The 57,671-nt window shown below is 42.6% G+C and carries 42 protein-coding genes (1 of these 42 cut by a window edge); 11 read left to right on the forward strand and 31 right to left on the reverse strand.

The genetic code is table 11. The features are described 5' to 3' along the window. The 12 genes from dnm_RS30370 to asnB form a co-directional block, all read right to left on the reverse strand. A protein-coding gene (locus tag dnm_RS30370) for a glycoside hydrolase domain-containing protein (RefSeq protein ID WP_207680607.1) crosses the window boundary here: on the reverse strand, positions 1-2,824 show its 5' portion. 74 nt of this gene lie to the left of the window's left edge; only the first 2,824 of its 2,898 coding nucleotides appear in the window; its start codon is at positions 2,822-2,824; its stop codon lies beyond the left edge, outside the window. 50 nt (positions 2,825-2,874) lie between these two features. Then, positions 2,875-4,254 (reverse strand): glycosyltransferase, encoded by a 1,380-nt coding sequence (locus dnm_RS30375; RefSeq protein ID WP_207680608.1) that lies wholly within the window; start codon positions 4,252-4,254, stop codon positions 2,875-2,877. Positions 4,255-4,438: 184 nt separating this feature from the next. After that, positions 4,439-5,938 (reverse strand): lipopolysaccharide biosynthesis protein, encoded by a 1,500-nt coding sequence (locus dnm_RS30380; protein ID WP_207680609.1) that lies wholly within the window; start codon positions 5,936-5,938, stop codon positions 4,439-4,441. Positions 5,939-6,399: 461 nt separating this feature from the next. Next, positions 6,400-7,128, reverse strand: coding sequence for a class I SAM-dependent methyltransferase (locus dnm_RS30385; protein WP_207680610.1), 729 nt, complete (start codon positions 7,126-7,128; stop codon positions 6,400-6,402). A gap of 447 nt (positions 7,129-7,575) precedes the next feature. Further along, positions 7,576-8,898, reverse strand: a complete 1,323-nt coding sequence (locus tag dnm_RS30390) for an O-antigen ligase family protein (protein WP_207680611.1) — start codon at positions 8,896-8,898, stop codon at positions 7,576-7,578. Positions 8,899-9,007: 109 nt separating this feature from the next. Further along, positions 9,008-10,165 carry an N-acetyl sugar amidotransferase gene (locus tag dnm_RS30395; RefSeq protein WP_207680612.1) on the reverse strand — a complete coding sequence of 386 codons (1,158 nt, stop codon included), beginning with the start codon at positions 10,163-10,165 and terminating at the stop codon, positions 9,008-9,010. 183 nt (positions 10,166-10,348) lie between these two features. Continuing rightward, positions 10,349-11,497, reverse strand: coding sequence for a glycosyltransferase family 4 protein (locus dnm_RS30400; RefSeq protein ID WP_207680613.1), 1,149 nt, complete (start codon positions 11,495-11,497; stop codon positions 10,349-10,351). Further along, on the reverse strand, positions 11,498-12,031 hold the full coding sequence (locus tag dnm_RS30405; protein WP_207680614.1) for a serine O-acetyltransferase: 534 nt from the start codon (positions 12,029-12,031) through the stop codon (positions 11,498-11,500). Positions 12,032-12,620: 589 nt separating this feature from the next. Continuing rightward, positions 12,621-13,673 (reverse strand): polysaccharide deacetylase family protein, encoded by a 1,053-nt coding sequence (locus dnm_RS30410; RefSeq protein ID WP_207680615.1) that lies wholly within the window; start codon positions 13,671-13,673, stop codon positions 12,621-12,623. A gap of 372 nt (positions 13,674-14,045) precedes the next feature. Continuing rightward, a complete protein-coding gene (locus dnm_RS30415) occupies positions 14,046-14,978 on the reverse strand; it encodes a hypothetical protein (RefSeq protein WP_207680616.1) in 933 nt (310 codons plus the stop codon). A gap of 2 nt (positions 14,979-14,980) precedes the next feature. Next, on the reverse strand, positions 14,981-16,099 hold the full coding sequence (locus tag dnm_RS30420) for a glycosyltransferase (RefSeq protein ID WP_207680617.1): 1,119 nt from the start codon (positions 16,097-16,099) through the stop codon (positions 14,981-14,983). A 125-nt stretch (positions 16,100-16,224) separates the two neighbouring features. Continuing rightward, complete coding sequence (gene asnB / locus dnm_RS30425) at positions 16,225-18,105, reverse strand: asparagine synthase (glutamine-hydrolyzing) (protein ID WP_207680618.1); 1,881 nt, start codon at positions 18,103-18,105, stop codon at positions 16,225-16,227. Positions 18,106-19,176: 1,071 nt separating this feature from the next. On the opposite strand from asnB, the gene dnm_RS30430 reads away from it, so the two are divergent. The 3 genes from dnm_RS30430 (at position 19,177) to dnm_RS30440 (ending at position 23,149) form a co-directional block, all read left to right on the forward strand. Further along, a complete protein-coding gene (locus tag dnm_RS30430) occupies positions 19,177-20,274 on the forward strand; it encodes an MBOAT family O-acyltransferase (RefSeq protein ID WP_207680619.1) in 1,098 nt (365 codons plus the stop codon). Positions 20,275-20,417: 143 nt separating this feature from the next. Continuing rightward, on the forward strand, positions 20,418-21,560 hold the full coding sequence (locus dnm_RS30435; RefSeq protein ID WP_207680620.1) for a hypothetical protein: 1,143 nt from the start codon (positions 20,418-20,420) through the stop codon (positions 21,558-21,560). 233 nt (positions 21,561-21,793) lie between these two features. After that, on the forward strand, positions 21,794-23,149 hold the full coding sequence (locus dnm_RS30440) for an O-antigen ligase family protein (protein WP_207680621.1): 1,356 nt from the start codon (positions 21,794-21,796) through the stop codon (positions 23,147-23,149). A 124-nt stretch (positions 23,150-23,273) separates the two neighbouring features. Here dnm_RS30440 and dnm_RS30445 read toward each other — a convergent pair whose 3' ends face one another. The 12 genes from dnm_RS30445 to dnm_RS30500 form a co-directional block, all read right to left on the reverse strand. Next, the gene (locus dnm_RS30445; RefSeq protein WP_207680622.1) at positions 23,274-23,468 is read right to left on the reverse strand and encodes a hypothetical protein; all 195 of its coding nucleotides are present in this window, start codon (positions 23,466-23,468) and stop codon (positions 23,274-23,276) included. Between the two features lie 129 nt (positions 23,469-23,597). After that, a complete protein-coding gene (locus dnm_RS30450) occupies positions 23,598-24,545 on the reverse strand; it encodes a LuxR C-terminal-related transcriptional regulator (protein WP_207680623.1) in 948 nt (315 codons plus the stop codon). Between the two features lie 404 nt (positions 24,546-24,949). Beyond that, positions 24,950-25,441 (reverse strand): hypothetical protein, encoded by a 492-nt coding sequence (locus dnm_RS30455; protein WP_207680624.1) that lies wholly within the window; start codon positions 25,439-25,441, stop codon positions 24,950-24,952. Between the two features lie 226 nt (positions 25,442-25,667). Continuing rightward, positions 25,668-27,365 (reverse strand): methyl-accepting chemotaxis protein, encoded by a 1,698-nt coding sequence (locus dnm_RS30460; protein WP_207680625.1) that lies wholly within the window; start codon positions 27,363-27,365, stop codon positions 25,668-25,670. A gap of 64 nt (positions 27,366-27,429) precedes the next feature. After that, complete coding sequence (locus dnm_RS30465) at positions 27,430-28,947, reverse strand: hypothetical protein (protein WP_207680626.1); 1,518 nt, start codon at positions 28,945-28,947, stop codon at positions 27,430-27,432. A gap of 97 nt (positions 28,948-29,044) precedes the next feature. Beyond that, complete coding sequence (locus dnm_RS30470) at positions 29,045-30,265, reverse strand: ATP-grasp domain-containing protein (RefSeq protein ID WP_207680627.1); 1,221 nt, start codon at positions 30,263-30,265, stop codon at positions 29,045-29,047. A gap of 64 nt (positions 30,266-30,329) precedes the next feature. After that, complete coding sequence (locus dnm_RS30475; protein WP_207680628.1) at positions 30,330-31,490, reverse strand: ABC transporter substrate-binding protein; 1,161 nt, start codon at positions 31,488-31,490, stop codon at positions 30,330-30,332. A 54-nt stretch (positions 31,491-31,544) separates the two neighbouring features. Next, a complete protein-coding gene (locus dnm_RS30480) occupies positions 31,545-32,171 on the reverse strand; it encodes a class I SAM-dependent methyltransferase (protein WP_207680629.1) in 627 nt (208 codons plus the stop codon). A gap of 37 nt (positions 32,172-32,208) precedes the next feature. After that, positions 32,209-33,579, reverse strand: coding sequence for a B12-binding domain-containing radical SAM protein (locus dnm_RS30485; protein ID WP_246556407.1), 1,371 nt, complete (start codon positions 33,577-33,579; stop codon positions 32,209-32,211). A gap of 172 nt (positions 33,580-33,751) precedes the next feature. Further along, the gene (locus tag dnm_RS30490; protein ID WP_207680631.1) at positions 33,752-36,229 is read right to left on the reverse strand and encodes an MFS transporter; all 2,478 of its coding nucleotides are present in this window, start codon (positions 36,227-36,229) and stop codon (positions 33,752-33,754) included. A gap of 130 nt (positions 36,230-36,359) precedes the next feature. Continuing rightward, the gene (locus dnm_RS30495; RefSeq protein ID WP_207680632.1) at positions 36,360-37,463 is read right to left on the reverse strand and encodes a diaminopimelate epimerase; all 1,104 of its coding nucleotides are present in this window, start codon (positions 37,461-37,463) and stop codon (positions 36,360-36,362) included. A gap of 304 nt (positions 37,464-37,767) precedes the next feature. Next, entirely contained in the window at positions 37,768-39,684 is a 1,917-nt protein-coding gene (locus dnm_RS30500) for a hypothetical protein (protein ID WP_207680633.1), read from the reverse strand. A 609-nt stretch (positions 39,685-40,293) separates the two neighbouring features. Between dnm_RS30500 and dnm_RS30505 the strand changes: the two genes are divergently transcribed. Both dnm_RS30505 and dnm_RS30510 read left to right on the forward strand, forming a co-directional pair. Beyond that, positions 40,294-44,094, forward strand: a complete 3,801-nt coding sequence (locus tag dnm_RS30505) for a carboxypeptidase-like regulatory domain-containing protein (RefSeq protein ID WP_207680634.1) — start codon at positions 40,294-40,296, stop codon at positions 44,092-44,094. Between the two features lie 202 nt (positions 44,095-44,296). Continuing rightward, entirely contained in the window at positions 44,297-44,797 is a 501-nt protein-coding gene (locus dnm_RS30510) for a PIN domain-containing protein (protein WP_207680635.1), read from the forward strand. Between the two features lie 93 nt (positions 44,798-44,890). On the opposite strand, the gene dnm_RS30515 is transcribed toward dnm_RS30510, so the two are convergent. From dnm_RS30515 to dnm_RS30545, 7 genes are all read right to left on the reverse strand, one after another. Continuing rightward, complete coding sequence (locus dnm_RS30515; protein WP_207680636.1) at positions 44,891-45,235, reverse strand: antibiotic biosynthesis monooxygenase family protein; 345 nt, start codon at positions 45,233-45,235, stop codon at positions 44,891-44,893. 192 nt (positions 45,236-45,427) lie between these two features. Beyond that, on the reverse strand, positions 45,428-45,844 hold the full coding sequence (locus dnm_RS30520) for a DUF3795 domain-containing protein (RefSeq protein WP_207680637.1): 417 nt from the start codon (positions 45,842-45,844) through the stop codon (positions 45,428-45,430). Positions 45,845-45,912: 68 nt separating this feature from the next. Beyond that, a complete protein-coding gene (locus tag dnm_RS30525; RefSeq protein ID WP_246556152.1) occupies positions 45,913-46,407 on the reverse strand; it encodes a methylated-DNA--[protein]-cysteine S-methyltransferase in 495 nt (164 codons plus the stop codon). 15 nt (positions 46,408-46,422) lie between these two features. Beyond that, positions 46,423-47,859: a DNA-3-methyladenine glycosylase 2 family protein gene (locus dnm_RS30530; RefSeq protein WP_207680638.1), complete on the reverse strand. Its 1,437-nt coding sequence runs from the start codon at positions 47,857-47,859 to the stop codon at positions 46,423-46,425. Positions 47,860-48,462: 603 nt separating this feature from the next. Then, a complete protein-coding gene (locus dnm_RS30535; RefSeq protein WP_207680639.1) occupies positions 48,463-50,145 on the reverse strand; it encodes a DUF6909 family protein in 1,683 nt (560 codons plus the stop codon). A 505-nt stretch (positions 50,146-50,650) separates the two neighbouring features. Continuing rightward, the gene (locus dnm_RS30540) at positions 50,651-51,082 is read right to left on the reverse strand and encodes a hypothetical protein (protein ID WP_207680640.1); all 432 of its coding nucleotides are present in this window, start codon (positions 51,080-51,082) and stop codon (positions 50,651-50,653) included. 171 nt (positions 51,083-51,253) lie between these two features. Continuing rightward, on the reverse strand, positions 51,254-52,420 hold the full coding sequence (locus dnm_RS30545) for a transposase (protein ID WP_207680541.1): 1,167 nt from the start codon (positions 52,418-52,420) through the stop codon (positions 51,254-51,256). A 199-nt stretch (positions 52,421-52,619) separates the two neighbouring features. Here dnm_RS30545 and dnm_RS30750 point away from each other — a divergent pair, with 199 nt between their 5' ends. From dnm_RS30750 to dnm_RS30575, 6 genes are all read left to right on the forward strand, one after another. After that, positions 52,620-53,243 carry a hypothetical protein gene (locus dnm_RS30750; protein WP_219739696.1) on the forward strand — a complete coding sequence of 208 codons (624 nt, stop codon included), beginning with the start codon at positions 52,620-52,622 and terminating at the stop codon, positions 53,241-53,243. A 603-nt stretch (positions 53,244-53,846) separates the two neighbouring features. Then, entirely contained in the window at positions 53,847-53,999 is a 153-nt protein-coding gene (locus dnm_RS30555) for a hypothetical protein (RefSeq protein ID WP_207680642.1), read from the forward strand. An 84-nt stretch (positions 54,000-54,083) separates the two neighbouring features. Next, positions 54,084-54,488, forward strand: coding sequence for an ATP-binding cassette domain-containing protein (locus dnm_RS30560; RefSeq protein WP_207680643.1), 405 nt, complete (start codon positions 54,084-54,086; stop codon positions 54,486-54,488). 107 nt (positions 54,489-54,595) lie between these two features. Then, positions 54,596-55,354 carry an NYN domain-containing protein gene (locus dnm_RS30565; RefSeq protein WP_207680644.1) on the forward strand — a complete coding sequence of 253 codons (759 nt, stop codon included), beginning with the start codon at positions 54,596-54,598 and terminating at the stop codon, positions 55,352-55,354. 187 nt (positions 55,355-55,541) lie between these two features. Further along, complete coding sequence (locus tag dnm_RS30570) at positions 55,542-55,724, forward strand: hypothetical protein (protein WP_207680645.1); 183 nt, start codon at positions 55,542-55,544, stop codon at positions 55,722-55,724. Positions 55,725-55,726: 2 nt separating this feature from the next. Beyond that, a complete protein-coding gene (locus dnm_RS30575) occupies positions 55,727-57,562 on the forward strand; it encodes an AAA family ATPase (protein ID WP_207680646.1) in 1,836 nt (611 codons plus the stop codon). Positions 57,563-57,671 lie beyond the last annotated feature (109 nt).

Raw genomic sequence — 57,671 nt, forward strand, 5'->3', positions numbered from 1 at the left:
GCCATTTCTTTATGTACCGGGAGGTTTTTTGTTTTGCCATATTCCGTTTGTATTCCGGCCCCCTGTCTGAAAGCATCTTTCCCACAGAATACCTCAGTTTCCATAATTCCGCGGGACTCCCGCTGTCATAAGTAAGCGTGCCCGCGTCACTGTCAGAAGTTTTGCTGACCCTGCCTTCCAATCTGATTATATTTTTCAGCCATTTCACAACAGCAAACCGGGGGATTCCGTAAACATCACATAACAGCGTAAGATATTCCGCATCCTGCTGTCCGCGGGTGAATGCCTTTAAACGAACAGAGGGTTTCGGGCCCCGGGCATGAGGATAAAACAACGCATTCTGATCCGCGATCTTCCAGCAATGCTTATTGCCGATGGTCTGCCAGGGAAGCACGCCGGTGGCTCCTTTTGCCCAGGCGGAGAGACACCATAGGACGGGCTGAGTGTTCGGTTCTTCAATTTTATTTGCAGTTCCATATTCCGCGAAACACGCGTTCCCCCATAATATTTGTTCATCATGTTTCATTCTGGTTTTCTGAGCATTATTGGTCCCTATATACTCTGCATCCGTAACTCCCCAAAGCATATTACGGCCAAACTGGCTGTAAGAGATATCACCGCGATACCACATTTTAGCATTTCCCCGAACCGGATCAACTGCCAGACGCCATAATATTCCGTACCATCGAAGCGCCCAGAAATCCTGGGTGTTTATTGGTTCGTCAAAAATCCAGGGGGCCGAGCTTTTACCAAAACCGCTCCGATAATAAACTTTGTTATTGAGATAAAACTGAAAAATGGTATCATGCCATTTTTTTTCATCACAGTGTTTTGCAAATGCCGCGAATGACTGCTTCAGTTCTTCTTCGTACTGAGATGTGAACGCCTCATCGGCCCAGTAAGAAGAGCTGTAATGATTGAAAACACTTACAGGCCAGTTCTCACTGAACGGCAGATAAAATACATCAACTGGCTCATTCGTCCTCGGTAAATCTTCAAAAGCAGAGCCGTCCAACAGGGGCCCGACTTTCTGATCCCATTCTGACCAGTCAAAATCATTGCCTTTCCACTCAGGAGCGAAAGACGGAACCCCGTTCCATGCGTAAGGAAGACGATTGACGCAGGTGCAATGTTCATGGGCAAGGCGATAGTATTCATATCCCTTGTAAGGGGAAACCGTTCCGTAAGCATTCATCTCCGGGACAAAAGAAAGTTTATTGGGCAAGGTGAAGTTCCAAACCGTAAGATCAACATCCAGTTCAAGGCGTTCCTGACCCGCTGAAATAATCACTTTTCCCAGTTTCCTCCCCGGGGATGCTTCATGCGGCACATAAAGCTCGCATAGTTGAGACTTGAAACTTGAAACTTGAAACTGGGGATTCGAGTTTCCAGTTTCCAGTTTCCAGTTTCCAGTTTCCAGTTTCAAAGGAACAAGCGGATCCGGAAGTACGGAGATTGTTTTTCCTTGTTTGCTGAGTACATTTACATAGGCGAACTGATAAAGTTTGGGTCTGAGGGTCGGATACTGATCAAACGCGTAACGAACTGAGATATCTTCGGCATTTCCCTCCAGACTGAGCTGAAACGCCACGGTTTCATTCCGTGCCGCATATAATCGGATGCGCTTCTCCTTTGCGGAAAAGAGATGGTTTCCGCCTTTATAACCTTTTTTTTGAGCCGGTATCATTTTCCCGGTCTTGGGATCAATTTTATCCAGCAAATCCACAACAGCAACTTTGACACCGCCTACTGTGGGAAGTTCTTCAGACCGAGGAAACTTGAAACTTGAAACTTGAAATTTGAAATTTGAACCGGAAGATAATTGGATTTTTTTTGTAAAAGGATTACCTATATTGCCGGCGTTATCAACGGGTCTGATGGTCAGAGAAATTTTCTCTCCGGGGTTGAAGGGGATATCCTGTATGTGCATTCGGACTTCCTCTCCTGATTTCCCTGCCATGGGAATCAGATAACGCGGCAAAGATTTTTTTGTATTTCCTTTTTTATAACTGACATGAAAACCAAGGGATTTGCCGCCACCTTTATCATGAGGGGTCTTCCATCGGACCAGGGCTTCTCCGGCCGGAAATCCCTCGGTTTCGACTTTTGCAGATTTAACTGGCTCAGGGGGAACAGAATCCGTACCTTGGAACCAGACTTCCAGCCAGGGTGCGTTGCTTCCCTTTTCCTTGCTGTGACAGAAGCGGTTCGGAAAATAGGTAAACTTGAACTGTCCTTTTCTGAGAGACCAGATGTTCCCCACTTCATCATAAAGGCAAAATCCGTGACTGAGTCCGGCCGCCCGGGCAGCAATCACATCCGCATCTATGGCGAATGTCTGCCAGCCATTCTGATCCGGGGGGGTGCAATCAGCAAATTTCCAGAGCGTATGGCCTCGCCCGAACACCACATCCATAAGGGTGCTGCCCGGATAAGCCCAGTTTCGCTTTTTATGCTCGGCCTGATCATAGCACGAGGTTCCTGTCTGAGACTGATATCCGACTGAGGTGCCTTCTGTCCATTCAGATGCCAGAGCGGAAACGCCCACACGGGCAAGCAGGGCTTTCCGAGGAGAGGCTGAACAGATGTGAAGCATCGCTCCGGTTATGATTTTGCCCTTCAGAGGATTCAAATCAATATCCAGCAGGATATACTCCTGCTGGCCTTTTAGTTTGAGTTTGTTTGCGCCTCCGTTGTTTCCGAACTTTTCTTCGCCTACCGATGAGATACAAGTATCTCGTATGACAGGGCATCTGATAACTTGGCCATCCGGAGGCCAGGCCGAAGGTTCGGCAAGTGTCGCTCCGAAAAATAAAAAAAACAAGAACCCGGTGAGGAGGACTCGCGTTAAAAATCGGAAATTGGAGATTGGTCTCAGACACATATATCTTCTATGATTTTCTCTAACTGGTTTGCAATATTTCTGACATCAAACGCTTCTCTGTGTTCATAATTTACCTTCAATGTTCCGCTCTTTTCCTTATCTGAAACTTTCTGCTCAAGGTATCCTGCCAAACCTTCTATGTCGTGAGGCTCAAAAATGTCTCCGAATTCATATTTTTCTATCATTTTTCCCAATGCCCCGTCTTTTGAACTGATGGTCAGAATGGGTTTGTTCAAATAAATGTACTCATAGATTTTGGAAGGAATCTGGGTTTTTGTATCCTGTTGTATAATCACCAGAATATCAGACCCGACCATATGCCGGAGGCATTCGGTAAACGGCAGTGATCCCAACTCCCCGTAATTTTCATAAAGCAAATTCTTAGCTACAAAGTCTTTTACATTGTAGTCCAACTTAGTGGCTCCCATTTGTCTGAACTTAATCTTTTCAGCCATCCTGATATTTCTTTCCCGAATCTTTCCAATTGCTTCAAGAATCGGTTTCGGATCTCGTAATCCGTAAAGAGAGCCTGCATGAGTAAGCAAAAGATCACTCTCTTCTTCTTTGGTTTCTCTCAAATGAATATCTCTGAACTCAAACTCATCATATCCGTTAATTAAAACAACGAATTTATTTTCCGGGAGGAACTGATATCTGTTTACAAAATCTTTTTTTAACTCTTCGGTGTTTAAAAGAACGATATCAGCATCTGTGACAATCTTTTGTTCCAAATATTTTTCGGCCGATTCTCTTAGCTTTCCTTTACTAAAAACATATGGATTACTTACCCAGGGATCCCTGAAATCTATGATTAATCTCACGCCGGTTAAACGCCTGAGGACCCAGCCTGTGATCAGAGATGTCCACGGCGGACCCGTTGCGAAGATAACATCAATATCCTTCTGATTTAAAAGTGCTTTTCCTTGCCATATCGCGGGAATCATCCACGGGAGGGAATAATCCGGAAAGGTCAGAATGTCGGAAATAATATTTTTAAGCGTGCCAAATAAGTTTCTTTTGCCAGAATCAGATATTCCGGTTTCAGCAGGTTTCTCGGAATGTGCGATGTCTGTATGATGAGTTCTGTTTTTTTTGGATAATAAGGAGGTAAAGAAATTCCTCCCTTTCAACAACATTTTGAATATGTCAATGGCCCCGGCCCTGATAATCACTTCATTATTTATTGGCAAAGGCACCTTGTTTATTGCGGAAAAAAAATCCGGATATAAGTCTGGTTGTAATGTTAATACATACTTTTTTTTCAGCGGCAGATAACGCACAAACTTGACTGACCGCTGAACACCCGGAAGACCGTTTCCCCCCACAGGGGGATATAAATAGGCGATAAATAATATGCTTCTCTCATCCATCTTTTGTTTTCCTCAATCTGGAATTTGGCAGTGCGGCAAATTCGGATATTCTCTGATACCCATCTGATCCGGGGAATTACAGCGTTTATATCCGAAACTGGGACATTGCCGCAGAACCTGAATTATAAAATTGTTCAGCATGACCCATTTCTTCCTTGGCCCCGAATTATGACAATTTTCTTTCTTAAGCCGGATTTCGAATGAAAAGTTTTTTTACAGCGCCCTTAATTTTTTTGTTTTCAGGTATCAGGGACAATACTTCGTAGAAAAGCGCGCTTTTTAATAAAAATACAAAAAAACAATAGCTGCTTACGCCGATAATGATCAAAATACAAGTGATTAATGGCAGAGGTAAAAAAAAGGACAGCAGATATTTGCTGCCGAATATCACAAGAACCATGGCAGAGGTTGCGAGAAGCGCAACAAATATGTTGGACAGATAATTCAGAACAGATAAATCAAGTAAGCGAAGTGAAAGTTTCAGGGTAATAAAGAAAACCAGCATATATCCGAAAACCCAGGCAAGACAGAGACCTGTAATGCCGTACCACCAAGTGCCTGCTAAGAAAAGCAGAGGCATTAATACCGAGGCAATCGCAACATATAATAAATTCACATCTACCCGCCCTATGCCAAACAACATCGGTGAAACCAGTGTGCCTAAGGCTCTGAAAGGCATAATCACACATATGATCTGCGTCGGCAAAATAACATCCGACCATTTATCTCCCAGCAACCATCCGAGGATTTCAGGAGCGATAATTAAAAATCCCCAAAAAACAGGAAAGACTATCAGACTGCCAATACGGGTTGCCTTTAAAAAATATGAACCAACGAGTTTCAGATCAGATTGAATGCTGGAATAAGCAGGGAACGCCACCTGATTGATAATGGGCATAAATTTGTCCAGCGGTATCTGCGATAATTCCAGTGCGACCGAATACACGCCAAGGACTTGATTTCCTAAGATTCGTCCGCCTATGAAAACATCGGATTTTGAATAAAAAAACCATAAGATACGAGCAACCAGCGTATATGTGCCAAAGGAAATAAATTCCTGAATTCCTCTGAGTCTGAATCTGGGGAAAAAAAAACTGGGAGAGACAATGTTATAACCGATCAGGTGAATAACATGGACTGATATTGAAGCCCATATGAGTGACCATACGCCGTAGCTGTTTAATGCCAGTATCAATGCAAGACATGAAGAAACAATGGTGCCTGAAAGGTTGACAATGGATTTCCTTTTAAAATCCATCTCGCGTATGAGGATAGACTGCGGAATGATATACAATGCCAGTAACAAAAAATTTATACTTAACACTTGTAAAATAGGAACAAGCCGAGGCTCTGAAAAATATTTTGCAATGACATGAGAACTCAGAATTAAGGCAACACACAGGAAACTGTGAGACACAATTATAAATCCGAAAATATGACATAGCTGATTCTGATCAATCTCCTTTTTCTGAACAATCGCCGAACCCATTCCTAATTCACTGATGATAATCAGAAAATTAATACACACAGAGCCCATAGCCATGAGACCGTAATCTCCGGGATTTAAAATCCGAATGACAAAAATCGTTATTGCCCAGGAAATGATTTGCCCCAGATATTTCATGCCGCCGAGCCAGGCAATGGACTTCATTACCTGATTTTTCAACTCATTATCTTGAATCAATTGTATTTTCCGGTTTCCAGTGTTAAAAACTTCAGACCTTTCCAAAACTTCGGAGGGTCAGTTTTATAAATGAAAAAAAAATTAAGGAATCCTTCATTTGTCGGTTTGCACTTTGCTGTGGAACAATTTTGCAAATGGTTCAGAAGAATTTGCAGCATTGTTCCACAGGCCGAAAAAAGATGTCTGATTATAACGGATTTAGGGGAGGCCGATCAAGCCCTGTAAGGGCGGCATATTTGTAGCAGATTTGTAAGCACGGGCAAAGCCCCGTAGGGGCGGCATATTTGCAACATGAACAAAGTATGTCGCCCCCACAGGGCTTTTTTACCAGCCTGCATGACGAATGCTACAAACATACCGCCCCCACGGGGCTTTACCGGCCTCCCCTAAATCCGTTATAATCAGAAAAATGTAAACTGTTTTTTAGCTTCTGTGAAGGATGCCAAAATTAACTCGTTTAATTAGTTATCTGTTAAAGGTTCATCAGAGTTCTTCTGAAGCAGGATACACGTCAGCTGATGCTTTTCGTGTTTTCCGACCTGACGCGGAGGAGATATTTGCTCTCCGAATGTCCACAACTCACCCGAAAAGAACTGCCAATATTCCTGCTCTATCAGTTTGCCGTTGTTCGTTTTTATCCATTTGTTCAGTTCATCAGATGAGAAAACCTGACAGATATAAGGCATGTTCTGACCATATCCGGCTTCAGGTAGTTTATAAACATTTGGAATATATTTATTTTCATTATAGGGAAAAGTAAGTGCCAAATGTCCGCCCGGGGTTAAAAGCGAAAACATATTTTTAATCGCGTCATTATAATTTTCTATGTGTTCCAACACACTTATACAACTGATAAAATCAAATTTCTCTTTTATGCGTGTGGATGTTATGTCATCATTTATCACATGGAAATGTCTGTTGAACATGCCTGACAGCCAATAGTCTGATACATTATCAATAGCTGTTACGATAAAGCCGCATTGTTTCATTACAGCAGGTAAGGCAAACATACCACTGCCCACATCTAACACTCTGGTCGGACATATTCTCAGGAGTTGTTGAAAAAGAAAACGAAATTCAACGGGTCTTTCATTAATTCGTCTGAACTGCTGATCTTCGTATTCTCTTCTGCAAATATGCTGTATATACCATTTTCCGAATCTGTGAATGACGGATTTAAGTAGTTTCATGAGATGGCCTTTGTTTATCAAATTTGATTAGTTATATTAAACGCTCATAAAAAAATTCGGGTTTTTCGCCCCGGGTCATAAAAATATGTTCAGATAAAAAACCCGGCTTTTCAAAATGTATTTTTATGGGTATGTCCCACCTTTTACACAAGGACAGGTTTTATGTGTAAAAGGCGGGACACATCTGTTTTTTGCCACGAAGGCACAAAGTTTCACTAAGGGCTTGTAAAAAAATAACTTGAACAAATAATCAGATTCGCATGTTATAACAGGACAAATGAGAAATGCGGAAACCGGAAAGGTTATTTTTTTACAGACCCTAAGTCTCTTTGTGGTTCCTTTGTGTCTTTGTGTCTTTGTGGCTAATTTTTTCGGATGTGTAAAAGATGGGACACACCCATTTTTATAGTAAAAGATTTAATCAGCAGCCGTCTTGTATATCGGGTTTCATTCATCCGAACTGCTACTTAATCCTTTGACATAATAAATATTTCCAAAACATGCAATGAATAATGGAAACCAATATAGAATTTCACTATTCAGTCGATTGAGAAAGGTAGCTGCGAGAAGAAAGCCGATAAAACCGGTTTCAAGAGCTAATCCTTGAAAATATGCTGAGTAATCACCTTTTTTAAGCAGGTAACGTTTTATTTTTTTCATATAAAAAAAATTTGATAAAATAAAACCGACAAAAACAAAAGTCCCCCAATAGCCTCGTTCAGCAAGACATTGAAAATAAAGGGAATGAACCGCTCTTATACCTGCATTGGCCGGCATATATTCTTGGGGAACATACTGGGGACTCAGATATGCAAAGCCCCAGCCGCCTGCCCCCCATGGATAATCTCTTAGCACCTCTTCCCGGGCGATCTTCCAAAATAATTTTCTGCCTCCTCCCCCTGTGTCAGACTCTGTTTCTTTTGATATTCCCTCGATTCTCTCCCAAAAGGCATCATCAGCCATGTAAAGAAATGCGCATATTCCAAGCATGACCAGTGCGATGAGTTGAAATCGCTGTTTCATTGTCACTTTTTTATTTAAAAAAATGTATAATCCCATATAAGTACAGGATAAAACCAATCCGATAAAACTTCCCCGACTGTTAATAAGGACAATGGCCAGCATCACGAACGCCAAGAGAAAAAGAAGCACCCCTCGCTTCCAGAGTTTCGTTTTCACGAGATTACTCTTTACGACAAAAAACATCAGCATGGGAATAACACCGAGCAAAGATGCCGCGCAGTTATTGCCATCTGCCCCTGAATCTGCCGGACCCGTCCCCTCCACTCTGCCATCCGCATTTCTGCCCATATTTCTGGTTTCATAGGCCACATAAAAACTGCCAAGCATGCAAGCCCACATCATTCCGTCGAACTTTTTTGGCGTGTCAATGCCTTTATATGCGATAAAGATAAAGATTAATAATTTAATATGATCCTGTAAAAATTTTGAATGCATCTGTGGCCAGACAGCCCAAGAGGAAATGATAATGACCACTATCACGTTCATCAGATACCACTTGGTCTGAGGAACATTAAATAATCGGTTTTTTGCATATTTTTGACGTTTTAAAATGAATGCTATTAAGATGCAAAACGCAACAGTGAAGGACCATCTGACCTGGGGTAAGCCCCCATACCACCATCTGTCAACCGGGTTAAGCCAATATTGCATCACATACAGATAAACACCCCAGGAGAGATCAACAAAAAATGTCGCATATACACACCCCATATAGGATAAAAGAAAAGCTAACCCAAAATTTGACATGGCAAATTCCCTTTAAATCTCATTTGTTATCAAGGACATCCTTTTAGCATCTTCAATTCCCGGGCTGTCAAGATTTGACTCCGTCCTTAATATAAAGACCAGAATCAAGTTATTTTATCTTCATTCCAAAGCGTTTATAGAGTTGCCATGGAACAGATAGTAATCTGAATGCCAGAGACTCTTTAACAACCAGGTCCTCCTTGGTAACATAATTCAGATGTGATTTTTTTTCCTTATTTTCGATATCCTTTTTTTCCAACTCCAAAAAATTCAGGAACTCATCCAGTTCAGCAGGGGGTTCTTCTTCACTGTTCGACAGGCTGTTCAACATTTCCACTGCTTCTTCTCTGGTCATCTGACCATCCCTGATAAGCTGTGAAAATTTTTCCTGCTTAAAGATGAAATTGGGGATCTGCTTGTTTTTCAAAAAATTTTTAACCGGCGCAAATTTACAATCTATATGATCCTTTTGCTTATCAGGCGTATCCCAGTCAAGCTCTCTCTCCAGCACGTTCTGTATTTCCAGATTATTCCATATGACAAAATCCGGTAAATTGATCCTGATATAATCAGAATCAGACAATTTCATCTTTATTTTCTCAAGGGCTGAGATTTCATCAGAACGTTTAATCAGAAAAGAATTTATTGTTTCCAAAGAAAATCCGTTTTGTAAAAGGACCCTTCTGAGATATACGGGATGTGTGCATGTAATTTCAAACGGAGACTGTTCGTCCACCCTTGTGCTGGTTCCGGAAATTACAAGGGGAATATTGAACTGTTTTTGGTACTTAGATGTGGCATAGTTGATACCGCTCGTACAGACAGAACAGAACTCGCCTCCGTCCCGAACCATTGTTTTGTAAAATTTTCTTACGATTTCGGGCTGATAGGTCAGAAATACATGATCAACATCAAGTTTGCTGACGGTGTTAAAAATATTTCTGATCGCATACTCACTCATAAAAAGATTATTAAATGTAACAGCAAGAGGATTCAAATTATACTTCCTTTTGCAAAGGTATAGTACATAAGAACTGTCTCTCCCGCCGCTGTAAGGAATAAGGCAGTCATACTTCCTTTTTTTTGCCTTTGCCCAATTAACGATTCTGGTTAATTCGGCTTCGGCTTTGTCATAGTCAAAATTTTGCCATTTTTTATCCCATTCAAGACAATAGTTACAAATGCCGTTCTTATCAAAACTTATGTTTGGGAAATCATGGGGCAAGACACATTTGCCACATCTGATTTGTTGACCTGTTTCTTTCATTTTTTTGCCTTTCTGAAACTGGTTTTAGCGGTTTTCATTTTTTAAATTCCTGACCCAAAGAACACTTACAGACAATTATCATGCTTGTAGTGTTATAAAAAAGTTTGCAGTTCCGGATTCAGGCGGTCTGAGCCGACCGCCTGAATCCGGAAAACTGTGAACTGGCAAAGTTTATGTTACAACTTATGTCTTTTTGACAAGGGATTTGTAAATCGCTTCAATGGCTGTTAAACGTTTTTTAAACGAAAAATTTTCTGCTATTCGCTTTTGCCCGTTTATTGAAAATTCCCGCCTTATTCCCGAATTTGACAAAAGCTCAAGCACGACTTTCGTTATTCCGTCAACATCACCCGCGTTACATAAGATTCCCGTATCGCGGTCAGTGACAAGCTCAGGTACTCCTCCCACCCGCGTGGCAACGACAGGAACCCCCATGGCCATGGCCTCAAGAAGTGTGTTCGGAAGCCCCTCGCTTAGAGAAGTTGTAAGGAACAAATCAAAAGACAAATTAAAGTTTCGTAAATCAGTTCGATGTCCTGTAAAAATAACGGACTGCCCGATTCCCATTTCTTTAACCTGCTTTTGCAAATCGCTCACAATCCTTCCCTTACCATCACCAATGATAAAAAAATAAGTGTTCGGCTTTACGGCAAGCACAGCGCGTGCAACTTTAAAAAAGGTAGGCAAGTCCTTTTCTTTGCTCAGGCGGCCGACCGTACCTACAATAAAACTTTCTTCGGGAATACCGAATTCTTCCCGCACGGTTGACACGCGGTCCGTTTTTTTCCAATACTCTGTATCTATTGAGTTATATAAAACGCTGATCGTTTCCGGGTCAATCCCTTTGTTCACCATAAGTTTTCTGGTCGCGTCTGACACTGCGATATGTAGCGGATAGAAACGAAGCATCATAAATTGTAATTTCTGCTTCAGCCTGTCAGAGCAGGAGTGTATAATCCAGCCGTGGGCGGTATGCATAATTTTTACCCTGGGATTCAGCAGTTTTAGCAAAAATCCAAGTAACGTGCTTTTCAGCTCGTGAACGTGTATGATCTGAATATTATTTTTTTTGATCAGCGCATTGAGTACAAAAAGACATTTCAGATCCAGCATACGTTTGTCTGACACTTCAATATAATCAGAGACACCAAACTGCCTGGCCATGGTGCCAATTTGGAAATCATTGTCTTTCGGATCACGTAAGTATGTCACAAGTACAAAAAAATCGGCTTTGTTGTGTTTCGCTGCTGAGAGAAGAATGGTTTTGTCCGGTCCTCCTCCTCCTTTATAAGTGCCCCGAAGCTCCATTATCTTTATTTGTTTATTTATCATTTATTGTTTGCGATCACCACTATGGGCTTCTCTTTTTTTTATAACACACGGATTTCCGAATGCTACTGAATTATCCGGCATATGTCTGTTTACAACAGCATTTGCACCTATTCTGCAGTTTTGTCCTATTGTAATTTCACCAATGATCTTAGCTCCGGCACCGATAAGCACATTGTCCCCGATGTCAGCCGCCCCCCCGTAGCCTCCCCTGTCCCCGATAGTTACGCAGTGATACATCGTGCAATTTTCACCAATTTTAACAAAAGGATGGAGAATTATACCTCCGAAATGATGGATTCTGAGACCTTTTCCGATCCTGCATTCAGCGGGGATTGATATACCCGTTGTAATCTCAATAAATCTTTCGATAATAAAGCGAAAAGGCTGGGCCGGTATTTTTTTTTCTCTCAGCCAATGGAAAACTCGATACACAAGTATTGCCTGAAAACCCTGTGAAAGCAAACCGCGCAGAATTATCCACCATGATTTGGGATGTCCCAGCCGGCGAATGTCAGCTTTAATGTTTTCAAACATAAAAACGAATCGTTTCCTTTTTATCAGATTTTATCTCAAAGTCAAATGTCAGCTTTAATCTTTTAGGTATCTCGTTCCCACGCTTCGCGTCACTGCCATTAAGTTAAGGAGCATCCGAAGTGACAAAAACAGTTTCCGGCGAGGGTGCGAAAAATAATTTTCGCACTCCGGAAGCTTAACTTAATGGCAGTGAGGCTTCGCGTGGGAATGCAGTGCGGACGCTTCGCGTCCTGATTTCGACCGCTGTCCGAGAAACGAAGCCTCCCGAAGGTATTCCACGGAAAGCGTGGGAACGAGGAAAGGCCGACACTTGGTTTGCGTAAAAGTTGGGACGCCCCCACATTTTCATCAGCCCGATACTCATTCGATTAATCCGACAGAATGATCGCGGGAACTACAGGTGACTCTGTTCTGAAAATAATACCTATAATTACGAATATTTTGATTCATCGAGGCGAATGAGGGTAGTGAAGGAATAATAGTGTTTGCAGTAAGAGGAGGAGTACCATCAAATTTTCTTTGGCGACACATTCTGTATATAAAAAGTAGCTCGGATAAGAGATGGAAACTTCCCCCACTTCCAATTTGTTTAACCAATCGCTCCGCGCCAGCGATCCATAATTTTCCGTAATTTTCTGAGAAATTCCGAATAACCGCACATCTGGGCTTCAAATTCTATCTGAGAGTTACTCTCGCTGTCTAAGAAACGGTTAAGTGCATACAAAGGGGTCCGCGGGAAATTAAGTCCTGCTTCACATGTCGTAGCACTTTTAATCCCTGCTGTACGCAAATAAGGAAACTGCTCAGGCTTCCAAAAACCACTGGGGTAACAAAAGTGTTGCAAAGGATTTTTAGATACACTGGCGAGAAAGGCTTTGTTCTCAGCTAATTCCTGAACAGCGGCTTGTTCTTCCCCAGGCCACCTGTGGCGATGCGTATGTAATTGGAAATCAGCACCCGCGGCACTGAGTTCTGATATTTCGGAGATTGTCAACAGACTAAAAATACGCGTTTTCTCAATCTCAGGGTAATTAAGACCCAGCCCTTCACCCAGACGTTTCATGAAGGCGCATTTTTCATCATTGTTTAATTGTGAATTACCATAATTAATTATTTGGTTCATCAGTTGCTCTGAGATATCCGCATTTGGAAACTGAACTGAATCAGTTAATGGCAGGCCCAAGGCTTCCAAATCAACCCGCGTTTCTTGTGTTTTCCAAAACATGTATTGCACAACCAGATTAAAAATCGGCGTTTCTTTCATGCTGTAATAGCTTGTCAGATAAATGGTATAAGGATACGATTTTTCCTCCAAAATATCATGCGCATATAATTTTGTGGCAAACCATCCGTCGTCTATAGTAATAACTGTAGCCGCAGGAGGCAGTTTTTTTTCAGACAGCAGCTCGATGGCCTGATTCAATCCAAGTACAGGAAATTTCTCTTTTTTCAGGAACTGTAATCTTTTGCGAAACGTCTCAGGTCGGATGAATAACTCCGGTCGCCATTCAATTTCTTCACCTACAGCAAAGCTGTGATAACATAAAATTCTTAAACCATCTCTCGTTAAATATCTGGAAATATGAAATAATCCCATCCATTTACTGAGATATAAAAAGATAAGTTTTATTTTTTCATACATTTTAAGGCATCCTTCATTTAGTAGTTTACACTTTCAGCTAAAATGAATTTTTTATGTTTTTTTTAATTCATGATAATTTTGATTATTTTTATAATATAAACAACCTATTACAAAAAAAACTACAAATTTTGTAGTTAATTTTAGCTAATCATGTTTGAAGTGTGTAAAAAACTACAAAATTTGTAGATTTTACAATATCTATTTGTAAATATTACTTTTATTTAGCTACAAAATTTGTAGATTGAAAAAAAATGGACTTTTTTTCAAATCACCAAAAGTGTAAAGTACTTTTGGGCAAATATGAAGGATGCCCATTTTAATTACTTTTTCTCAACTGTCATGTTTAAAAGGCGATGAATCATCAATCTGTCTTTACGCGGTCTTACCCATTCCTGCTTGGGTATCAGCCCATTCAAGCAAGTCCTTCCTATTCCAAATTATTATATAATTGGTCGGCATATATTTGCCTTCCTTATATAATCTTTTACGAGTCAGCGACTTCTTTGTTGATAATCTGATGGCAGACTGACTCGTGCCAATTCGGAATGCCTTTGCCTTGTTTTGTTCCGGTACCACCCTTAAATATGCCAATCTCGGACTGGTGTTCTCAAGTTGCGGATCGTAAAGCCAGCTTGCCGCGTACATACCTCTGATCCTCGGATTTAACTCCAATAATTCACATATCCTGAGATAACAGAGGTCTCTTTCTTTCTGATTGAAACCATCCAGATAGCGGTCAACTGTGTGAATCTGATAGAATGGCTTAAATCCGCCCATCTTGAACAAAGCAAATTGCAGCGCATCAATAAACTGTCGTGGACCGCCGGAAACAAGAAAATTCCTCCCGATTCCTGAAAGTTCTATTATCCAGGCACCGCCAATAGGAATGATCCTCCGGCTGCATCCTCCCAAGTCTTTGAGAAACGGGTCTTTTTTGTAATTGTAATAATCGTCAGGTTGTGTGGAGAAATCCTTCAGCACTCTTTCAAACCATTCCTGATATAAATCCAGTATGCTGTCAGGCATGTGTTCACGTCTCAGACTTTCCACAGTGTCTTTGATAAAACATGAAATCGCCAATTTATGGTACAAGGTTAGGGTATGATCGTTGTATTCTGATTGTATATTTTCAAAGATGGCGTTGAGTTTCGGGCTAATATAATTATAGTCGCATAACTCCGGATATGATTTTATATCATTCAGATAAACTTCGATTGGAAATTTGTGAAGAATATTATGATCAATTGTTGATATTTCTTTGGTCAGTTCTCTTATATAATTATCTGTCAGACCCTGTTCCAACATTTTTAATCTGCTCCGTTATACATTGTCTCGTATGATCTGACCATCTTTTTAACAGTAAAATTTTCTTCAAAGATTTTTCTGCCCGTTTTTCCCATTTTTTTAATCATTGTTTTGTCAACAAACATAAGATTTATTTTTTCCGCGAGAATTTCTTCAGCATCATTTGGAATGACAAAGCCGTTTTCATTATTTTTAATGATTTCAGGGTTTCCTCCCACGTTTGTTGCAATACACGGCAGACTGCTGGCCATGGCCTCAAGCAAGGTCATGGCAGTCCCCTCACTAAAAGACGTTAGCAGGAAAATATCCATGATCTTATAAAAAAAATGAGTGTCTTCTCTGAAACCTGTAAAAATAACATGTGAGGAAACCTGAAGTTCTGAGGCGAATGTCTCCAGATTTTTCCGTTCGGGTCCGTCGCCGACTATAATCAGAAATGTTTCAGGATAGTTCTTTAAGACAATTTTTAAGGCTCTGATCATCATTTTCTGATTTTTTATCGAATCAAGACGGGCCACCGTACCTAAGACATAAGCATCTTTGCTGATACCCAGACACGCTTTCAGGTCCGAATTCTGAGGAAGCATATACTTGGCATCATCTATGCCGTTATAAACAACAGATATCTTGTTTTTGGGAAAATTTTCAAACTGAACCAACGCGTCCCGCGTGGCCGATGAAATCGCGGTAACATGGTCTGTGAGCAGATTCAAGAGAGGGTTTATGAAAACTCTTTTAAGTTTTCGCTGATCCGGATAAAATCTTCCGTGTTCGGTAAATATAACTTTGCACGGAGTGAATGCCGCACTCAATACACCATAAACATAAGGAGTGTATTGGTGGCAATGAAGCACATCAATATTATCCTGCTTGATATGACAGCGAATTTTTCTTATCAGTGAAATGTCGAATCCTGGTTGCCGTTTCAAAGCTGTTATCTGACAGCCTTTCTTTTGTAACTGCACCCCGAAAGAACCGATAACTTGATCCAGACAAAGGATGGACACATCATATTTCAATGGATTTGTGTTTTGGATGAGGTTATAAATAACCTGTTCTGTACCGCCTATACTCATGTCAAATGTAACATGAACAACCCTTTTCAGTCGCTTATTGCCCATAATTATGCTTTTTTGTCGGGTGTGTCCCCTTTTTTAAACAAATTAAGGATATTTTGGAAAACAGCGTTTTTTTCAGTCCCGGAGGAACGGCTGAAAATAGCCTGGCAATTCATTGTCGGGGAGAACTATGCCATAAACTCCCTGTGCCAAAGCTCAAACATCAGAAGGCTCCAGAGAAGGGTCGCGTAGTTTCTTTTTCCTGTCTGATGCATATCCCACACTGTCCTTAAAGAGTCAGTATTAAAAAAATAGCATAGCCCTGCATTCTTGTCAAAGAAATACTGGTTTGCCAAGTCCTTTAATTCCCCCCGGAACCAGTCTGCCAGAGGCACAGAGAACCCCATTTTCTTCCTGTACATCACTTCTGCCGGCAGGAACGGCTGAAAGCACTGCTTTAAAATATATTTTTTTTCCCCTCTGTTATATTTCAGATGCGCGGGGATGCCTGCGACAAATTCAATGACATGATGATCAAGGATCGGGGACCTGACCTCAAGGGAGTTTGCCATACTCATCCGATCCACTTTGACTAAAATTTCAGTTAAATAGGTTTTTAGATCCGTATAAAGAATTTTGGACAGATGATCATCTGTATCCGCTTTATTGTAATAATACTGAGTCACTGAAAACGGATCATAATCACTGATTTGTTTTTTCGTATGATCAGTTACCAGCATGTTCCACAGCGGGCCTCTGACCTCTGTGTTTGTAAGATAAAATCCGTAATCAGATTCAAAACTTAAAGCATTTAATAACGTCGTGCCTCTTTGGAGCAATGTATGGTTCGCATTTGAAAGCAGGCCGGATAAAAACGGAAAAAACGATTTTCTGATGACCCGGGGTATTTTTTTTCTGATTTTGTTTTCAATGTCATCCAAATAGTATTTTTCATAACCTGCAAAATTTTCATCTCCGCCGTCACCGGAAAGTGCCACCGTCACTTTTTGCCTTGCCAATTGTGATACATAAAAAGTCGGGATAGCGGATGAATCCGCAAAAGGCTCATCAAAATAATAGGCCAGATCCGTAAGAATTTTTTCAGCGTTTTGCTTTACTGTGAACTCATGGTGGTCAGTTCTGAATTTGTCAGCGATCATTCTGGCAAACTCAATTTCATCATAAGCCTCTGAATCAAAACCAATGGAACAGGTGGTCACAGGATTGTCCTGCTGTTTTGCCATGAGCGCGACGACCCCGCTGGAATCAATCCCACCGCTCAGAAACGCGCCCAGAGGAACATCACTGATCATTCTGAGGCGGACACTTTCGTCTAAGATATGAAGGAGTTCTTCGGAAATATCCGCCAGACTTCCGCGGTGTTCTTCTGCAAAGGAGATATCCCAGTATTCCCGTTTTTTTATCCCCTCTTTGGAGCAGGTCATGCAGTATCCGGGTTCCAATTTGTAAATATTCTTGTAAATCGTTTTGGGATCCGGGACATAAAGGTATTTGAAATAATCATAGAACGCCTGGTAATTCATCTCTCTTCTGACCAGCGGATCTTCAAGGATGGATTTGATCTCTGATGCAAAGATGAAGGTCTTCCCGTCATAATAATAAAACAGCGGCTTTTTGCCGATGCGGTCCCGGGCAAGAAAAAGGGTGGATGTGTTTTGGTCCCATATTGCAAAAGCAAACATGCCCCTCAGATACTTCAGACAGTCCTCCCCGTATTCCTGATACAGACAGATGATCACCTCGGTGTCGCATTCACTTTTAAAGGTATGGCCTTTGGAGATCAGATCCGCCCGGACCGTCTGGAAATTATAAATTTCTCCGTTAAACACGATCCAGATCGTCCCGTCTTCTGATCCCATGGGCTGATGCCCCAGTTCGGACAGGTCCAGAATACTCAGGCGTCTGTGTCCCAGACCGATATTTCCGTCTGTATAAACCCCCTGGTCATCAGGACCCCGGTAAACGATTTTGTCAGTCATGGCCCTGATGAGTTCAGGGGAGACAGGTTCCTCTGTCTGAAAATTATATTTTCCGGTGATTCCGCACATTTTTGTTTGTTATCCGTTATCTGTTCTCAATGATTCGCTTATAACCCCATATATTTTCTGATCATCGGCCCTGTTAGTTATGATCGGAACCGGGAGGTTTCTGAGATAGGTACTATAACAAAAATTTTTGCATATTTTTATGATATACAGATGTATAAAAATTTATGTCCGGGTATGTGTCAAATTGCTTTGTCAAATTGGAAGCTTCTGGATTTTCATCGGGTTTATCTATGGCGGACCAGTCAACATCAAAATAGGCGTATCTGTTGTCACAAGTATATTCCGGCATGGTTCGGTATAAGAGCATATTCGGGTTTAACCGGCTATATTCATCCCCTTAAAGCATGAAGCATGAACCTTCCGGTTTCAAATTCGATTTCAGATTTCAGACCTTGAAAATCGCACATCAGAATTTCACACAAGGTAGCATATTGCTACCTCTAAATACTCTTTTTATCCCATTGACCTTTTTATTATTAATCAATAGAAAAAAAATTAGCATTTAGCAAGAAAAATTATTTGTATTTTTTGATTTTAAACTATTCTGAAAAATTAAAAAAGTTAAAAATGAATCAGATACTGATTTTTCAGATAAACATCCGCAAAAAATTTTTTTCACCCCTGATATGAAAATGCCGGGCCATACTTGTAGTTTTACTACGAAAACTATTAAATTTCAATTGGATATATAATATGTTCTCACGGTAAAGGCAGCGTGAACTATCCTGAATCTGATTTCAGGGCTGAACCGTGACTTAAAAAAAAGCCGGAAATATGATATTTTCTTCTTATACATTTTTATTTAAATTTTTGCCAATTGTTTTTGCAGTCTATTTTTTACTTAACAGGTTCAACCGTACTTCGGGAAAGTGCTGGTTAGCCTGTTCATCTCTGTTTTTCTATGGTTATGGAAGTCGGCATTTTTTACCCTTCTTTGTCGGAAGCGTTATTTTTAATTATTTAATCGGTCTGTTACTTAATACATTCAAAGAAAAATCAAAAATCATCGCAAACATTCTGTTAGTCACCGGAATATTAGGAAATGTCACTCTCCTGGGTTATTATAAATATATGGATTTTTTCATATTAAATATAAATTTTTTTGCAGAAAAAAAACTTCCTCTCCTTCATATTGTATTACCCATAGGGATTTCTTTTTTTACATTTCAGCTCATCGCATATTTAATTGATTCTTACAGATGCAAGACAAAGGGATACAGTTTTTTAAATTATTTGTTATTTATAACATTTTTCCCTCAGCTCATTGTCGGCCCGATTGTTCATCACAGAGACGTGGTTCCGCAGTACGAAGACCCGAACACATCAGAACTGAACTATAAAAACATTTCAATGGGTATATTTCTCTTTTCAATAGGATGTGCAAAAAAAATATTAATAGCTGACCCTCTGACCTCATGGGCACAGCCCGCGTTCAGTCATGCACAGGAACTGACAATGCTCGAATCATGGTTTTCTTCCATAAGCTATACGCTTTCATATTATTTTGACTTATCTGGCTATGCGGATATGGCGATTGGCTTAGGTTCCATGTTTAATATCAAGATTCCGATAAATTTTAACTCTCCCTATAAGGCAAGAAATTTTGCCGACTATTGGAGGCGGTGGCATATGACCTTGTCAAGATTTCTCGGAGATTATATTTTCAGAAGCATTTTTCATAAAGGAGACAGTGCCCGAAAGTTTTATTTTGCAATATTCATAACATTCCTGGTTTCAGGATTCTGGCACGGCGCAGGATGGACATTTGTTGTCTGGGGCATTTTTAATGGCATATTTGTCATATTTGCTCATGCAATGACAAGAGCAAATAAACGTCTGCCTTTTTTTCTGGCATGGTTCCTGACATTTTCCGGCGTAGTGCTTGTGAGAATCCTTTTTGTTTCAGCCAGCTTCGGAGATGCGATTTATGTTGTTAAAACGCTTTTTGATTTTAGCAACTTACAATTTTCGGGAATTCCTTATGCGTCTGTCGGACAACTTATTTATATTGCCATTGGTTTCTTTATTGTCTTTTTTCTGCCAAACAGTATGGAAATAAAAGAAAAATTCAGACCCAATTTGAAGTTTGCTGTGTTTTCTGCAATATTGTTAATATTTTCAATGTTAAACATGAGTAATGTCGGAGATTTCCTATACTTTCAATTCTGATCCGAAACTGACAGATAAAAATTTATGGGACATTTCCTAAAAAATAAAATACCCGGGTGCAGGGTGGGTGAAGCGCAGCGGAAACTACCGTTCAAAACTTTAGAGGGAAATAGTCCTCAGCTATCTACAGAAACACTGGAAAAATGGATATCTATAAAAAATGGTTATTAGAATTTTTTGGGATCGTGATCGTTGCATATTTGGCAATCGCCTGTATTATTGATCCCTTTGGTGTGTTCGGAGACCGGCTTTTCAACACCCCTGAAATATCAATGATTATCACTCAGCGATTTAATAAAATAGAATATCTGGATAAACATTTCAGGAAATACAATTCATATCTGATAGGCGGCTCAAGAATTGCAGCGATTAAACCTGAGTGGGTTGAAAAATATATGCCGGGTACCAGATTCTATAATTTATTTGTCAGCGCGGCGACCGAGTATGACAATCTGAACCATGTGAAATACATTGTTGAAAATTATATCGTGAAAAATATCATATTACAGGTTCATATTAATGATCTTTACAGTTATTTCGGATCGGATGACACCACATTAATGACAGAACCCCATTATAAGGTCAGCGGAAAGAATGTTATGGAATTCTATTTTTCCTATATGAATCCGGGAGCAGAACTCCTTATCAAAAAATTAAAATATGTTTTTGGAATTGAAAAAATAGAAAACCTTAAAACTGTTGTCGAAGAGACCGGAGAGAGAAGTTACAGGTATGAGGAAAAGCTGATTGCCCAGGATCATGAGAAATATATCAGAAAGAAAAAGACCTTCCATCTCCGGGATGAGGCGTCCAAACTTAAAACGCTGATGGGAGTGACAAGGACCGCGTCATATAAGTCCCTTTTTGCTCAGGATAGAAAAGCCAAAGGGATCAGAATGAAAGAAAGTATTGAATCCTTAAAAAAAATCAAACAGATTTGTGATCGTAATCATGTCAATTTAATCCTGCTTACCGTACCCCATCATCATATGATGCTGGATGTTTTTGATATGGAGGATTATCTTACATTTTTAAAGCAATTGTCTGACATATCTCCGTTCTGGGATTTCAGCGGATATAATTCGATTACCACGGACAACAGAAATTACTATGAATGGAGTCATTACAGAGTGACAATTGTGAAATATATTCTGGCGAGAATATTTAATGACCCTCTGACTGAGGTTCCGGAGGATTTCGGAGTGTTGGTTACAAAGGAAAGCATTAAAGATCATTTAATAAAATTACGAAAAAATATATTGGCACATAGGGAAAACGAGCCATGATCTTCGTCCGGAAAAAAAAGCCGGGTTTCTCCGCTACAGAAAACCGGGTTTCTCCGCTACAGACGGGAAAGAAACCCGGCTTTTTCCCGCAGGGAAGACACACCCTCCGGAAAAAAAAGCCGGGTTTCTCTGCTACAGAGGGTTTCTCTGCTGTCCCCGGTCCGGAAATTTTTCGATCTGCTGAACATGGGTAAAATTAAAAAAAACCTCCGTCTGACTCAGAAAATATCGCCATGTCTGCACAAAAAAATTATATAATTCAGGAAACAGCGCCATATCTGCACGAAAGAACCCGAAACTTTTCCTCGAAAATAAAAAAGGAAAATATAAAACGTCGGTCAGTATCTTCCGCAAAATCCCCGCTGGCAGATATGACTCGTTATGCGCTCTGTGTGTTACTCATATTCACCCCTCTGGCACGGGCGTCTGTTCAGGGATGGGCAATATGTGTCATTCATATAGTAACACTGACAGCCCTTACCCCCTTTCTGCTGGACATGAATCTGACCGGAAAATGGAGATGGATCAGAACATCACTTGACAAGCCGATCCTGGCCCTGCTTGTTCTTGCTGTCCTGTCCGCTGTCTTTTCAACACACCGTCACACAAGTTTCCGGGCCCTGACCCTGCTTGTGAATTATATTGTTGTATTTTATCTGATTATTCATACCATTCGCAGCAGAACGCAGTTCAGACAGCTTGTCTGTATTATTATAGGAATGGCAGTATTTATATCTGTTTTCGGATTCTTAAAAATGTCCGGGATCAGTCCTTTTCCCTGGTGGAATTATACTGATCTTAGTCAGAACACGCTTCGCCTGACATCTGTTTTTGGTAATCCCGACCATTTGGCAGGGTATATGGAAATGGCCCTTCCCCTGATCTTAGGGCTTTTTCTCAAGGATTATAAGGGCGGCAAACTGCTTCTGATGACATACCTGACAATTATTATGCTGACGGCACTGATCTTATCGCTTTCCAGAGGCGGCTGGATCGGCTCGTTGACGAGCCTGGTGTTCATGTCTGTTATGCTTTTACGCAGTCGTCATTTCAAACACAAAAAAATTCTTATCTCGCTGATTGTCGGTTTGCTGGCAGTTGCCCTGATTGTTTTATTTAACACTCCTGTGGTAAAAAGATTTCGTACCATTGTGGAACAGGAAGAAATGAGTATTAATAGTCGGATAACAGCCTGGAAAGGCGTTGTAAAAATGGTAAATAATCATCCCCTGACCGGAATCGGTCCCGGTAATTTTGGTACTGTCTTTACCCAATATCAGCCCCCGGGATTAGGCAAACATTTCAGAATGGCTCATAATGATTATCTGCATTTTATATCCGAACTCGGAATCTTTTTCATTCCGGTCCTTATCTGGATGATGATTGCTTTTTACAGAAGGGGATTCAGAAAACTGAAAAGTCGAAGCCGTCAGACCCGGGGAATTGCCCTCGGGGCCATGTCCGGTGTAACAGCGATCCTGGTTCACAGCATGGCTGATTTTAATCTTCATATTCCTTCGAATGCATTGCTGTTTACAATTCTTGTCGCTATGGTGGCAGCACCTCGGAAAACAAAGTGCAACGTATGAATAACCTGATGATCAGGTCTGATGAGTTCGGAAGGTCGGCAGAGGCGCTACCCGGACACCTCTGCCGCGTGTTGATCGGAGAAGCAAACAATGTTGGATTGTCACGGAAGAACAGGAAGACACATCAGGCATTTACTGCTACCAGCGAAAGCCCCATTTTGTCTTCCAGTTTTTTGATTTTGGCCAGTTCATCCTCCGACAGTTGAGTTGCTTTGACATCATGACAGGAAAAAGCGACCATTGTTTTCCCAATTTCTTTTTCCAGAGCCTTGATCTCATCCACTTTGTCATTTTCCAATGTTGCAAAACTGCACAGCATAATACGCCTCCTTTTGTTATATGATTAAATGATAACACCCTCTGTTATCTTCTGATAAGAAAATGACACGGGTTATAAAAAAAGACAATGGGAAAAGAAAGGGAGTAAAACGGTAGGTAAAACCTGCTATTATGAAAGGGAAAGCAGATAGGCTCTGAGATTGGCTTTGTTATTGGTCAGACCAAATTTTTTTCGGATATTTTTACGATGAAAATCAATGGCGCTTTCGGAAACATTCAGAATCATGGCAATTTCCTTGGTCGTATTCCCGCCTCTGATAAGGCTGGCGATCTCAATTTCCCGGGGGGTCAGGCGCTGATATTTTGAAGAAATATGATGAAGAAAAGGAGAAACAATCTCGTCAAGATGACGCTTCAGAATTTTTATATACTCCTTTTGGCGTGAGTCTAATCGGGTCATCATCATTTTTTCTATGTAAGGAATGACAAGCTGACTGACATTGGACACCACCTTTTCCTCAAGCTCCTTCCTGTCCGCCTCTCTCTGTCTGAGGAGAATTTTCAGGGCGGTGTTGACTTCGTCGAGATCCCGGGCCCGGTCCCGGAGTTCTTTTTTCCGATCTCTCAGGGATTCTTCGGCAAGTTTTAACGCGGTAATGTTCTCATGACTGACAACGATCTTGAGCGGCCCCGGGTATGACAGCCGGGTCGCCCGCATGTAAAACCAGCGTCTCTCCGAGGGAGAATGACAGGCATAATCCGTGACAAATTCATCTGTTTTTCCGGAAATCACCTCCCGGATGCCGTCTGACACGACACGGGCTTCTGCCCCGCCATCTCCCCGGACATTGTCACAGAGTTCAAGATAATTGACACCGATCATATCCGGCCGCATGTTCACCTGGTTTTCCAGGGCAAATGCCTTCCAGGACTGGTTCGTTTCCAAAATAATGCCCTCCTCATCCAAGATTGCGATATGCGCGGACAAAGAATTCAGAATGGCATTCGCGGGGCATTCTTTCAGATGCGTTTCCGTATGTTTCAGATTCCGGGACTCCTGTTCCGGAATCTGAATCTTTTTTAGCAAGTTTTTATTAGAAGGAGAATGATCATTCATAAATCCAGCCTGAACCCTTTCTGATTTTTTGCTCCTGCTTGCTTTCTGTACTGAAAAATGATATTTTCCGTGGTACCCAAAAAACATATTCTGTTTTATATTTGATCAGAGGGGGTTCTGTCAACCTTTCATTTTAACACAAAAAACTGATTTTTATCCTGATGTCATCGGGTTTTGATCAGATACTTTTCACTATACTGTCTGACCAGATAAGTTCTGAGGGGTGAAATTCGGAAAAACCGGACACACCCGTTTTTTTGCCACAAAGGCACGAAGGCACAAAGTTTTACTAAGTCTCTTTGTGATTCCTTTGCGGCTTTGTGTCTTTGTGGCTGATTTTTTCGGATGCGTAAAAAGCGGAACCTGCCATTTTTTTTGCCACAAAGGCACGAAGGCACAAAGTTTCACGAAGTCTCTTTGTGAGTCCTTTGTGGCTTTGTGTCTTTGTGGCTGATTTTTTCGGATGTGTAAAAAGCGGAACCTGCCATTTTTTTTGCCACAAAGGCACGAAGGCACAAAGTTTCACGAAGTCTCTTTGTGAGTCCTTTGTGGCTGATTTTTTCGGATGCGTAAAAAGCGGAACCTGCCATTTTTTTTGCCACAAAGGCACGAAGGCACAAAGTTTCACGAAGTCTCTTTGTGAGTCCTTTGTGGCTGATTTTTTCGGATGCGTAAAAAGCGGAACCTGCCATTTTTTTTGCCACAAAGGCACGAAGGCACAAAGTTTCACGAAGTCTCTTTGTGAGTCCTTTGTGGCTGATTTTTTCGGATGCGTAAAAAGCGGAACCTGCCATTTTTTTTGCCACAAAGGCACGAAGGCACAAAGTTTCACGAAGTCTCTTTGTGAGTCCTTTGTGGCTGATTTTTTCGGATGCGTAAAAAGCGGAACCTGCCATTTTTTTTGCCACAAAGGCACGAAGGCACAAAGTGTCACGAAGTCTCTTTGTGATTCCTTTGTGGCTTTGTGTCTTTGTGGCTGATTTTTTCGGATGTGTAAAAGGTGGGACACATCCTGAAAATCATGCAGGACAATTTTTCAAACTGCCCGAAAAACAATTTGAAAAATTGTCTTACATCTCAGCAATCTGTCAGCATTTATCTGGTCGTTTAGTAGCGAAAATATCACCGTCCATTAATCACTTCTAATAATTCCCCCATAAAATCTTTCATCTGCTCAACCAGGGCATCCATCCGCTCAGAAGCCGACGCGGATTTCTCAGCGTGAATGGCATTCTGCTGAACCACCTGATCCAGTTCCACGATGGCATTGCTGTTGTGACTTACCCCTTCGGCTTGTTCGTCAGAGGCAACAGAAATTTCATCAATAATATGCTCAATTTTTTCAGATATTCTGAGATTTTTATTCATAATATCTTCAACTTGCTGATAATAATTCTTTGTTTCTTTCATTTTAAGATTGGCGTCTTGAATCAGCGCCACGATGTCACTGGCTGAGGCAGCGGAACGCAGGGCCAGATTTCTCACTTCGTCCGCGACCACGGCAAATCCTGCCCCGGCTTTCCCGGCGTGTGCCGCTTCCACGGCCGCGTTTAAGGCCAACAGATTGGTCTGAAATGCGATTTTTTCAATATTTTTTATAAGTTCAGTCGTCTTTTCACCAGCTTTCAGCGTTGTCTTCATGGCTGTCTGCATCTGTCCCATCTTTTTTTCCATGAGTTGCAGATTGGGAACCGCCTCTTTTTTTATAAATTGTCTGGCTGCTTTGGAGTTATCCGCATTCCTCCGAGTCATGGAAGCGGTTTCCTCCAAAGATGCTGAGGATACCTCCAAAGATGTTGCCTGTTCTGAGGTACCCTCTGCCAATTGCTGTCCCATAACTGAAAGCCGGCCGGAAGCGGACGCAACCTGATCTGAAACTGCTGTCATGCCTCTGAGGATATTTTTAAGGGGTTTCACAACAGACCGGGCAATCAGAAAAATTACGATAAATACAGTCATCAGGATGAAACCGGATACGATAACACTGATATGACCCATCCTGTTCACAGGTGCGTAAAGTTCGGCTGTCTCGGCACTCACGGCAACAGACCATCCTGTTATACGGCTCTGTTTATAAGCCGCCAGTCTTTCGGAACCCCTGGCCGTATAGGTCCATATCCCTTCTTTATTGGGTTTGAGATCATATTTGTTTATGTTGTCGTTAAAAATTCTGGATTTGTCGGGACAGGCAATAATACTGCCATCTTTCTGATACATACAGGCGAAACCTGTTTTTCCTATCCTGACCGGATCAATGATCTCTTCAGCAAAATAGGACAGTTCAATAATACCAAACAGCACGCCGGTGTGGGAAGAGCCTTGTTTCCGGATAGGAGCGGAGATGACAAAAACCGGTCTGCCGCTGATTTTGCTTTTTATCACCTGGGATAACCAGACTTCCCCTTTGAGAGCCTTTTGAAAATATTCCTGGTCAGACACATTGGTTTTGCCAATGAGTTCAGGATCAGATGAGGAAACAATTTCCCCTTCTGCGTTTGCCAAGCTGATGACTTCATAATCTTTTGTTTTCAAACCGGCAAAGGTTACGCTCGCTGATTTCCGCGCTCTTTTTCCCAGCAATGAATTCTGAACAGCCCAGTAAAGGCTTTTTTGTTTGCTCCAGGTGACAATATTCATCCTAATATCTTTGATCCAGAAATCAGCGCTTTTCTGAGCAGATTCGGAAATTCGGACAATCTGTTCTCTGACAGCGTTCTCCAAACACTGTTTTGAGATCATGTAAGAAATAATTGTTAAAATACTTGTGCCAATGAAAATGACCACAACAGTGGGAATGAGAAACTTGTTTCTGAGGTTCATTTTTAAAGAATTCCTTATCACCTGATGATCAAGTTTTTTGATCCAGTTCGGACAAAAAGCCTGATCATAACGGATATAGGGGAGTAGCGACCAGGCCCTGTAAGGGCGACATATTTGTAGCATCCGGAGAAGTTCCGGGCGTATCCGGAGTGCAAAAATTGTATTTTTGCAACAGCGAAAAAGAATTTTTCGCACTCCGGAGAAGTTCCGGGCGTATCCGGAGTGCAAAAATTGTATTTTTGCAACAGCGAAAAAGAATTTTTTGCACCCCGGAGAAGTTCCGGGCGTATCCGGAGTGCAAAAATTGTATTTTTGCAACAGCGAAAAAGGATTTTTCGCACTCCGGAGAAGTTCCGGGCGTATCCGGAGTGCAAAAATTGTATTTTTGCAACAGCGAAAAAGAATTTTTTGCACCCCGGAGAAGTTCCGGGCGTATCCGGAGTGCAAAAATTGTATTTTTGCAACAGCGAAAAAGAATTTTTCGCACTCCGGAGAAGTTCCGGGCGTATCCGGAGTGCAAAAATTGTATTTTTGCAACAGCGAAAAAGGATTTTTCGCACTCCGGAGAAGTTCCGGGCGTATCCGGAGTGCAAAAATTGTATTTTTGCAACAGCGAAAAAGAATTTTTCGCACTCCGGAGAAGTTCCGGGCGTATCCGGAGTGCAAAAATTGTATTTTTGCAACAGCGAAAAAGAATTTTTCGCACTCCGGAGAAGTTCCGGGTGAATCCGGAGTGCAAAAATTGTATTTTTGCAACAGCGAAAAAGAATTTTTCGCACTCCGGAGAAGTTCCGGGCGTATCCGGAGTGCAAAAATTGTATTTTTGCAACAGCGAAAAAGAATTTTTCGCACTCCGGAGAAGTTCCGGGCGTATCCGGAGTGCAAAAATTGTATTTTTGCAACAGCGAAAAAGAATTTTTCGCACTCCGGAGAAGTTCCGGGCGTATCCGGAGTGCAAAAATTGTATTTTTGCAACAGCGAAAAAGAATTTTTCGCACTCCGGAGAAGTTCCGGGCGTATCCGGAGTGCAAAAATTGTATTTTTGCAACAGCGAAAAAGAATTTTTCGCACTCCGGAGAAGTTCCGGGCGTATCCGGAGTGCAAAAATTGTATTTTTGCAACAGCGAAAAAGAATTTTTCGCACTCCGGAGAAGTTCCGGGCGTATCCGGAGTGCAAAAATTGTATTTTTGCAACAGCGAAAAAGAATTTTTCGCACTCCGGAGAAGTTCCGGGCGTATCCGGAGTGCAAAAATTGTATTTTTGCAACAGCGAAAAAGAATTTTTCGCACTCCGGAGAAGTTCCGGGCGTATCCGGAGTGCAAAAATTGTATTTTTGCAACAGCGAAAAAGAATTTTTCGCACTCCGGAGAAGTTCCGGGCGTATCCGGAGTGCAAAAATTGTATTTTTGCAACAGCGAAAAAGAATTTTTCGCACTCCGGAGAAGTTCCGGGCGTATCCGGAGTGCAAAAATTGTATTTTTGCAACAGCGAAAAAGAATTTTTCGCACTCCGGAGAAGTTCCGGGCGTATCCGGAGTGCAAAAATTGTATTTTTGCAACAGCGAAAAAGAATTTTTCGCACTCCGGAGAAGTTCCGGGCGTATCCGGAGTGCAAAAATTGTATTTTTGCAATTTATTATGGTCCGGATATTCTCAGGCTCTGTCTCAAAACTTATGTATCAAAAAAATGTAAGCCTCCTTTTCGCTTCTTCAAAAATTTCTCTTGCTTCTTTTTTTGAATTTTCAGATATGCCGGTAACATCAACAGAACCGGACTCAATAACTCCGGGATTGGTAATTACGACAAACGGCTTTTTCCCGGGCCGGATAAGATCGGAAAGTTCTGTTATAATTTCATGAAAGGATTTATTTGAAGATATTTGAAGGGGTTCATGCCAAAAACTGAAGTCTGATGACCCGAAACAAATTTCTGAAAGCCGCCGGGCCATATCCCATATATAAAGCAATGCGCCTTTTCTCGGATTAAAATCAATCCAATAAGGGATATTCTGCTTATCAATAATGATATCACAATGGAAATACCCTTTAGCTCCTTGTTGAATAAGATATGGCCCCACTTTATCCCTTAGTTGGGATTCTATTTGCTGCTTAACAGAAAAAGGAATCGTATCAGGGTAGGACCCGCCGACATAAGAACAGTTGTTCATTATTCGGTCAAATAAACCGAGCTGCCTGAGCTCACCTTGTTCAGTAATCTCCCAATGCAGAGAAATCTCTGCTTTATGATCTATTCGTTTTTCTATAAAAAATTCTTTTCCGAAGTTCGTTAGCGACTCAAAAGCTGTCTCAAGTTCCTCTGTTGTACTTACTTCAAACATTCCGCGGTATGATATTCCGCCAGTTCCCTTGTCTCCTTTGAGTAATATCGAAGTTTCAGAAAGTAAAAGATTTTTTGCTTTCTGAAACAATTGATCTTTATCTTTGTGAAAAAACCACGGCGGTGTGGCGAGAGAAAGGGCTTTACAGATTTTTTTAAAAAAAATTTTGCGGGAAAGCGGAATTGAAACATCAAAATTGCAATAGGCCGGGATTCCGAGCGACTGACACAATGCCCTCTCAGTTTCTTCAATGTAGTAAAACTCAAGCCTTGAATGCGTATCATTTGCTAAAGCTCTGATTGTTTTTCGCACAGCTTTTTTTCGGACAACCAGCTCGGAAAGTGTATATTGAGGATCAAAAGGGCCAGCCGTAATCAGATGAGGAATGGTAAAGCCCAGACTTTTCCAATATTCTATATAGTCAGGCTGATATGGTCTGGTGGTAACAACAATATGGCCTTTGTCTAACTGACAAAGGCCGCCGCGCTGGTCATAGTTTTGCTCCGCCTCCGCACCATGAAGAAGAGGATTGCTCTGAGTATCAAAAATTATTCTTTTCATCTTTTCATCGCATTGCTGGCAATCTGTGAGAAGCATCAGTCTTTTTAGTTGTCTGAAAATTTGGTTATTCAGGTTTTGCTATGCTCTCATAAATTTCATCTGCCATCTCCAAAACTCCAATAGGAGGATCATATCCGATAATTTCAGCAGTTTTCAGATTGATGGCGATTCTCGGGGGATCTTCAAATATCTGATTCAGTTCCCGTGGCTTTGCACCGTTAAGTATCTTGGCAAATGTCTCTGCATAAAATTGTCCGACATACTTATAATCTGCCATTGAAACGCTCAGCAGAAACCCAAGCTTAACATGACTTGATCCCATGTCAGAATATGTCGGAATACGATGCGAATTTGCGATTTCCACTAATTTGGGAATATTTTTCGAATATATGCCTCCTTGAGAAGTGATGTAAATGGCATCGGCTTTTTTTCCCAGTTCGAGAAAGCATTTTCTCATGCTTTCCCCTGCGACTTTTTGAGTGACGCCATCACTTAATGTATGGCAATGTACAATTTCAAACCCGCGTTCTTTTGCAACTTTCTCCACCTTGTCTATTGAAGCGTAACTTCTGCCAGTAAGGGAATCTTCATAAGGTACGCCCAGTTTTTTAAAACCGATAATATCGTGGAAAGTCCGAACCTCCCGCTCAGTACGAAACGGATCAACTCGTGCGTGTATGTGGTCGTATCCGGAATCTTCAACGCTTTTAATAATACCGGCTGAAAGAGGATTGGAAGTTACCATCACCATTGTCGGCGTATGATGTTTGTTGTTGGCCAGATCCTGCCCTGCCCAGGTGCTGTACGACATCATAAGGTCAATATCTTTTTTCTGATTCAGGCGGTCAATTATCTCGGCAGCTGTTTTTTTTTTGATATTTTCATCCCATTTTGCGGTATAGTGGGCATCTTTAACAAACTGGAGATATTTGCTTTTCGACTTGCTTGAAAGCCAGTTCCAGAGTTCCTCGGTCTGCTCCCCTTTCTGGGGGGGAAGCTTTGCGGCCTCAATCCAGCCCAGATTCATCAGAGCCTTTATTGTGGCAGTAAAGTTTTTTTGATATGTGATATATTCTCCGCCTTCATAATATCCGATTCGCCATTTTTTTCCGTTGTCTGTTTTCGGTGCGGTGCTGAAGTTTCCCTTGTCTGCGGCGAACAGAGCTGCCTGAGTCAGAAAAAAGCACACAAACAAAAAAATAACTATTTTTCCTATTGTTTTCATAAAAAAAGCGTCCTTCCTTATCTGATAATTAATTTAATAAGTTGTCTTCCATTGCTAAAGCCAAAAAGGTTCCTTGTGAACAACATATACATTCCACAGGTTCCGGGTAGGGTATAACTCTATCCGTTGCGCTCCCATATCAAGAAATAAATCAGTGCATGCCCCCATTCTGAAGGTATTAAGATCATCTCCATGGTCTTTTCGTGCATCAAGGAAGTCAACAATGATACCCTTTGTCGAAAGCTCCCATGCTTTTTTTATTAATACTTCCGGCATTGGTACGCTTGCGGTTATCGCTATCAGAAATACCCAGTCATATTTTTCAGTTATATCTGTCAGATTGGCACAGTCAAAACTCAGATCAGGGTAGAACCTGATCGCTTCTTCCACAGATTGGGCTACAAGGTCAATTCCCCTGTAAACACAGGGCGGCATAAAAGGGACAAGAGCCCCGACACCGCATCCTACGTCAAGTACGGAATCATCAGGTCTGATGATCTGATGGAGAATTTTGGAAGAGTGGGCAAGTCTTGCAGAATGCGCCGTATCACTGGAATAGAAAAGCCCTTTGGAACCCGGACCATAAGTTTCCATACGTTTGCCATATGCAGATTTCACTTCATCCCATGTATGAATCGCCTTGCCGTCAATAATGACTTGTTTATTTTCTCTTATCTCCATAAATTAAGCTCCGTTTTGTCAAAAAGATATAAAATAGTTACCACTCCAAATCAAATTCCAGATTATAAGCTTCAATGTTTTCATATTGATGAGCAGTATGTGGCTTCAGGCTTTCTTTTATCATATTTTTATATTCTATCAATTTTTCCAAAGAAATGTTTTCTGTATAAAAGGGAGCACTTGTCATCCTTTTATCAAACCAATATTCATTATTGATAAATCCGCTTCTCTTAGCTCTCCCGTGTAACGGAGTTCCCGGATAGAGTTTAAGCAGAAAAAGTCCGACTTGATCAGGTTTTATCTGTCCCAACAACTTTATTGTTTCATTGATGGAATCCTCGTTTTCTCCAGGATGCCCTATTGATATTGTCAACCTCAGATATAGGCCTGTCTTCTTTGTCAGTTCTGCGGCAGAAATATAATCTTCAATTGTCAGGTTTTTTCTTATATTATTCAGTATTCGTTGAGAACCTGATTCCATCCCGTAGGAAATCGTAAAACACCCGGCTGCCTTCATTTTTAATAACAAATCTTCATCCAAACTTTCGGCCCGACAGGAACACCACCAGATAATATCAAGTCTGCTTTTGATAATTAAATCACAGATTGCATGAACATGACGTTTTGAATGTGTAAAATTATCATCATAAAAATCAAACATTCTGACATTTAATTTTCTGTTCAGCTCAAGAATCTGATTAAAAACATATTCAGGCGTATAATAAATCTGTTTTTTAAAATACAGGCCGCTGGAGCAGAACAGACAGTTATTGTTACACCCTCGCGAAGCTAATATGGGAGCAATAGATTTCTGATTTCCGGTTTTGCTAAAACGGAAGGTCAGCGGTTCGCATTTCGGAAAAGATGCCAAATGTTCCTGAGTGTATGCAGGGGGGGGGAAGTCTGACAGGTTCTCAATATTCTTTCGCGGCGGATTTTTAATGATGCTTCCATTTTCTCTGAATGTAAGTCCTCTGATTTTGCTGAGATCAGTATCTCTGCCCTTCTCAAGAGCAATTAAAAGTTCAAGAAAAGTTAATTCACCTTCTTTTCTTATGATATAATCCACAGCATCTATTTCTTCAAGTATCTGTTTGTCAAGAAATGTGGCATGGGGCCCGCCTAAGACGACTGTGGAATGCGTGTTCATTTTTTTACAAACTTCAGCTAATTTGAACACACTGAATCTTTGCCTTGTATAACAGGATATGCCGACAACTTGAAAATCTGTTTTGCTTAACACATCAGAAACATCCTGCCAGCTTTTCTTAAAGAAGAGATTTAAAACATCGCAGTCATATCCTTTCTGTTTAATGAATTCATTAAGATATAGTATTCCCAAGGGGATAGTATGGGCATCTACTTTATTTTCCTCAATATTCGGAGGATTTAATAATAAAATTTTCATTTTTGACAAAAAAATCTCTCTTTAATATTATATTTTGTAACCTCTTTAATTTATTTTGATAAAATACAATTAACAGACAGTGTAATTTTTAAAATACTGCCTGAAGTTTTCAGAATTGTCAAGGACAAAAATGAGAAAGAAGTCAGATAAGCAGTTAATTTTTTTCCTTTTCTTATCCGGCTTCCTTGTAATTCTTACAAATTTTTCTGTCCCCCCTGCTCAGAAACATAAACAGCATTGTGGCAAACAGATAGGCAACTCCGAACCGGATAAGACCTTTATGGAATTCTGTTTCAGCAATTAACCAGCCAAACACCATGGGAGCAATTACCTGGCCGGTCTTCTCCGCTATTGTAAAGATGCCTATTGCCCTTCCCGTCCCCAGTTCCCGAGTGACTCCGAGCTTCAGGGCATAAACCCTGGAAACATTAGCGCTGCCTGAAAGCCCCAGGAGAAAAACGGTTAGTGCTGTGGCAGGAAGTCCTCCGAAAAAATAAAAATTGATAAATCCCAAGCTTCCCAGAATACCAGTTAAAACAATATATACCTTTTTATTTTCTGATGCGTCAACATACTTACTGAAAAACGGCCCGACATAGATGAGGCAGAGACCGTATATCATATAAATTCGTCCGATATCTGACTGTGACGTGCCGATTCGGTTCAGATAAATCGGATAGAAATAATTTATAAAACCGACCATTGCTATGGATGCGGGAATACTGCTGAAAACGATCAGACTGAAGATTCTTCTGTCAGAGAGGAAATGAAACAGCTGTCTGATCTTCAGAGGCGGTGCGAGGTCTTCAACAATCCGATATGGTTTTCGGAAAGCCTTTCTCATAAATATAATGGTATAACCCATTGCGATCAGAATAATAACTGAACCAAAAGCGAATACAAAGGAATACCCGATTCTTTCAGCCAGGATAGCCCCTGCCGAGCAGCCACAGATACTCCCGGCAAAAGCGCCGGCAAACATCTGGGCAAAGCCCCGGGACCGGTTTTTCTCATCCGTATATGAGACAACAAAATTCTGACAAGCTACAAGCGAAAAACCATATCCCAGCCCGGCAATCCCTCTGGAAAGAATAAACTCGGTCGCATCTGTCGCCAGCCATGACCAGACATATCCCCCACTGACCAGTAAAAGTCCGCTGAGAAACGGCTCGTGCCACCCCCGACGGTCCGTCCAGGATCCTGCAATAATAACGGAAACCCCGCTAAAAAATATTTCCACAGAAATCGGAAGCCCCATTACGATATCTTTGGAAAGGCCAAAAATCGGCTCATAAAGTTTTTCCATATGAAGCGGCAGGAACGATGTGGAAACATCCATCCCAAAAAAAAGAAGGAATGCTGCCGGTCGTATGACTCCGTATCGAAGCATCATACGCCCTTTAATCCCGGCAAACTCTCTTTGGAGAAACTGAAAAAAAATAATCAGCAGTTCCACAAAGAAAAGTGTGGAAATAATAAGAACGGTTGCCGAATCCAGAGCAGTTTTCTTTAATTTGGCAAACAATACTTTTTTTGAGATATTAGCGGAAATGTATCCCTCGGTTCTCCCATCTTTCTGAAGTCTGAATATAAGGTGATATTCCGGGTCTGTTTTTCTGATAATATCGGTATAAAGGATACCATCTCCGGCTGATTTCTGAAAATCTCTTACACTCTTTTTGGTTGCCATATAGAGCGGATGTCCCTCATTGTCAGTAATAGTAATGTGCTCCAGTTCCGGAGCCGCCGAGATGATTTCACCCATCAGAACATCTGCTTTAACGAGTTTGCTGATACGAATGCCTTTATTCAGAAGGTATTCAATATCCTCTTTCAGCAAGGTTACCATTGCCACTGCTTTTTCCGTACTGATTTTCAGATAATGGTTTTTAAATTCATTCGTGTTCAGGCCGGTAAAAATAATTTGAGAGAAGCCGATAACAAAAAATATTACAAGATAAATTTTTAATTTTGGGAATTTTTGAACATCAGGTCTGTCCGGGATCACAATATTGAGAAGTATTATCAGAAGTACAAAACCGCTTAAAAGTATTATTGCAATCACTTTGACATTGTTAATAATTACAGACCGAAAAAGGTCTTTCATCTGTTTTTCATCAAAAGTGATGATAATGCCTGCAACCTGTTTTTTCTCCAACCAGTCATAAACAGGCAGTATTATAAAATAAGTATCTTTGCATCTGACATAACAGGGTTCAGGAGAATTTTTTTTCTCGTTTGCAGCATCTTCAAGCTTCATCTGAACCTGTGAGGGCAGCCTTGTTCTTTTAAGTTTTTCTTCGGTACTGTAAAAAATTATTCCGTCCGACAGGGAAACAGAAACAGCAATCTCAGCTTCAGATATGGAATCTGCCATAATTCTGGCACTGGTGTTTTCTGTATTAATTTTTCTTACAAGATTCGATTTTGTTTCCTGCAGTAATTTGTCCATTCCAATGAATTTTCTGATATTCTTGCCGAAACGGAGAGCGGTTTGGATGTTTCTTTGTAAATCTTTTCCAATAACGCCATATTTGGAAGCCACGGATTCTATGTACAGTTTTTTTAAAGACGATAAACTGAGCAAGGCATTGAATCCAAGGGCAAAAACAAGCAGCACAAGCGCACTTATGATGAGCTTCAGTTTCATTTTTGAGAGTGTCAGGTGTTAGGTGTCAGGTGTTAAGTGTATGTTTGAAACATCCCGTAGGAACGGCATATTCATTGAATAGCAGTGATGCGAAGCATGGAAAAAAAGAGATGAACATCTGCTGAATCCTTCATCCCTCATCAAACATAAATGTCCCTTCGCATAATAAGACAGGTTTTCCATACAGCAGCCAGTCGTTCACACATTCTCTCACATAAATTTTGGCATCAGGATTATGACATCGGGAGCGATAAGGCCATACGGTAATCTGATCGCTGGTGAGCATGTTCAGACGCCGGGCAACAAACGACGCTGCCACTGCCCCAGTCCCGCATGCCAGGGTTTCGTGATTAATGCCCCGCTCAAAGCATCGGTATTCCAGAATTCCCGAGTCGTCAATAATATTGACAAAATCAATATTAAGTCCGGCCGGAAAGTGCTGTGCGTATTCTTTCTTAAAATATGTGCCGATATAATGAACGAGCTGGGAACCTGTGTCTGTCCCGTTTTTTGAGGGTCGTCTCATCGTTGGTTTTTCGCAGGAGACAGGAAGGAACATTTTATTTAGCAGTTTCTCGGCGGAAAATCCGTTATTTGTAAAAATGACAAAATGGGGTTCCCCGGTAAAAACAAGATACCCGGAAAGCGTTAATGATGATGTCCCGTTTATAAAACCGAACCCGTTATTTCGCCGGAAATTCACCTTAATGCTGTTTATTTTATCAATCTCTCTGTCATAAGGGGTTGTCACTGACGGTTTTGCCATGTCCGGGGATATTCGCCGGGGATGTCCCATATTTGCCCAGTTTGTCTTTTTTTTCAAATTTGTGCCGATGGTAATGACTTTGGGACAGGAGGTAGGAATTTCTGTAATGATCTTGGCTGATTCCACATTGTATTGCCGGTACAGGTAATTCGCAATACACATCAGCCCGTTGCCGCAGCTGAAAGCCTCCTCTCCTCCGGGTTCGAACATTCGGAAAATATAATCCGCATCTGCCAGGTCAGGAACTCTGTCCCAGTAATGGCAGACACTGTTGATCTCTTTCAGGGTCTCCGGCCTGAAAGGTTGTACCACAAGCATGTTGTCCGAGCCGATACCATAACACATATCGGTCGCACAATAAGCAAACCCCGGTTTTTCGGATTCCGCAAGTATCGGCTCCCGGACTTCGTCAACAATTACGAAATTGTTACCATGCAAGGTATATTTGATAAAAGGTATTTTTTTCATGATGATATTAACGGTTCTTTCTTATCAGAGTCACGAACATCATAAGTTCTGATCCTTAAAATCGGCGTTATCAGGCATGTATTGACAGGGGATCAGCCAAAAAAGGACGCTGGCAAGATGTTTTCAGCATATGGGAAATTTTCTGACTGAAGGGCAAAGAAGTGCCATCTGTCGGCGTTTAAATGCCTGAAATTTTCAGGATTGTCAAGAACAAAGCCTGCCCTCGTCCGGTTCGGATTGGCGAATTCCAAGTATTCCTGCCGGATTTGTCAATCCGGCAGGAGCATCTGAATTTTCTGATTTGTCAGTTCGGATTCATCTTGTTCTGATGTTTGCTAATATCTCGCAGAATATAACTGATCTCAGCTAGTCCGATTTTACCATCTCCGTCAGCGTTCGCATCTGAATAAATTCCAATGGCCTGCAAACCACTGATTGCTTTCAGTGCGAGAATGGCATCATCCAGGCGAATATGACCATCTCCGTTCATATCTCCTTTTGTGAGTGTCGCGATCTGAAAATTCCTTTCCCTTACTGTCGTGCCCGACTCTGCCATGACAGACTGAGCTTTGGCGCATTCCGTGACACTTGCTGATTCGGCCCACCATTCATCTGCATAATCAGTTTTTGAAATCAGCGTGTGTAAATAATATATTCCTCCGGGCAATCCTCCAATTACATAAGTTCCGTCAGAAGTATCCACGGAAGCTGATGCGATCTTTTTCCAATCTCCGCAGGGATTGCCGGAGATGACTGCTACGGAAGTCCCCTCTTCTGTGAACGGTGTCACACCGTCGCTCTGATATACTGTTCCTGAAATCGTTGCCTCAGGAGCCAGCTGAAAGGCTTTGTCAATGGCGGAATCTCCGGGAGCCACTGTTACAGGCCGGGCAAGATTGCAATCAGACATGCTTGCGGATTCAGCCCACCATTCATCCACATAATTTATTGCTGAAACCGAGGCCCGCAGATAATACGTTCCCGGGGTCAACTGAGTAATGCTGTATGTTCCGTCAGAAGCATCCGCGGAAACCGATCTGTCAACATTCCAATCTCCGCAGGGATCACCGGAAATAACCTGTATGGAAATGCCTGCTTGTGTGAGCCGCGTCACCCCGTCATTCTGACAGACTGTCCCGGAAATCGTTGCCTCATACGCCAACTGAAAGTCTTTGTTGATAACAGACACTCCGGCAGCCTCAACCGTGACAGATCCCGCATGACTGCAAAGCATCACACTTTCTTTTTCAGCCCACCATTCATCCACATAATCGGGACCCATAACCGAGGTGAGCAAAAAATACGTTCCCGGAGGCAGTCCCACAACAGTATAGGTTCCGTCAGAAGAATTCGTGTATGTGTATCTGATTGTTTTCCAATCTCCGCAGGGATCACCGGAAACAACATCTGTATAAACACTGGCTCCTGTAAACGGAGTCACACCGTCATTTTGATAAATTGTGCCGGAAATTGCGGCTCCGGGGTCTAACTGAAAATTTCTGCCAGTCACGGCTTCTCCGGCCTGAACTGTCAAGTTTTCGGCATTGTCGCAGTCTGTCACGCTTGCGGATTCAGCCCACCATTCATTCACATAATTGAGTTCTGAAATCGAAGTGAGCAAATAATACGTTCCCGGAGGCAGTCCCACAACGGTATAGGTTCCATCCGAGGAATTTGTCTGAGTCCATCCAGCGCTCTTTCGGCCGCAGGCTTCGTCGGAAATCACATCTATATAAATGCTGTCCCCTGTGAATGGCGTAACACCGTCACTTTGATATATTGTGCCGGAAATCATTGCTCCGGCATCCAACTGAAAATTTTTGTCACTGACAGATGCTCCGTCACCTAATGTGACAGACTGAGCAAGGTTGCAATCTGTGACACTTTCTGATGAAGCCCACCATTCATTTGCATAATTAATTTTTTCCGGAATCGAAGTCCGTAAATGATACGTTCCCGGAGGCAGATTTTCAATCCTGTAAGTTCCGTCTGAAGAATTCGTATAAGCTGATCCGATGGTGTCCAAGTCACCGCAGGGAACATCTCCGGGAATCGCCTCTATATAAATGACATTCTCTGTGAACGGGGTAATACCGTCACTTTGATACACCGTGCCGGAGATTGAACCGTTATTTTGCGCACATAATGGCATGGGAAACAAAATCAGAGCTGCCAGAAAAACAACCTGTGCGGATACAATTTTGGATTTAATCTTGTTCATTGTAATTTTTTCTCCTTTTTACAGATTTTTTCGGTATTTTTCACAGGAATCCGAAAGCGGTTTGTACTTTTGGGGAAAGGCTTTGATATCATTCCCCCAGGTTTTGAGAACCTGATTTCATGCAACATTCCGGCTTTTATCTTATCTGTGGGAAAGCCTGTCATAAGAACGGGTATAAAAAATTAAAATTTTTTTTACCTGACTCTGTTCCATCTGTAAACTTAAATTGACAATGTCTGATTTTTTAACAGTACATCGTCTGTGTCTTCAAATTTCACAGATTACGATATATTAAGTAGTTATATAAAATTTTATTGATTCTTTCTTGAAAAATATGTAAGAAAAAAAATTTTGTCGTGTATTCATTTTGAAACAAGCATGATTAACTTTTATTATATTTTTATGAAAGGAGGTGCCCGGAACTCAGATAATTAAGGAGGCAGAATATAATTTCTGACAGCTTGTTTTGTTTTTTTACCGTGAAAATGCATTCTGAAAAGCCGGGTTTTTGTCTGTTTTCACTGTATATTTTCATGTCCGGGGGTGAAAAACCCGGCTTTTTCATGAGCGTTTAATTTAACCGTATGGTAAAAGGGGGAGATCAAACTTATGGGGAACACATTGAAAAACAACCGGATAATTGTCGGAGTGCTGCTTTTTGCCTTTATTTCTGTGTTTACATCCGCTTCATTCGCAGAAACGGAGATAACCCGCGATGTTCAACTGATTAAGTCCCGGCTGAACTATGACCGGCAGGCAAAAGTCAGTTATGTGAATGTCTCGTTAAAAAATATTTCTGAAAATCATATTCTGAAAGCACCGATCCGGGTGCTGATTGAAAGCATCAGTTCCAATGATGTGACCGTGGAAAATGCGGACGGAACAAACAATGGAAAACCGTATTTTGAATATTCTCTTTCAGATGATTTGCTACCCGGCCAGATGACCGGCAGTAAAAAATGGAAATTCTCAAACCAGAGAAAAAAAAGATTCCACTATACCTTCAGCGTGCAGGGGGAAGAGGTTCAGACATACGATTCTGACACAGACGGCACGCCGGACAGTGAGGATGCATGTCCGGGAGATCCGAACAAAACAGCACCTGGTGACTGCGGTTGCGGTGTGGCAGATACGGACACGGATAAAGACGGCTCGGCCGACTGCCATGACGACTGTCCCAATGATGCGAATAAAACAGCCCCGGGAACTTGCGGGTGCGGTGTGGCAGACACCGATTCTGACAATGATGGCGTACCCAATTGCAATGACAATTGTCCCAATGATCCGGGCAAAACAGATCCGGGTGTCTGCGGCTGCGGTGTGGCAGATACCGATTCTGACCGTGACGGCACACTCAATTGCAAAGATGGCTGCCCCAATGATCGCAACAAGACTGCCCCCGGGCAATGCGGCTGTGGTAAAGCAGATGCTGATTCTGACGGCGACGGCACACTCAACTGCAAGGACGGATGTCCCAGTGATCCAGGCAAAACTTCACCGGGAACATGCGGCTGCGGTGTGGCAGATTCCAGTTCTGACCGTGACAGTGACGGTACAATTGACTGTCTTGACGGCTGTCCTGATGATCCGGATAAAACATCTCCCGGGGGCTGCGGGTGCGGTAATCCTGACACCAATTCCGACGGTGACAGCAAACCCGACTGCACAGACGGCTGTCCCAATGATCCCAACAAAACAGCTCCGGGCACTTGCGGGTGTGGCAATCCTGACACAGACACGGATGCCGACGGTGTGGCGGATTGTAAAGATGCCTGTTCTGATACACCTTCCGGTGTGTCTGTTGACGCTGAGGGATGTGCCCTCATTAGCATAACCGGCCATGTACGAAGCGCAGGACTGAGGATAAGTTCTGCACAGGTTAAAATCGGCTCAGATTCGGTCCCCACTGATGGGAATGGAAATTTTTCGAATCAGGTCAGCGAGAAAGATATTCTTAACGGGTCCGGGGGAGATGTTCTTCCCATTGAGGTGACAGCGGACGGTTATGCCACAGGCTATTCAAAGGTGGCCTGTTTTTCCCAAAAAGCTGCTTATCATGTTGAAATCACAATGATTCCGGTATCACAGGAAATTACAGATAAGGATGATGTCACCAGCGGTGTTGATATTAAAAAAGACGGGGAAAAAATCGGAGAACTGAAAATACCTGCTTCAGCTTTGCCCGCAGGCGTGACACAGGTTACAGGAAATGTTTCCTATATTGATCCCACAACTTCCGACCTTGATGCTTTCCCGGGAAATGATTTTCTGGCTGTCAGGGAATCCGGAACCACAGCTACATTGGAGAGCATCGGGCTGATGGAGTTTGATCTTAAAGATCAGAATGGAAATCCCGTCACCACACTGAGCGGTAATGCCACCGTCTGCATGAAAGTCCCGGACGGGCTGAACGTATCCGAGGGAGAAACAATTCCGCTGTGGTGGTATAATCCCGATGACGGGCTCTGGCATGAAGAGGGTCAGGGAACAGTGGAAAAACGTGATGGTGACGGCTTGTGGATGTGCGGCAGTGTAAATCATTTCACCTGGTGGAACTATGACCGGCCCATTGAAATGCACGCGTGCTTCAAATTCACTTTTGTCAACGAGTCGGACAACAGCCCGGTCAACCTGAACTGGTTTGCGGAAGGGGTTGATTTTTCCGGGGGCGCGCCTGAACGGCCATGTAACTGTGACGGAGATGATCCGAGTCCCTGTCCTGACAAGCAGATATCTTCACTCACAGTGATGAAAGGCGGTAAGATAAGAGTTCGCACCACCATCAGCGGAACCCGTTATTATCTGAAAGATGACGGGGACGGAACCTTCAGTCTTGTCACAAATACAGACAATGGAACTGTGTTTGACGCGCCGAATATTCAGGGCAGTTGTTATTTTAATGAAGGGGTTGAGAATTGTGTGCCGCTGGACGGTGATGACGGTATCCTGCCGTTAGGCGGAATCAATTATGCGCCCGATGTCCTGTCCCTGACTGTGCCGGAAAAACTTGATCCCGGAGAGACTGTGGCAATCACAGCCCAGGTTGCTGATACGGAGGGAGACAATGTTTCTGTAAGCTGGTCGGCAATATGCGGGACAATCTCTGATCAGAATCCTGCCGGGGAAGCATCTGTGACGCCTCCTCTGACTGCGACGGCCAATTTTACGGCCCCGCCTAAGGGAGCGATTTGCAAGATCACCTTAACAGCACAGGAAAACAGAGCAGAAGGAAACATCTCAGAAGCGTCTGCCTGGGTATGGGTGGGGGATACGCCGACCGGAACGATTGAGGGAACCCTCTATGGCCCTGACGGCCAGCCGGCAGCGGGTATTCAGATACAGTTGCAGGAAGGGGATGGCGGTGATGGAGAATACAGCAGAACCGTTACCACCGACTCTGATGGAAATTATGTATTTGACGATGTGCCCTGCTGTCGCATAGAAAATGATGAATACGGTTTTTATTGTCAAGGTTTCTACGGAAGCTTTTCTGTTGATATGGATATCAATGGAACCACATGGCATAAAGAGCAGGATACCAGTTTCAGTTGTTGTGGTGAATTTTGTTGGGATGATGGCGGTGCTGAATACAATAGCAATTGTACTCAGCATATTTACTGGCCCACGCTTTGGGCTACTGTGCAGGGAACAGCTCATGACGAATTTGGAAATCCGGTTGAGGCTGGCACGGAAATTCAATTTGAAAACTGGGACTACGCTGGTTATTATGAGCATATTATGAATGCCAGCATCCCCTCGGCCGATGGTGTCTATGGTCCGGTATCCATACCCGTCGGGAATGAAGTGAACATATTCTATGAGTTGAATGAAACAAAAGGAAAAGCGTATGTCACTGCCTTATATAACGGCCAGGAGATTTCTTCTGACTTTGGCCCCAAGTCTCCGGGTATCGTTGAGGGGTATGTGTATAATGATAACGGAAATCCTGTGAGCGGAGTCCAGGTTCGATCTGTCTTCAATACAACGACTAATGGGTCAGGATACTATAGGATCACCAATGTGCCAATGGGACCTATTTATGGAGTGAATACTTCTTCATATGGATCTAATTCAGCTCTTATTACTGTCGGAGGAGAGACGTTGACTATAGATATTAACGGACCTGACTGTGTTGTTACAGGCACGCTTTACGACTGGGACGGACAAGTCAAGCCAAATGTGGAAATACAACTGAGTGTTAACAGAAATCCTTTCACTGCAACCACCAACGCAAACGGGCAGTTTATATTCAATAATGTGACAACAGGACGGGGTTACTTCTCGCTTGGAAATGATGAAGATCTTTACAACGATGCTTTCACCATTACCCAAAGCAACAGCACCGTCACTGTTGATCCGCAGATAACTCCGCCTGATCCGGAAGATTGTGGTTATGACTGTGTGAAATAGTCAGAACGGGGTTGGTTCCCAAGCTTCCGGACCGGGAATGCCTCTTTATTTAACGCTCCGGTTTTGTGGTGTCTGTATGCGGAGCCGGCGCTTCCGACCGCATCCCTTCTTCAAACCCTGAGACTGAATAAACCTGTCATTCCTGCGAAAGCAGGAATGACATAAAAAAACTTGAACATCGAGAAATCAGGAACGCCAACAAATGAAGAAAGTTCTCATTGACGCCTCATCTGCCATAATCTTATTCAAATCCGGCTTGTTTGACAAGCTGACACAGACATATTATATCGTGATGGCAAAGGCGGTTTGTGGTGAACTGACTCAGGAGGGCTATCCGGGTGCGGAGGTGTTTCGGGAGTATTGCTCAGACAAGGATCGGGTGCTTCAGCTACCGAATCACGGGGAAGCTGACATATCTCAGCTTGGCAGGGGCGAGAAAAATACCATACGTCATTACATCAGGGGAAACGGAGAGTTCATTGTCATTGATGACGGAAAGGGGGCCGCGTATTGCAGGGATAACCGCATTCCATACATCAATGCGCTGTTATTTCCACGCATCTTATATGTGTCCGGCGACATGGCTGAGACAGACTATCATCACAAAACAGAAATGATTCTCCGTGTCGGAAGATATTCTCAAAAAATCATTGACTACGCGGCCAGGTGTTCAAAAGACAAACTTGAGTTTTTTCTGCCATGACCAGGAAGATGAAACCTGAAATAAACAAAGGAACCGACTGCCAAAAGCAGTGCGCCCGCAGGCTGCTTTTTACAGCCCGATTGCAATGCTTTGTCATGCCAGCATATTGTTCGAATCTGACGGCGCTTCTTTTCTGTCAGATTCAGTATAATCTCTTACAACCTGTGCCACGCGGATTCTGTAAGAATGAAACAGAGACGCTTTCCCTTTTTTCTGACCGGTCCGATGTTCCAGAATGTTACGCCATTTTTCTATGGCTGCCTCATCACGCCAAAATGAAAGACTGAGAATTTTACCTTTCTCACTGAGACTTTGAAACCTTTCAATGGATATGAATCCGTCTCTGTTCTCTAAAAATTTACGCAATTCCGCCGCGATATTCAGATATTCCTCTTTTCCTTTGATCATCGGCCGGACTTCAAAAATAACAGCAAACATATGTTCTCCTTGCTCAGTTACCCGATCAGAAGTTTTTTTATACATTTTTTTTCTGTGAACGGCGGAGAAACCCGGGTTTTTTCCTCACGGGCGGCAGGTCATTCTGAGGAAAAAGCCGGGTTTCCTCCCCGGGCAGAAATCAGAAACTTATGGTTAGGTATTTATGCCCTCATCTAATCTGATGGCCTTCGGTTAAAGTTTGAACGCTCCCTTAAAATAAGTTTTCTTGACACTTTTCGCCTTGTCCTTTGCCCATGATTCCAACCCCATCTTCCTGATCAGACACAGGTTGAACACTTTGGTATTGTGCGGAACAGCCGATGCCTTATCCGCATACGGATGAAGATGATCACAGGGAAAGTCCGCACACTCATTACAAAAATTGATTCCTTTTTTCTCGGTACACTGGTAAACATTACATGGCTCGGTCATACCTAAGAAAGCGATTTTTCCGCCCTCATTCCGGCACCCGTCGCATGATGCCTGCTCCGGAGGGATTCCCTGTTTCCGGGAGATGGCGGCTCGCAGCTCGTCATCCCCCTTTGCCAGATACATTGGACAGTTAAAACAATCCAGGCCGCAAGGTGCTGTCATTTTTAAATAATCCATTTTTTCTCCTTAGTTTTCGGGCATGATGCAATGCCCGCGGCAATATATTTTATTCTTTCACGGACTTCTCATATACAATCTGTAAAGCCCCCCTGTTCTAAATTTATCAACTTTTCTTTTATGGCAAGTCCGTGGGCAAACCCGGTGAGGTTTCCGTTTGCCCCTATCACCCTGTGACACGGTATGATCAGCGGGACAGGGTTCTTACTGTTCGCCATGCCCACAGCTCTTGCTGCGTTTTCATTTCCTATGGCTTTGGCGATATCTTTATAAGTGCGAAGTTCGCCATAAGGGATTTCAGACAATGCACGCCAGACTCTCTTTTGAAAATCTGTGCCCTGCGGATTGACTGTCACATTGAATTTTAATCGCTTCCCGCTGAAATACGCTCGGATCTGCGTTATGGAATCCGCAAAAAAATCATGGTTAAGCATCCACGCCTTTGATATCTCAAAACGTCTCTTACCTTCCGGTGTGTTTAAATGGAGATGAGAAAGCCCTTTCTCATTACCAGCCAGAATGACCTCGCAAAACAGGGTGTCAAATCTTGTATAATACATCATGCGATAACCTCTTTATCATAAATTCCAAAGACATAAAGTTGCATAAGCTCTGTATGGCCGCCAATGTTCAGCCATCTTTCTTATGTCTTTTTCTGATGGCGTGCTGCCGTCTTTTGCAAGCGCTCTGGCAACGCCCAAATCGCTGGCAGGAAAGCTGTCAGGCATTCCCAGTCCTCTCATTGCGACATAATTGACTGTCCAATCACCGATACCTTTCAGCGCTGAAAAATCTTTATGAAACTGATCAAAGGACTGATTGGCCGTCAGCCTTACCTCCTTATCCAGAATCGCATGTGCGGCAGCTTTTATCGTGGCTTGTCTGATTTTGCTCACCCCAAATCCGTCAAGCTCCGAATTCAATAGTTCTGACGGATTGGGAAAGAAATAATCCAAACCATGAGGAAAGCTTTTATCGCTTTTTATCGCAGCTTTTTTAACGAGTCTTGCCGCCAAAGTTGTAGCAGCCTTTACGGAAATCTGCTGCCCCAGAATTGCCCTCACAAGAAACTCGAACGGATCAAAGGCAACTGGCAATCGCGGCACATGGCCGTTCTTCATTCCCTTTGACAAAAGTTCGTGTTTTGCAAATTTTTCGTTTATAAGCCTGAAGTCGGTATCAAGGTCAAAAACCTTACGGACTCTGTTATAGATATCCATGTAGCATTTTATATCATCACAGCCAATTCTCAGTTCCAAGGCAGATTGTTCAGGGCTGTCTGTCACGGTAAAGAACCCTTTTGCATGGTCTGTTCTGAATGTTCTGCCATAACTGTTCTCCGTAAACACTTCGACACCTTCCATTGCCCTTTGTTTCATGAAGGAGAACGTCTGCCTGAAATCAAATGGCTTTTTATATCTCAGTAAAAGCGTCGTGTTGCCGGAGGCGCTCTTTTCATTAAATGATTCTTTTCTGACCATGGTGGGGGGTTTTCCAAAGACCGCTTTAAACACATCGTTAAATTGCCGAATCGAACCAAAACCCGATGCAAATGCGATATCTGTTACAGACTGATCTGAAAAGATGAGGAGTTTCTTGGCAAAAAGAGCTTTGTGATACTTTGCTATTTTAACAGGCGGCACGCCCAGATTATCAATAAAAAGCTTTCTCAGATATCTGTCTGAGACAAGAAGTTCTTTTGACAGCTCACGGATGGAATGATAATTCAGATAACCGTCACAGATCATTTTCAGCGCTGTGTTCACAACATATGTGCCATCCGGATTCCCGTTATAATACTCTGTGGAAATATCCGGCCTGCACCTGAAACAAGGTCTGAAACCCTGCTCAAGCGCCTCAAACATGGTGTTGAAATAGATGACATTCTCCTCTTTTGCAATGGGAGACGGGCACGACGGTCTGCAAAAAATACCTGTTGTTTTTACTCCGAAAAAAAAAGTTCCGTCAAAGTTTTTATCTTTCTTTATTCTGGCTATGCTGAACGCTTTATCCATATCAGTGTTATATTTCATCATTATTTGGGTAAAACCCGAAGAGAGTTCAATGGTCTGTTTCCTAATGTTTTTCTTACCTTCTTTAATTTATGAACTATATTCTTTAAAAAAACTTTGCAAGCGGTTTTCGGATATGGCATTATTTTTATGTTATTCAGAGATGACACAAAAAAATATATTCTGATTATAACGGATTTTGGGGAGGCCGGTCCGCACCCTGAGCTTGTCGAAGGGGGCCGTTTCGACAAGCTCAACGAGCAGGTCAGGGCGGGGCCGTTTCGACAAGCTCAACGAGCAGGTCCGGGCGGGGCCGTTTCGACAAGCTCAACGACCGGTCCGGGCGGGGGCCGTTTCGACAAGCTCAACGACCGGTCCGGGCGGGGCCGTTTCGACAAGCTCAACGACCGGTCCGGGCGGGGCCGGGCGGATCTGCGGGCGGTTTCCGTTTACCCGCCCCGGGCCTGTCCGATGAGACCTTTCGGAGCATCCGGAACATACGTCTTTTTTCCGTGTGTTCGGCGGTTTTCCCGGGGCCTCCCCAAAATCCGTTATAATCAGAATATATTGAATGATACATTGGTCAGAACTCTGACGATTTCTTTTCTATCTCAGTATCTTTTCCAAAATGACCTTTGTTATCATATATGTTGGCCGGATGCCTTCCTTGCCCATGCTCCCCGAGGCAAGGGTCTGGCCGCCCACAAGGGGATTATCAGACGCATAGTAGGCATATCGGACTTTCACATCACTTGAAATATGTCCTCTGAGAATCGCGGCACTGATCGCCCGCTGATAATGTCCGCCCTCCATTTCCAATCCTACCGCGTTCCAACTGGTTGCCTGAAATTTTTTAAGCACATCCCTGTTTTGAAGCGATGTGCCAAGAACCGTGACAATCACTCCGGTATAGACATCTATGGAACTGTCAAAATCTTCTTTTTTCAAATCATTTGTCACAATATAATTGTGCGGCGTTCCTTCAAAAACATGACCGGTGGCGAGCATGATATCTCCTTTTTTACCGGGGAGAATACCTGCTTTCCCCATGACAGATACAGATTCTATATTAAACTTTAAGAGACCCTCGCCTGTGTCAAAGGGACTCAGAAGTTCGTCCATGACCTCAAACGCCTGGGTTCCGAAGGCATAGTCCATGACCAGAAGCACCGGCTTTTCTGACTCTGTCTCCGGCATGTTCACACGGATTTCAGGGTGGAAAGCCACAGACCCGAGCAAAGCCATATCAATTAACTGGCAGTCAATATGGGCTCCGGATTCATCAGGGAGTTCATATAATCCGTGATTCCGGGCATACTTTCCGACGTCATCTGTTTTTCCGCGAATCATCTGAAAGAAATCGTAAATATCCTCGTAAGCTCCGTTCTGGTCGGATGTTTTCACAGCAGAATAGCCATATAATGTATTTATCACACTGTGCATGTTTGCGCTGATGATGTGGACCGGCCGTTCCTGTAATCCGAGACTGATAATTTTTTCTTTGATGGATGTGGCCCATGTTTCAGCATATTGGTGATGCCCGATCATATCCTGAAGAGACGGAGTAAAATAAATGAGGAGTTCATTATCCCTTGAAATCTTTTCGTCCGCGATACGATTTCCAAGTCTGTAAATGATTTGGAAAAGCCCCCTGTTACTTTTTGCGCTTTTCCTGCCTTTTTCAAGATATTCATACGTGGCTCTGGTTTCATGATAACTTCTTCCCAAAATGATACTCAGATTCCAAATGGCCCTGTCCAGATCACTGCCATTCAGCTCATCTCCTTTGAGTGCGTTTTCTTCAAGGTTTCTCCATTCTTTGGTGGTATTACCGGATTTACCGTACATCTGATTGTATATTTTTTCCGCTTCTATATTGAGAAACGTGATATGCGTCAGAATGTCATATATTTCACTCAGACCCCTTGTTATCACAAAACAGATCTCTTTCTCACTCACACGATAAGAGGTTCTTCTCCGCTTGAGAGGCATCACCTTCTCAAATGAAGTATCTTCAAAATCTTCCTGCGCCGTGAGGATAATTCTCGTGCATTCTTCAATCCCCCGGGGGAGTCTGTCTGTGACATATTCCAACCCCTTCAGTTCAATAATTCTCGGATCATTCATGCTCCCGTATATCTCGGGACTGAACATTTTTAATGCCTCGGCAAGCGTCTGGCCGGAGATGCCGGAAGGTTTGTAATAGCCTCTTAACGCGAACGCGTCTGCGATGATCTCAAAAGTTCTGATGGCATTTCTTGCTTTCTGGGCTTTGGTTAATTCCTGCATGGCAACACTCCTCATTATGTGTGCTTGTGATTACCAAACGAGATGAAATTTATGTTTTTTTAATCACTGCCTGTGTCATAAAAAAAGACTGATTGTAACGGATTTTGGGGATGCCCGGGGTTTTTTCCGCGGTATCGGGCAATATGACAGCGGACAGGAGGATGAAACGGATGTCCCGGCCCGGAATATCCGGTAAATCCTTAAATCCGATGTCATATTCGCGGGCCTCCCCCGAATCCGTTATAATCAGAAAACCCTGCTGATTGTAACGGATTTTGGGGATGCCCGGGGTTTTTTCCGCGGTATCGGGCAATATGACAGCGGACAGGAGGATGAGACGGATGTCCCGGCCCGGAATATCCGGTAAATCCTTAAATCCGATGTCATATTCGCGGGCCTCCCCCGAATCCGTTATAATCAGAAAAAAGACACAGGCAGTCCTTCACAATTAGTGATGAATGAGATTCAGTGTACTAATATGGAGAGGACAAAACAGAATTCATCCTCAGCTTTGCAGGACGAATGAAATATATTTTCCTTCATAACTCTCTGATGGCGGAATGCTTTTAAAACAGATATTCCCGCTCTGATCCAGAGAGACTATTTTCGCGGGACCTTTCAAGTTTCGATGTTCCTGTTTTTCTATTCGCCGTATGAGTTCTCTCTCTGCCATACGGCCGTCCTTTGGCTCTTCTTTGGAATGAAAAACGCCCACATCCTTGGCAAGAAGAATCAGATACTCCACATTTATTTGCTGATATTCCTGATTTATCGGTGTGTTATCATTCTGAGCGTTCTCAATGCGCTTTTTTAAATCTGCAATGATCTGTTTCCATGCTTTGACGGGATATTCTTCTCCGGATTGTTCCAGACGTGCAACTTTCTCTTCTATATCAATAAGCTCGCAACTCATGGCATAGACGGACTGCTTTTTCATTTTGCTCTGCCTGTTGTATCATTCATATTTGTAATGTTGTCTGAGAGAACCGGGGCTTCACTGCCATTAAGTTACTAAAGTATAATCGTTTTTTAATTCTACATATTTAATATCAGTATGTTATGGAACTTATTTTTGGAAAATTAGATGCAAGTTATTGAAATGAAATGGTTATACGTCCCACAGTTCCCTCCTGGGCAGCTTTACCGCCGTGAGGAAACTTATTTTCCGGGGAAACTGATGACGAAAAAGACCCGCGATCAGACCCGCTGTTGCAACGCACGACAGATGAGATCGGATCGAACCGATTTTCCGGAATCCGGATTTGCCAAGCAGCAGATATTGCTTGTAATATTTGAAATGCATTTCGATTTTCCATCGTCTCTTATAGCATTTGTGAATTCTCACCGCATTGTAGAAAGATTTGTTGCAGATAAGCACGTCACAGATGGTTTTTCCGTTACTCAGGCGGCGTCGGCGGAGTATGAGAACCACTTCGCCATAAACATGGTGATGTGCCTTAATCCGCTGATAAAAATGATCTTTTTCCAGATATTTCCACTGACGTTCCGCCACCTTTTCTATAATTTCCGACGGCGTCAGCAGTTCCTCCTCAAATTCGAATTTATGTCTGTTGTCAGCTTTGCTGACAATTCGGAATCCGGCGGCATCGGCGGCATTCATAACTTTCTGCACATGATACGCGCTGTCGAAAAGGAGTTCGACCTCTCCGAGGTCGCAGCCCCGGATGTCGCATGCTTTCTTCAGGCGCATAATCTCGTCCCGCACGATATCGTTTTTCGGGCGATGGTCAGGATGCTCCGCAGGCAGCCACAGAACAAAGGAGAGCGGGATCACCGTGTCGCCGGAAACTGCCAGCATGAGGACGAAATTGCAGCCCATGATGTAACGGTCTTTGGCGTTGTCAAAAAATTTATGAATGAATTCCATATACTTACCGGATTTCTCGGCTTTTGTGTCGTCAAAAATGATCCGGATCCGTCTGCGGCTCCGTGTCGTGGCGTCGGAAATGCCGAAATTCCGGAGGAGTTCGAAAAACAGGGGCATGGCCAGCATGCGGAGCAGTCTTTCAAATGCTTCCGGGTGCCGCATCAGAAGTCGGTAAAGTGTGCGAAGACCTCCGCCGTATTTTCCGCTGAGTTCGTTAAGTGTGTCCTCCTCCAAAAAAGGGAGAAGAATGAAAACCCATATCCGCTGATACAGATGCGGAGATTTGTGATAAGGAAAACCGGCTCCGATAACGAGAAATCTCAGAGTTCTGCCGGTCAGCCGTCTGATCAGTCCCGAACATTTTGTTTTTTTTGCTCTTCTGCCCATTTTATCATCTCCTTTTTTTTTCTGTTGAAATTTCAGTATATACCTCAATTATTATATACAGAATATGAGAGCGAAAAAGCAAGAAAAAATACAGAAATACGGAGACCGGAAATAAATATTTTATATTCAATAAGTTGCATAACATGTGATCAAAAAGTGTTTTGTAACTTACTGATAATAAATAACAAGAATAAAAAGAGTGGTATACTTTAGTGACGTAACACGGATATTCCGTCTGTTCCGCTGTCCGGATGACAAGATTCGCCATCCGGGTCACTATGGTCGGTTCTCCTCCGATTTTTATGTCATGGCGTTTCGCACCGACACCTTCATGAATCTGTCCGTGAAGCGGAAGACAGAAAGCTTTTTCGGAGCAGCCGACAAGGAGGCCCGCGTATCCGAAGTGATGTCCGTTTATATTGTCGCCTTTGCCGCTGTTCTCAGAATCCTGATGCAAAAATTTCACGCCCGGCATCTTCGAGGATTCTTTCGGTATTTTTATGCCGTCTCCTATGAGAAGGGGGTGTCCGTTGAATTTAATGAGAGGATAGCGGCTGACAGCTGTCCGTGTCCACCGGCTCATAAGTTCCTCCGAGTCCCGCGAGGAAGCCCGAAAAAAGCGCGGCATCGGGTCATAACATGCCGGATACAGCATAAGCCACCGGATAATGCTGCTTATTCCGTGATGGTCGAATCGGATTATGAGACCGAAAATAACAATCGAAAACCAGGAAAAAGCAGCCTTGCGGGAAAAGCAGCTACGGAATTCCGAGATGACAGATTCAATAATATTAATCATAATAACGACTCCTTTTATAATTGAATTTATTCTGATTATAACGGATTTAGGGGAGGGCACAACATCCTGAAATTATTATGCCGGAAGATGCCGTTTTCCCCGCATGTCATTCCGGGGAAAATTTTAAAAAGCCTGTGCCCGTGCAATGGTTCGGACAGTTTTTAACGGCGGATTCCGTAAAAACCGCCCTGTTTCCGGAATCGGAAAAGTTACATTTTTTGTAAGTTTTTATTGCTTTTAATTTAAGACAGTTATACAAAAACTTACAAATTTTGTAAGTTTTTCCTTTTGAAAAAAATGACAAAATTTGCAGGAAATTTTTCAGATCGGAGCCGCATTTTATTTCATGTCAGCCCGGAAGCTGACATGCGAATAAATACGGCAGGCCTGTAAAATAAAAATGATATCATAAGGATAAGTTCTGTCTCAGTGAAATTTGTCTGCAAAAACTGTCCGAACCATTGAATCCTTTGCCGCATAAACGGCGGGTTCCGGGTTGAAATCGGAATGACAGTGCCGCCGGGAAGCCTCCCCTAAATCCGTTATAATCAGGATTTAATTTCTCCTCGCACTCTCTTTAACGAGATACAACCTGAGTGGAGCGAAGAGGCTGTGCTGATGTATAATATGGCTTCATCTTTGGGCGAAGATTCTGTTTTTGCAGGCTCTTTAAAAGAACACGGATGGAGAGTACCTGTCAAATCAAAGATGTTTGTACAGGTAAACCATTCTGAAATATTAGATGAATTTATTTTCGATAATATTCATATCGAACTTTAATACGGAGGAAAAGACGGTGCCAGAATTTTTCAGATAGGCCCGGATACGTTAAAATCAGATTTTCCAGAGAACAGCATAAAATTTTTGTTCCCGAAATTAAAAAATGTAATCTTTTATGAAGCTGGAATTCCTGACACAAAAACTGCCAAAGAGAGCATTGTCCGGTTTATTGACAGTCTGATTTATGAAAAAGACAGGAAAAGCAGCGAGGCATATTCAGTCACACAGGATATTTTAAATTCGGTTTTTCAGGATTTCGACCTGCAAATCGAATTTAAGGAGCCTGACAGAACCAAAGAAGTTTCATTCAGGAACACCCGGGCTGAGAAAATAAAAATAGAAGAACTGTCAGGCGGGGAACAGGAACTTATAACAAAGGCTTTCTCATTATATCTTGCCGAAGTCAGGGACAGCATCATTTTAACTGACGAGCCGGAAAGTTCACCGCGCCCCAACTGGCAAAATCTTTGTCCAAACCAATCTGCATGACTGGCAAATCAGGCCATAATGCCAAATCTTACCAGGAAAAGCAGGCGGGCGGAATATTCAGGATTTAACACAGGAACAAACAACGTTAATGAAAGGAGCTATTTTCTATGATAAACCAACAAACAACCATTGGTACTTTGCGAATTGCTTTGCTTATTGACGGTGACAATGCCCAGGCCGCTCTGATCGAAGAAATATTAGCTGAAACCAGCAAATACGGCTTAATGACCATACGCCGTATTTACGGGGACTGGACCACACCCAATATGGGCAGTTGGAAAGAAAAGCTCCATACTTATGCAATTCATCCGATTCAGCAATTCCGATATACAACCGGTAAAAATGCCACTGACAGCGCAATGATCATAGATGCAATGGATATACTTTATTCAGGTTGTGTGAACAGCTTCTGCCTGGTATCAAGCGACAGTGATTACACACGGTTGGCAACACGCATTCGGGAAAAGGGATTTTTTGTCATGGGGATTGGAAAGAAAATGACTCCCCGTGCTTTTGTCAATGCGTGTGATGTCTTTGTCTATACAGAGAATCTCATTTCTCACGGACAGGATATTGCTGAAGCCATTAAACCGGAAAAGAGTGCTGGTCCGATTAAATCGGATCCGGTTCCGCTGCTTAAAAATGCCTTTGAAATGGCGGCACAAGATGAAGAATGGGCATCTTTGGGAATGATGGGAACATATCTGCGTCAGATTGATCCGAGTTTCGACCCTCGCACATACGGACACAAGAAGCTTTTAACACTGATTCAGGAACATCAGGAAATTTTCGATGTGAAAAAAGTCAAAAAAAGATCAGATGACACCTCTGTGGTGTATTATGCCAAATTACGCACGGAAATCTGAACCCGTAGGTTGGGTTGAGGAACGAAACCCAACATCTCTCTCGGATTTCACGTTGACTTTTCCGGCGAAAAGATTTTAAAAGAAATTATCCTGGCAAATCCGACAGACGGACCTGTACGGAGATTCCCGGGAGAATTTTTGAACAGAACTGATTTCCTGACATACTGATATTGAGGAATTTAAAAAAATGGTTACAGAGAATTTGTTGTCTGAATTATTTCGCAAAAGAATTGAAAAACTGGCAATTGAAAAGCATCTCACAGATGCTGAAAAGGAAAGAATCATCAGAGTGTTCAAGGAAGCAATGACAAACCGCTTTATGGACGCGCATCAGATTTGTCAGCAGCTTGGCAGCGAGGATACTGTCTGAATATGGAAATTCAACAACTTAAGCTGAAAAATATCGGCTGTTTTACGGAACGGACCTTTGATTTCTCTGATCTGACCGTCATTTTCGGTGACAACCGAACCGGGAAATCCACACTGGTCTATGCCCTGTTTTTTGCCCTCTTTGGCAAACATCTTCATACTGGCCTGAAACCAAAAGATTTGTGTCGAAAAGGCGAACCATTCGGCACCACGGTCATGTATTTCAACAAGAATCATAATGAGGATTTCAAACTGCACCGATCAACAGCAGGCGTGCCAAAGCTTTACGGAAAATCAGAACCGGAGATCATGTGGTCTCCTATTTTGTCGGATGATCCGGAAAATCTGAGTGCGGACAGTTCCATATCTCATCAGGTGGCTTCCCTGACTTCTTTTTTTCGTGAGAGCGAGCTGCTTTATTTTTTGCAGGACATGAAGCCGAAACATAACAAAACACTGCTGCAAAGCCTGATCAGAGATGATGATCTTCAGAGTGTTCGGTCAAAATTCAAAAAAGCGCTGAGACTGGCTAAAGAAACTAAAAAAACAGCCGCATACGCCGTCCCAAAGCAGGTTCCTGATCTGAAACAGATAAAAACCTTGAAACAAGAACTGGCCGGAGTGGAAAAAAGACTCGGGGAAACTGAGGCTGAATATAAAAAACTCCTGAGAAACAAGGAAAAGGGGATAAACCCGGAAGTGTTCAGGCTGTTGCAGCAACAGTATGAGGAAAAAACAAAAGAACTTGACACAGCCATCAAATCAAAGGAACAAAATCCCCCGCTCGAAGAACTCATAAAAAAGAAGGCAGAGTTGGAAAAACAACTCTCTGAAAAAGCCTCTCTTGCCCAATGCAAAGACGATTTCTATCGCCATATTGTCGCGTATGAGCAAAATAAAAAAGACCTGCAATTACGCATTGAACGGCTCATGGATATCAAAAAACGCTCAGAGTGCCCCACCTGTGAGCAGCCCATCACCATTGAACAGGTCTCGGACCTGATTTCAAAATTGGAAAAAGAGTCTGTGGATGCGGACCAGAATCTGGGAAAAGTAAAGGAAAAATTTAAAAAAACCGAAGCCAGACTCAAAGAAATCCAACGGCTGGAAAAGGCGTTCGGGAAAATCAGCAGGCAGATTGAAGACATGCACCATCTGGATAAGAAAATCGGAAAGCTGAAAGATCAGCCTGCCAAGATAAAGGAAGAGCTGGGACAATATGAGCGCCTCGGCAATATGGGCGATGCCCAGGAACGCTATCGCCATGAGAAAAAACTGGAGGATGAACAAAAAAATTTGGAGAGACAAAAGGAAAGGGTCAGTCAAAACATCAGACAAAGTGAGGAGATGCTCAGACTGGCCGGGGAAAACAACAAAAACTTACAGATTGCCGCAAGAAATGTGCTGTTGTGCGATGTCGCAAAACAGGCCATTGAGGACGCGGCCGATGCCATGACCCGGGGGCTGCTTGACAAGGTGCGGACAGGTATCCGCACCTGGGGGGAAAATTTTACTTTTCTCAAACATTTTGATATTGACATGACTGGCGGGGAACTGCTTCCCATCATACAGGCCAGAGGGTATCAGTACAAACTGAACCAGATGAGCAAGAGCGAAAGGATTTTTCTCTATCTCATGCTCAAGCTGGCGCTCGGTGATGCCCTGGGGCATTTGGGCGCATTTGTCCTTGATGATCCCGCGGACGGTCTTGACAAGAAAAGAAAAGAGACCCTGGCCTATCTGCTCCTTGAAGTCGCCAAAAAAAGACAGCTTATTGTTACCACGAATGATCCGGTGTTTGCGGAACAGTTTTCCCAATCTTTGGTTGTGAGGCTGTAGTAAGTACTCGATCAAAAGTTTTCTATACATTTTTTTTGTGAACTGCGGAGAAACCCGGCTTTTTCCGTCACGGGCGCCGGTTCATTCCGGGAAAAAAGCCGGGTTTCTT

The sequence above is a fragment of the Desulfonema magnum genome (assembly GCF_017377395.1).
GTDB classification, from domain to species: Bacteria; Desulfobacterota; Desulfobacteria; order Desulfobacterales; family 4be13; genus Desulfonema_C; species Desulfonema_C magnum.

Bases quoted from the DNA above. Each gene is read 5' to 3' on its own strand.
- dnm_RS30450 (WP_207680623.1), bottom strand. From the start codon at position 24,545: ATGAATGATCATTCTCCTTCTAATAAAAACTTGCTAAAAAAGATTCAG.
- dnm_RS30500 (WP_207680633.1), bottom strand. From the start codon at position 39,684: ATGAACAAGATTAAATCCAAAATTGTATCCGCACAGGTTGTTTTTCTG.
- dnm_RS30410 (WP_207680615.1), bottom strand. From the start codon at position 13,673: ATGTATGAAAAAATAAAACTTATCTTTTTATATCTCAGTAAATGGATG.
- dnm_RS30485 (WP_246556407.1), bottom strand. From the start codon at position 33,579: ATGAAAATTTTATTATTAAATCCTCCGAATATTGAGGAAAATAAAGTA.
- dnm_RS30520 (WP_207680637.1), bottom strand. From the start codon at position 45,844: ATGGATTATTTAAAAATGACAGCACCTTGCGGCCTGGATTGTTTTAAC.
- dnm_RS30535 (WP_207680639.1), bottom strand. From the start codon at position 50,145: ATGCAGGAATTAACCAAAGCCCAGAAAGCAAGAAATGCCATCAGAACT.
- dnm_RS30525 (WP_246556152.1), bottom strand. From the start codon at position 46,407: ATGATGTATTATACAAGATTTGACACCCTGTTTTGCGAGGTCATTCTG.
- dnm_RS30575 (WP_207680646.1), top strand. From the start codon at position 55,727: ATGGAAATTCAACAACTTAAGCTGAAAAATATCGGCTGTTTTACGGAA.
- asnB (WP_207680618.1), bottom strand. From the start codon at position 18,105: ATGTGCGGAATCACCGGAAAATATAATTTTCAGACAGAGGAACCTGTC.
- dnm_RS30505 (WP_207680634.1), top strand. From the start codon at position 40,294: ATGGGGAACACATTGAAAAACAACCGGATAATTGTCGGAGTGCTGCTT.
- dnm_RS30390 (WP_207680611.1), bottom strand. From the start codon at position 8,898: ATGTCAAATTTTGGGTTAGCTTTTCTTTTATCCTATATGGGGTGTGTA.
- dnm_RS30480 (WP_207680629.1), bottom strand. From the start codon at position 32,171: ATGGAGATAAGAGAAAATAAACAAGTCATTATTGACGGCAAGGCGATT.
- dnm_RS30515 (WP_207680636.1), bottom strand. From the start codon at position 45,235: ATGTTTGCTGTTATTTTTGAAGTCCGGCCGATGATCAAAGGAAAAGAG.
- dnm_RS30490 (WP_207680631.1), bottom strand. From the start codon at position 36,229: ATGAAACTGAAGCTCATCATAAGTGCGCTTGTGCTGCTTGTTTTTGCC.
- dnm_RS30400 (WP_207680613.1), bottom strand. From the start codon at position 11,497: ATGATAAATAAACAAATAAAGATAATGGAGCTTCGGGGCACTTATAAA.
- dnm_RS30435 (WP_207680620.1), top strand. From the start codon at position 20,418: ATGGATATCTATAAAAAATGGTTATTAGAATTTTTTGGGATCGTGATC.
- dnm_RS30455 (WP_207680624.1), bottom strand. From the start codon at position 25,441: ATGGCAGGTTCCGCTTTTTACGCATCCGAAAAAATCAGCCACAAAGGA.
- dnm_RS30540 (WP_207680640.1), bottom strand. From the start codon at position 51,082: ATGAAAAAGCAGTCCGTCTATGCCATGAGTTGCGAGCTTATTGATATA.
- dnm_RS30545 (WP_207680541.1), bottom strand. From the start codon at position 52,420: ATGGGCAGAAGAGCAAAAAAAACAAAATGTTCGGGACTGATCAGACGG.
- dnm_RS30570 (WP_207680645.1), top strand. From the start codon at position 55,542: ATGGTTACAGAGAATTTGTTGTCTGAATTATTTCGCAAAAGAATTGAA.
- dnm_RS30385 (WP_207680610.1), bottom strand. From the start codon at position 7,128: ATGAAACTACTTAAATCCGTCATTCACAGATTCGGAAAATGGTATATA.
- dnm_RS30445 (WP_207680622.1), bottom strand. From the start codon at position 23,468: ATGCTGTGCAGTTTTGCAACATTGGAAAATGACAAAGTGGATGAGATC.
- dnm_RS30510 (WP_207680635.1), top strand. From the start codon at position 44,297: ATGAAGAAAGTTCTCATTGACGCCTCATCTGCCATAATCTTATTCAAA.
- dnm_RS30555 (WP_207680642.1), top strand. From the start codon at position 53,847: ATGGCTTCATCTTTGGGCGAAGATTCTGTTTTTGCAGGCTCTTTAAAA.
- dnm_RS30420 (WP_207680617.1), bottom strand. From the start codon at position 16,099: ATGGGCAATAAGCGACTGAAAAGGGTTGTTCATGTTACATTTGACATG.
- dnm_RS30415 (WP_207680616.1), bottom strand. From the start codon at position 14,978: ATGTTGGAACAGGGTCTGACAGATAATTATATAAGAGAACTGACCAAA.
- dnm_RS30430 (WP_207680619.1), top strand. From the start codon at position 19,177: ATGGATTTTTTCATATTAAATATAAATTTTTTTGCAGAAAAAAAACTT.
- dnm_RS30495 (WP_207680632.1), bottom strand. From the start codon at position 37,463: ATGAAAAAAATACCTTTTATCAAATATACCTTGCATGGTAACAATTTC.
- dnm_RS30375 (WP_207680608.1), bottom strand. From the start codon at position 4,254: ATGGATGAGAGAAGCATATTATTTATCGCCTATTTATATCCCCCTGTG.
- dnm_RS30475 (WP_207680628.1), bottom strand. From the start codon at position 31,490: ATGAAAACAATAGGAAAAATAGTTATTTTTTTGTTTGTGTGCTTTTTT.
- dnm_RS30470 (WP_207680627.1), bottom strand. From the start codon at position 30,265: ATGAAAAGAATAATTTTTGATACTCAGAGCAATCCTCTTCTTCATGGT.
- dnm_RS30395 (WP_207680612.1), bottom strand. From the start codon at position 10,165: ATGAAAGAAACAGGTCAACAAATCAGATGTGGCAAATGTGTCTTGCCC.
- dnm_RS30565 (WP_207680644.1), top strand. From the start codon at position 54,596: ATGATAAACCAACAAACAACCATTGGTACTTTGCGAATTGCTTTGCTT.
- dnm_RS30460 (WP_207680625.1), bottom strand. From the start codon at position 27,365: ATGAACCTCAGAAACAAGTTTCTCATTCCCACTGTTGTGGTCATTTTC.
- dnm_RS30405 (WP_207680614.1), bottom strand. From the start codon at position 12,031: ATGTTTGAAAACATTAAAGCTGACATTCGCCGGCTGGGACATCCCAAA.
- dnm_RS30530 (WP_207680638.1), bottom strand. From the start codon at position 47,859: ATGGATAAAGCGTTCAGCATAGCCAGAATAAAGAAAGATAAAAACTTT.
- dnm_RS30440 (WP_207680621.1), top strand. From the start codon at position 21,794: ATGTCTGCACAAAAAAATTATATAATTCAGGAAACAGCGCCATATCTG.